We start from the raw sequence: 55,844 nt of genomic DNA, 5'->3' as shown, positions 1-55,844 counted from the left end.
GCTCGAGGGCTTCTACCTCGGCCTGGGCATCGAGCAGCCGACCGCCGTCATGCAGGTCATCGACAAGCTCGACAAGCTGACGGGCGACAAGATCGCCGACCTGCTGGGCGACCTGGGACTGTCCGAGGACCAGGCGAACCGCTGCCTGGGACTGGCCGAGATCATCACGACCGACACGTCGTTCGTCCAGCGTGTCCGCGACCTGGGTGTCGAGCACCCGATGCTGGACGAGGGACTGGCCGAGCTGGAGGCCGTCATCGCGGGGTGTGCCACTGTCGAGGGTGTGACCGTCACCGCCGACCTGCGCATCGCGCGCGGACTGGACTACTACACCGGCACGGTCTTCGAGACCCGGGTGGCGGAGTTCCCGGCCCTGGGCTCGATCTGCTCGGGCGGCCGCTACGACCAGCTCGCCAGCGACGGCAAGCGCACCTACCCCGGTGTCGGCCTGTCGATCGGCGTCTCGCGCCTGCTGTCGACCCTCACGACCAGCGGCATCACCGCCAGCCGGTCGGTGCCGTCGGTGGTCCTGGTGGCCGTCAACGACGAGGCGTCCCGCCCCGAGAGCGACGCGATCGCCCAGCAGCTGCGGGCCCGCGGCATCGCCTGCGAGGTCGCCCCCAACGCCCAGAAGTTCGGCAAGCAGATCCGCTTCGCCGAGCGCCGCGGCATCCCCTTCGTCTGGTTCGTCAACGATGACGGACACCAGGCCAAGGACATCCGCACCGGTGAGCAGGTGTCGGCCGATCCCGACGCCTGGACACCCCCCGAGACCGACCTGCGACCGCAGGTGACCCACAAGGAGACGACAGCGTGATCCGCACCCATGACGCCGGGACCCTGACCGCCGCGAACATCGGCGAGAGCGTCACGCTCGCCGGCTGGGTCGCGCGCCGCCGCGACCACGGTGGAGTCGCCTTCATCGACCTGCGCGAGGCCAGCGGCGTTGCCCAGGTCGTCGTCCGCGAGGACGTCGCCCACCAGCTGCGCAACGAGTTCTGCATCAAGGTCACCGGCACGGTCCAGCGCCGTCCCGAGGGCAACGAGAACCCCGCGATCCCCACGGGCGAGATCGAGGTCATCGCCGACGACGTCGAGATCCTCTCGAGGTCCGAGCCGCTGCCGTTCCCGATCGACGAGCACGTGGAGGTGGGGGAGGAGGCGCGTCTCAAGCACCGCTACCTCGACCTGCGCCGCCCCGCCCCGGCCCACGCGATGCGGCTGCGCTCGAAGGTCAACGCCACGGCGCGCCGGGTGCTGGAGGGTCACGACTTCGTCGAGGTCGAGACGCCCACGCTGACCCGCTCCACGCCCGAGGGCGCCCGCGACTTCCTCGTGCCGGCGCGTCTGCGTCCCGGCTCCTGGTACGCGCTGCCGCAGAGCCCGCAGCTGTTCAAGCAGCTGCTCATGGTCGGCGGCCTCGAGCGGTACTACCAGATCGCGCGCTGCTACCGCGACGAGGACTTCCGCGCCGATCGCCAGCCCGAGTTCACCCAGCTCGACATCGAGATGAGCTTCGTCGATCCCGACGACGTCATGGCGCTGGCCGAGGAGATCTACGTCGCGCTGTGGAAGCTGATCGACGTCGATCTGCCCACGCCGTTCCCGCGCATCACCTACGCGGACGCGATGAGCAAGTACGGCTCGGACAAGCCCGACCTGCGCTTCGACCTCGAGCTGGTCGAGCTGACCGACTACTTCAAGGACACGCCCTTCCGCGTGTTCCAGGCCCCCTACGTCGGCGCGGTCGTGCACCCCGGTGGCGCCTCGCAGGCCCGCCGCACGCTCGACGGCTGGCAGGAGTGGGCCAAGCAGCGCGGTGCCCGTGGCCTGGCCTACGTGCTGGTCCAGGAGGACGGCTCGCTGACCGGACCGGTCGCCAAGAACCTGTCCGACGCCGAGCGTGAGGGTCTCGTCGAGGCCGTCGGCGCGAAGCCCGGCGACGCCGTCTACTTCTCGGCCGGCCCGGTCAAGAGCTCGCGTCAGCTGCTCGGCGCCGCGCGCATCGAGATCGCCAAGCGCGAGAACCTCATCGACGAGTCGAAGTGGGCCTTCTGCTTCGTCGTCGACTGGCCGATGTTCGAGTCCGTCAGCGAGCTCGACTCCGGTGACGTCGCCGTCGGCGGCGGCGAGTGGACCGCCGTGCACCACGCGTTCACGGCGCCCCAGGATCCCGCGACCCTCGCGACGCCGGGCGAGTCCCTGGCCCAGGCCTACGACATCGTCTGCAACGGCAACGAGGTCGGCGGCGGCTCGATCCGTATCCACCGCGAGGACGTCCAGAAGCGCGTCTTCGAGATCATGGGCATCGGCAATGAGGAGGCCCAGGAGAAGTTCGGCTTCCTGCTCGAGGCGTTCAAGTACGGCGCCCCGCCGCACGGCGGCATCGCGTTCGGCTGGGACCGCACGGTCGCCCTGTTGGCCGGCGCCGACTCGATCCGCGAGGTCATCGCGTTCCCGAAGTCCGGCGGCGGCTACGACCCGCTGACCGCGGCTCCGGCGCCGATCACACCCGAGCAGCGCGCCGAGGCCGGCGTCGACGCCACCCCGGACGAGGACGAGGACGAGAACCAGGCATGAGCACCTGGCTGCCTCCGGAGGAGGACCCGCGCCCTCAGGGCAAGCCGGTCGGTGAGCTGGCCACGTACGCCGAGTACCTGGCCTACCACCGGCTGACCTTGCAGCTGAAGTGCGACGGGCTCTCCCCGGAGCAGCTGGCGCAGCGCAGCGTGCCGCCCAGCACGCTGTCGCTGCTCGGTCTCGTGCGCCACCTCGCGTACGTCGAGCACCACTGGTTCGTCCGGGTCGCCCAGCAGTCCGACGAGGAGCCGCTGTTCCTCGAGGCGGACGACCGCGATGCCGACTTCACCGGCGCCGTCGGAACGCAGGAGTGCGTCGACGAGGCGTTCGGGGCGTTGCGCCTGCAGATCGCCCGAGCCGAGGAGTGGTTCGAGGTCCTCGACGAGACCGACCTCGATCGCGGGGTGCCTCATCACGGCAGCACCATCGCGATCCGCGAGCTGTTGGTGCACATGATCGAGGAGTACGCCCGCCACAACGGTCACGCCGACCTGCTGCGCGAGTGCATCGACGGTCGCACCGGGGACTAGGCGACCTCCTCGATCGCCGCGCCCACCGCGGCCGGATCGATCAACTGGTGCAGGTGACCGCCGTCCAGGGTCATCGTGGGCCAGCCCGCCTCCCGGGCGAACCGGCGTTCCGCGGCGTAGGTGTCGCCGAAGGCGAGGTAGGCGGCTGGGCGCTCGGACCACCCGGGAGGGACCGGCACCGTGCTGGTGAAGTACGACAGGGGCAGCCGCTGCTGCTCGGCCGCCACGGTCTCGAACGTGCGCCGGTCGGGGAACAGATCGGCGATGTTCGGCCACCAGTCCGTCCACGGGGGCAGGTGCCCGTCAGGCCCGACGAGATCGCGCAGGAGGTCCAGGACGGGCTCCGGGGCCAGCGACGTCCTGGGCCCGACGCCGAGAGGCAGGGCGGCATCGACGTAGATGGTGCGCTCCACGTCGAGCACGGTGCTGAGCCGCGGTGCATGCAGGCCCGCGTTGCTGTGGGGGACGAGGGTGACCGGGCCGCCCGCGGCCGACCTGACGATCGCGTCGCGCACCCGTTCGGGCGTCCTCGACTGCGTGCCGAAGTCCACCACCGAGGCCGCGTGACCCCGGTCGTGCAGCCAGGACTGCACGGGCCGCCAGGTGGCCGGGCCGAGCAGGGGACTGGGCACGAGGAGGAACATGCTCATCGCGGCCCATTCTCCCTGACGGACGCCAGTAGGCTCGTACAGTGACCGACGGACTCTTTGACCTACCGGAGACGACCGGAGGTCCCCGGCGCGACTCGAGCGGGTCCCTCGCAGGGAACGTCCACTCCAGCGCACCCCTCGCGGTGCGGATGCGGCCGCAGTCGCTCGACGAGCTGGTGGGGCAGCAGCACCTGCTGGCGCCGGGCTCGCCGTTGCGCCGGATGATCGAGGGCAACGCCCCGCTGACCGTGCTGCTGTGGGGCCCGCCCGGCACCGGCAAGACGACGCTCGCGAGCCTGATCAGCCACCAGACCGACCGGCGCTTCGTCGAGGTGTCGGCGGTCAGCGCGGGCGTCAAGGAGGTCCGTGAGGTCATCGCGGGCGCGCGCCAGGCGCTGTCGCGCGGCAAGGAGACGGTGCTCTTCGTCGATGAGGTCCACCGCTTCAGCAAGGCCCAGCAGGACGCACTGCTGCCCGGCGTCGAGAACCGGTGGGTCAGCCTCGTCGCGGCGACCACCGAGAACCCGCACTTCAGCGTGATCTCGCCGCTGCTGAGCCGCTCGCTGCTGCTCACGCTCCAGCCCCTGACCGACGACGACATCGCCGTCCTGCTCGACCGGGCCATGACCGACGAGCGGGGGTTCGGCGGAAAACTCACGATCGCCGACGACGCGCGAGACCACCTCGTGCGGCTCGCCGGTGGCGACGGCCGCCGGGGTCTGACCTACCTCGAGGCGGCCGCCGGAGCCGCCACCGATCAGGGCCACCCCGAGATCACCCTCGACGACGCGGCACTGGCCGTCGACAAGGCCGCCGTGCGGTACGACCGGCAGGGCGACCAGCACTACGACGTCACCAGCGCGTTCATCAAGTCGATCCGCGGCTCCGACGTCGACGCGGCGCTGCACTACTTGGCGCGAATGATCGAGGCGGGGGAGGACCCGCGCTTCATCGCCCGCCGGCTGATGATCCACGCCAGCGAGGACATCGGCATGGCCGACCCGACGGCGCTGCCGATGGCCACGGCCACGGCGCAGGCGGTCGCGATGATCGGCTTCCCCGAGGCGCGCATCCCCCTCGCGCAGGCGGTCATCCACCTCGCGACGGCGCCGAAGTCGAACGCCGTCATCCGCGCGATCGACGCCGCGATGGCCGACGTCCGTGCCGGCAAGGTCGGCGCGGTGCCGCCGGCGCTGCGCGACGCCCATTACGCCGGGGCCAAGAAGCTGGGCCACGGTCACGACTACGTGTACCCCCATGACGACACCCGGGGCGTGGTGCCGCAGCAGTACGCGCCCGACGACGTCGACGGCTCGGACTACTACGAGCCGGGACCGCACGGGGCCGAAGGGGCGATCGCCGAGCGACTCGCCCGAATCCGCGCAATCGTCCGGGACCGGTAACCTCGTTCCCATGTCCGTGCAGTGGGTGATCCTCGTCGTCACGGCCGTGCTGGCCGTCGTCGCGGTCGTCGCTGCCGTCGTCACCGTGCGCGCCCTGCGCCAGATCAAGGCCGTGAATCGCGAGGCCCGCGAGGACCGAGCCGCCCTGGTCGTGACCGAGCCGGCTCCCGTGCCGGAGCCGGTGGCGCAGATCGAGGAGGCGCCGTCGGCCGAGGTCGTCCGGGTCGTCGAGGGCCGCGTGATCGTCCAGCCGACCCAGGACCAGGTCGTCGCGGCCACCATGACCCGGCCCGCCGTGCGGCTCAACATCGTGGCCGCCGGGCTGGCGCACGCGCTGCGCCCCGAGAGCCGTGACCGGATCCTGGGGCTCATGCGTCGTGAGTACCGGGCCCGCAAACGAGCGCGTCAACGTGCCGCGCGCGCGGCCGCCCGCGCCACCAACGGTCCGCCGCCCGCCGGCGGACGAGACTGGGTGGGCTCATGAGCGCCCGCGTCGTCTGGTTCGTCGCCGGTGCCGCCGCCGGTGTCTACTCCAGCGTCAAGGCCCGACGTGCCGCCTACCGCTTGTCGATGCCCGGTCTGATCGACCAGGCCGCGGCGCTCGGCTCGGGGGTGCGTGCCTTCCGGGCCGAGATGAACGAGGGCATGAACTCCAAGGAACACCAGCTGCGCACGCACCTGCTGGCCTCCGATCCCGAACTCCGGCTCGCCCTGCCCGAGCCCACCGAAACCTCTGAACCGAAGGAACTTCCCTGATGGAGACCGCTGAGATCCGGCGCCGATTCCTGTCCCACTTCGAGAACGCCGGCCACACGGTCGTGCCCTCGGCCCCGCTGCTGTTCGACGACCCGAACCTGCTGTTCGTCAACGCCGGCATGGTCCCGTTCAAGCCGTACTTCCTCGGCCAGGAGACGCCCCCGTTCGACCGTGCCACGAGCGTGCAGAAGTGCGTGCGCACCCTCGACATCGAGGAGGTCGGCAAGACCACCCGCCACGGCACGTTCTTCCAGATGAACGGCAACTTCAGCTTCGGTGACTACTTCAAGGAAGGTGCGATCCGGCACGCCTGGGAGCTCATCACCAACTCGGTCGACGACGGCGGCCTGGGCTTCGACCCCGACAAGATCTGGGTCACGGTCCTGCACACCGACACCGAGTCGCGCGAGCTGTGGAAGAAGGTCGCCGGGCTGCCCGACGAGCGCATCCAGAACCGCGGCCTGCTGGACAACTACTGGCACATGGGCGTCGAGGGACCGGGCGGCCCCTGCTCGGAGATCTACGTCGACCGCGGCCCGCAGTACGGCCCCGACGGCGGACCCGAGGCCGACGAGGACCGGTTCCTGGAGATCTGGAACCTGGTCTTCATGCAGGAGGAGATCACCAACGTCACCGCGAAGGACAAGTTCGACGTGGTGGGACCCCTGCCGCAGCAGAACATCGACACGGGCATGGGCCTCGAGCGCGTCGCGTACCTCCTGCAGGGCAAGGAGAACATGTACGAGATCGACGAGGTCTACCCCGTGATCGCCAAGGCCGCCGAGCTCAGCGGCCGGGCCTACGGGGCCGACCACGACGACGACGTGCGCTTCCGTGTCATCGCCGACCACGTCCGCAGCAGCCTGATGCTGATCGGCGACGGCGTCACGCCGGGCAACGAGTCGCGCGGCTACGTGCTGCGCCGCCTGCTGCGCCGCGCGGTCCGCTCGATGCGCCTGCTGGGCTACGACGACCCCGCGTTGCCCGAGCTGCTGCCGGTCAGCCTCGATCGCATGAAGGCGTCGTACCCCGAGCTGGAGACCGACTTCGCCCGAATCAGCCAGATCGCCTACGCCGAGGAGGAGGCGTTCCGCCAGACCCTGGGCAAGGGCACGCAGATCTTCGACGTCGCTGCGGGCGAGACCAAGAAGTCCGGCGGCACGGTGCTCAGCGGCGACCAGGCGTTCGCGCTGCACGACACCTACGGCTTCCCGATCGACCTGACGCTGGAGATGGCGCAGGAGCAGGGCCTGTCGGTCGACCAGGAGGGCTTCCGGGCGCTCATGGCCGAGCAGCGGGCCCGCGCCAAGGCCGACGCGAAGGCCAAGAAGGGCGTCCACGCCGACACGACGATCTACCGCCAGACGATCGACGCCTTCGGGCCGACGGACTGGCTGGCCTACACGAACCTCATCACCGAGTCCAAGGTGCTGGCGCTGCTGTCCGGCGGCGCGCAGGTCCCCGTCCTGTCCGAGGGACAGGTCGGCGAGGTCGTCCTGGACCGCACGGGCTTCTACGCCGAGTCCGGCGGCCAGAACGCCGACGCCGGCATGCTGCGCTGGGACGGCGGCCAGGCCGAGGTCCTCGACGTCCAGCGGCCCATCCGCGGCCTGGTCGTCCACCAGGTCCGGGTCCAGTCCGGCGAGCTGACCACGGGCGCCGACCTGTCCGCCGAGGTCGACCACGACTGGCGCCTCGGTGCCCGTCAGGCGCACTCGGGCACGCACGTCGTGCACGCGGCGCTGCGCGAGGTGCTCGGCCCGACGGCGCTGCAGTCCGGCTCGTACAACCGTCCGGGCTACCTGCGCCTCGACTTCGGCTGGGGCGGCGCGCTCGATCCCGAGCAGCTGCACCAGGTCGAGCACGTCTCGAACCGGGCGCTGCGCGAGGACCTGCAGGTCTCGCAGCACTGGATGAGCCTGCCCGAGGCCAAGGAGTTCGGTGCCCTGGCGCTGTTCGGCGAGACCTACGGCGAGCAGGTGCGCGTCATCGAGATCGGCGGCCCCTGGTCGCGCGAGCTGTGCGGCGGCACCCACGTCGAGCGCTCGAGCCAGATCGGCACCGTCGTCCTGACGTCCGACACGTCCGTCGGCGCCGGCCACCGCCGCGTCGAGGCGTTCGTCGGCATCGAGGGCTTCGAGTACCTCGCCCGTGAGCGCGACCTGGTCTCGCAGCTGACCGAGATGCTCAAGGCCAAGCCCGACGACGTGCCCGCGAAGGTCAACGACCTCGTCTCGCGCCTGAAGGCGACCGAGAAGGAGCTCGAGAAGATCAAGAGCGCTCAGTTGCAGGGTGCGGCCGGCGACATCGCCGCGGCCGCGGTGGACGTCGACGGTGTCGCGTTCGTCGGTCACCGTGCCGAGGGCGTCGGCGGCGGTGACGTGCGTCAGCTCGCACTCGACATCCGTGGTCGCCTGCAGGACCGCCCCGCGGTCGTCGTGGTCGTCGGCACCGCCGGTGACAAGCCGTCGGCCGTCGTGGCCCTCAACCCGCAGGCGGTCGACCGTGGCCTCTCGGCGCAGCAGCTGATCACGGTCGTGGGCCAGCACATCGGCGGACGCGGCGGCGGCAAGGCCGACGTCGCCCAGGGCGGCGGCACGGACCTCGGTGGCATCGAGCCCGCGTTCGGCGCGGTCCGGGAGGCCCTGCGCGGATGACCTGGCGCCGAGGACGCCGGCTCGGCGTCGACGTGGGGGATGCCCGGATCGGGGTCGCGTCGTGCGACCCCGACGGGATGATCGCCACGCCGGTCGAGACGGTGCCCGCCGGACCGCAGTCGATCGCTCGTCTCGTGGCCCTGGCGCAGGAGTACGAGGTGCTCGAGGTCGTCGTCGGCCTGCCGCTCGGGATGTCGGGTCGCGAAGGTCCTGCCGCCGTCAAGGTGAGGGCGTTCGCCGACACCCTCGCGGCGGCGGTCCATGCAGCGATGCCGGGCGTTTCGGTACGGTTGGTCGATGAACGTCTCTCGACCGTGGCGGGCCAGGCCCAGCTGCACGCGAGCGGACGGACGACGAAGTCGTCTCGTGCGGTCATCGATCAGGCGGCTGCCGTGGTGATTCTGCAGTCGGCGATCGACGCCGAGAAGACGCGGGGGACCGCCTCCGGCGAGGTGGTCGCCGTGACTGAAGGGAACGACGGATGAGTGGTGGCGACGGCGGTCTGACGATGCTGACCGGACCGGAGGAGCCCCGGCCCTCCCGACCCGGTTCGCGGCGCAAGGCCGAGCCGCCCGCGAAGAAGAAGTCGGGCCTGAAGAACATCATCGCGCTCATCGCGGTGGCCGCGATCCTCGTCGGCGGCTACGTCGTCGTCACGAAGGTCATGGATCGCATGGGCGGCGCCGACGACTACTCCGGCTCGGGCACGGGCACCGTCGAGGTGACCATCCCCTCGGGAGCCAGCGGCATCGACATCGCCCGGATCCTGGCCAAGGACGACGTGGTCAAGTCCTCCGAGGCGTTCTACCAACTCAGTCTCAGCGACAGCCGCGCCCAGCAGGTCCAGCCGGGGACCTACCGGCTCCGCAAGCAGATGTCGGCCGAGGCCGCGCTGACCGTGCTGGTCGACCCCTCCGCCCGCATCCAGGCCAAGTTCACGGTCCCCGAGGGCGCCCGGGTCGGGCAGATCGTCGAGATCATCTCCAAGAACACCGAGCTGAAGGCCGAGGACCTCGAGGCCGCGCTCGACGATCCCGCCACGATCGGCCTGCCGGACTACGCGAACGGCAACCCCGAGGGCTACCTGTACCCCGAGACGTACTTCGTCGAGCCCGGTGATGATGCCAAGGCCGTGCTGTCGCGCATGGTCAAGCAGACGCTGAAGGTGGCCAAGGACCTCGACATCGGCTCGCGCGCCCCCGCGCTGGGCCTGTCGGGCGAGGAGGTCCTCACGGTCGCCAGCATCCTGGAGTACGAGGGTCAGAAGGACGAGGACTACGCCAAGATCGCGCGGGTCCTCTACAACCGCATCGAGCAGGGCATGCCGCTGCAGCTGGACTCGACGGTCTCGTACGTCAGCGAGCGCAAGGGCGATGTCTGGACGACGGCCGAGGAGCGCGCCAACCCGTCGCTCTACAACACCTACCAGCACGCGGGCCTGCCCCCGGGACCGATCGGCTCGCCCGGCGAGGCCTCGATCCAGGCGGCGCTCAACCCCGCCCAGGGTCCGTGGCTGTACTTCTTCGCCACGAAGGACGGCTCGGTCATCTACAACGAGGACTTCGGCAAGCACACGCGTGACTGTCAGGCAGAGTACGGCGCCGGTTCGTGCGGTGGCTGAGGTGAGGTGCGCCGTCGTCGGCTCGCCCATCGCCCATTCGCTGTCGCCGGCGATGCACCGGGCGGCCTACCGGCTGCTCGGCCTGGACTGGAGCTACGGCGCGTTCGACGTGCAGGCGGGCGAGCTCACCGAGTTCGTCTCCGAGCATCGTGAGGGATGGCGGGGCTACTCGGTCACGGCCCCGCTCAAGCGCGAGGCGGCCGCACTCGCCGCTCGGCGCGACCGGGAGGTCGAGGCCCTCGGGGTGGCCAACACGCTCGTCGCGATCGACGGTGGCTGGTCCGCGGTCAACACCGATGTCCCCGGCGCGGTCAACGCCCTGCGCGACGTCGGCGTGGAGTCGCTCTCGACGGTGCGCATCCTCGGCGCCGGCGCGACCGCGGCGTCCATGGCCCTGGCCGCCTTGCGGCTCGGCGCACGCGAGGTCGAGTTGCGCGTACGCGACCAGGCGCGGGCGGCTCGCACGGCCGCGGCGATCGAGCAGCTGGGGCTGGCCGTGTCGGTCGTCCCGTTCCACGTCGACGTGACCGAGTCCGTCGACCTGCTGGTCTCGACGGTGCCCGGCGCGGCGATCGCGGGGCACGAGCACACCTTCGTGGGCACGGCGGACGCGGTGTTCGACGTCGTCTACGACCCGTGGCCCACCGGGCTGATGGCGTCGGCGCAGTCCGAGGGCCGGCCGCTCGTGAGCGGCCTCGACCTGCTGGCCCACCAGGCTGTGCTGCAGATCGAGCTCATGACCGGCGAGGCGGTCCAACCGGACGTCTTGGTGACAGCGGCCATGGAGGCGCTCGCCAGCCGTTAGGGTGCACCTCGTGCCCGTCATGACGATCGTCGCCATCGTGCTCGCCGGTCTGCTGGGCGGGGTCTCTCCGCGCCTGCTGGCCCGCCTGCCGGAGCCGACCGCCGAGCCCGAGCCGGACATGCCCGAGAAGATCGCGTACGCGGTCCTGGGCTCCACCCCGAGGTTGGGCCTGTGGCTCGCGTTGGCCGCGGCCCTGCTCGCCGCGATCGCCGCCGCCACGATCACCGAGCCGAAGTTGCTGCCGGTGTGGATCCCGATCGCTGCGGCCACGCCCGTCCTGGCGTGGGTCGACTGGAAGGTGCACCTGCTGCCGTACCTGATCGTCGCGCCGCTGTACGTCGTGACCTGGCTGCTCGTCGGCGTCAGCGCGCTGGTGATGCGGGACGCCTCGGTGCTGCTGCACGCGCTGCTGGGCAACCTCGCCGTGTTCGGCTTCTACTTCGTCATGGGCCTCATCGGGCCGATGGGCTACGGCGACGTGCGGCTCTCCGCCGTGGTCGGCACGGCGCTGGGCCCGCTGGGCGTCATGGCCACGTTCTACGGGGTGTTCTTCGGCATGGTGATCGGTGCGGTGGTGGGCCTGGTGCTCGTCCGTGGCCGGCTCGGCACGAAGACGCCGATCGCGTTCGGTCCCTACCTGCTGCTCGGTGCGTTCGCCGCACTCTGGGTCTGACAGATGGGGGCGGGGCGGGTCTGAGACAATCGCCGCATGCTTCGTTGGTTGACCGCCGGAGAGTCACACGGCCCCGCCCTTGTCGCCACCCTCGATGGCCTGCCGGCCGGGGTCGAGGTGACCAGCAAGGAGATCCAGGCCGCCCTGGCGCGCCGTCGCCTCGGCTACGGCCGCGGCGCCCGCATGGCGTTCGAGGCCGATGAGCTCGAGATCATCGGCGGCATCCGCCACGGCCGCACGCTCGGCAGCCCCATCGCGATGCGCATCGGCAACAGCGAGTGGCCCAAGTGGGAGCAGGTCATGGCGGCCGATCCCGTCGACCCCGAGACGCTCGCCGGTCTCAAGCGCAACGCGCCGCTGACCCGTCCGCGACCCGGTCACGCCGATCTCGCCGGCATGCAGAAGTTCGACTTCGACGAGGCCCGGCCGATCCTCGAGCGCGCCAGCGCCCGCGAGACCGCCGCCCGCGTCGCCCTGGGCGAGATCGCGGCGCAGTTCATCGCCCAGACGACGGGCGCCACGATCGTCAGCCACGTCGTCGAGCTGGGCACCGTCAAGGCCCCCGCCGGTCTGCTGCCGCGCCACCGCGACGTCGAGCGTCTCGACGCCGACCCGCTGCGCTGCTTCGATCCCGAGACGTCGACCGCGATGGTGGCCGAGGTCGACGCCGCGCACAAGGACGGCGACACGCTCGGCGGCGTCGTCGAGGTCATCGTCGAGGGCCTCCCGCCGGGTCTGGGCTCGCACACGCAGTGGGACCGTCGCCTCGACAGCCGCCTGGCCGCCGCGTTGATGGGCATCCAGGCCATCAAGGGAGTCGAGCTCGGCGACGGCTTCGAGCTGGCGCGCACCCGCGGCTCGCTGGCGCACGACGAGATCGTCCCCACGCCCGACGGCATCCGGCGCGTCTCGGGCCGCGCCGGCGGCACCGAGGGCGGCATGACCACCGGCGAGCTGCTGCGCGTCCGCGCGGCGATGAAGCCGATCGCCACGGTCCCGCGCGCGCTGCGCACGATCGACGTCCAGACCGGCGAGGAGACCCGGGCGCACCACCAGCGCTCCGACGTCTGCGCCGTCCCCGCCGCCGGCATCGTGGCCGAGGCGATGGTCGCGCTCGTCGTGGCCGACGCCCTGCTGGAGAAGTTCGGCGGCGACTCGGTCGGCGAGACCGCGCGCAACGTCCGCACCTACCTCGAGAACCTGAGCTACCGGTGACCACGAGCCGTCCCGTCGTCGTGGTCGTCGGCCCACCCGGGGCCGGCAAGACCACGGTCGCCGAGCTGCTGGCCGAGCGGCTCGGGGTCGAGGTCCGCGACACCGACCAGGACGTCGAGGCCGCCGAGGGCGAGAGCGTCCAGGACATCTTCGTCGGCCGTGGCGAGCCGGTCTTCCGCGAGTTGGAGGCGGCCGCCGTCGCCGAGGCGCTGCGCTCCCACGCGGGCGTGCTGGCGCTGGGCGGCGGCGCCGTGATGGACGACGGCACCCGCGCGCTGCTGGCCGACCACACGGTCGCGCACCTCGACGTCGGCCTGGCCCGCGCGGCCGCCCGCGTCGGCATGAACTCGGGTCGCCCGCTGCTGCTGGGCAACGTGCGGGGCCAGCTCAAGGCGCTCATGGACGCCCGCCGTCCGCTGTACAACGAGGTCGCGACGTTCACCGTCGACACGAACGACCTCACGCCCGACGAGGTCGTCGACCGCGTCCTGGCCGAGTTGGGCCGATGACGCGCCGCGTCGCCGTCCGGACGGCCGAGCCGTACGAGGTCGTCGTCGGCCACCACGTCCTGGCCGAGCTCGGGACGCTCGTCCCCGACGACGCGCTGCGCGTCGCGATCATCCACGCCGCACCGGTCCGTGGCGTCGCCGAGGGCCTCGCCCTGCACCTGCCCGGTCGCGAGGTGTTGCTGATCGAGGCTCCCGACGGCGAGCAGGCCAAGACGGTCGAGTTCCTCGCCCACTGCTGGGACCAGCTGGGGATGCACGGCTTCACCCGCTCCGATCTGGTGATCGGCGTCGGGGGAGGGGCCACGACCGACCTCGCCGGGTTCGTCGCCGCCAGCTGGCTGCGCGGCGTCCGTTTCGTCACCGTGCCCACCACCGTGCTGGGCATGGTCGACGCCGCCGTCGGGGGCAAGACGGGGATCAACATCGCCGCCGGCAAGAACCTGGTGGGCGCCTTCCACGAGCCGATCGGCGTGCTGTGCGATCTCAGCACCCTGGTGGACCTGCCGGTCCGCGAGCTGCGCGGAGGACTGGCCGAGGTCGTCAAGTGCGGCTTCATCGCCGACCCCACGATCCTGACCGACGTCGAGGCCGCCCCCGAGCGTGCGCTCGACCCGACCGACGACCTGCTCGCCGATCTGGTCACGCGGGGCATCGCGGTCAAGGCCCGCACCGTGGCCGGCGACCTGCGCGAGACGGGCGCCGACGGGTCCATCGGCCGCGAGGCGCTCAACTACGGCCACACCCTCGGGCACGCGATCGAGCGACACGAGAAGTACACGCTCCGCCACGGAGAGGCGATCAGCATCGGCATGGTGTTCGTCGCCGAGCTGGCGCACCGCAGCGGCATGATCGACGACGCGCTGCTGGCGCGTCATCGTGCCACGCTGGAGCTCGTGGGTCTGCCGACGAGCTACGACGGAGCGACGTTCGAGGAGCTGCTCAGCGGCATGCGGCTGGACAAGAAGACCCGCGGCGACCAGCTGCGCTTCGTGGTGCTCGAAGGGCTCGCCGGCCCGACGATCCTGGCCGGGCCCGACGAGTCGGTCCTGCGCGACTGCTGGGACGCCGTCCGTGGCTGACGACTCCCGCCTCGCGCGACTGCGAGGGCTGGTGGCCGAGAGCGGTCACGGCGCGATGTTCGTGTCGGACCTGGTGAACCTGCGGTACCTGACCGGCTTCACCGGATCGAACGGCGCGCTGCTGGTCCCGACCGAGCACGATCCGGTCTTCCTGACCGACGGGCGCTACCGCGACCAGGCGGCCGCCGAGCTCGGCGCCGCGGGTCTGGGCGACGTCGAGATCGTCGTCACCCGCGACCTCATCGGCGTCGCAGCAGGACGTGCGCCGGCCGACCTCGTGGCCGAGACGCACCTGATCGACGTCGACTCGTGGGAGAAGCTGGGCCGCCCCGAGGCCTCGGGACGGCTCGTCGAGCGGCTGCGCGAGATCAAGGACGACTCCGAGATCGCCGCGCTGCGCCGGGCCTGCGAGATCTCGTGCTCCGCTCTGGAGGCGCTGCTGATCGGACCGCTGGCCGGGCGTACCGAGCGCGAGGTGGCCCGAGACCTGGAATGGCGGATGCTCGAGCTGGGCGCCGAGGACCGGGCGTTCGACACGATCCTGGCCTCCGGCGAGAACTCGGCGATCCCGCACCACCAGCCCACCGACCGCCAGCTGCGCGCCGGCGACCTGGTCAAGATCGACTTCGGTGCCCGGGTCGACGGCTATCACGCCGACTGCACCCGCACGGTGGTCATCGGCCCTGCCGCCGACTGGCAGCGCGAGATCCACGCCGCCGTGCGCGAGTCGCAGGCGGCAGGCCTCGACCGGCTCCGTCCCGGCGTCCCGGTGGCCGAGTCCAACACCGCCGCGCGCGGCTCCCTCGAGCGCGCGGGCTGGCTGGACGCCTTCACGACGGGCCTCGGACACGGCGTCGGACTGCAGATCCACGAGGACCCGTTCATCGCCGCGGCGCACCCCGGTAGACTTGCCAGCCGCACCGTCCTGACGATGGAACCGGGGATCTATCTTCCGGGTCGAGGGGGCGTGCGCATCGAGGACACGGTCCTCGTCACCGACCCCGATCATGGCGGTGAGCCGGATGTGCTCACCGACATGACCACCGAACTTCTGGAGATCGACTGATGGCAACCACGAACGACCTCAAGAACGGCATGGTGCTCAAGATCGACGGACGGCTGCTCGCCGTCATCGAGTTCCAGCACGTCAAGCCCGGCAAGGGCCCGGCCTTCGTCCGGACCAAGCTCAAGGACGTCGAGTCCGGCAAGACGCTGGACCGTACCTTCAACGCCGGCACCAAGGTCGAGACGGCCAGCGTCGACAAGCGCGACATGCAGTACCTGTACAACGACGGCACGAACTACGTCTTCATGGACACCGCGACGTTCGACCAGATCGAGGTCACGCCCGAGATCATGGGCTCCACCGTCGACTACCTGCTCGAGAACCAGGACGCCGTCGTCGCCACGAACGAGGGCCGCGTCCTCTACGTCGAGCTGCCCGCCTCGGTCGAGCTCGTCATCGAGCACACCGACCCGGGCCTGCAGGGCGACCGCTCCAGCGGCGGCACCAAGCCCGCGCGTCTCGAGACGGGCAAGGAGATCCAGGTCCCGCTGTTCATCGACTCCGGCGAGAAGATCAAGGTCGACACCCGCGACGGCAGCTACCTCGGTCGTGTGAAGGCCTGATGGGAGCACGCACCAAGTACCGCAAGCGGGCCTTGGACATCCTCTTCGAGTCCGAGTCCCGCGGTCTGTCGGCCGACGGCACCCTGGCCGACCGGCTGGAGGTCAACGACCCGCCGGTCAACCCTTACACGGTCTCGCTCGTCGAGGGCGTGGCCGCGCACATCGGCGAGATCGACGCCCTGCTGGCGGAGTACTCCGTCGGCTGGACGCTCGATCGCATGCCGGCCGTCGACCGCAACCTGCTGCGGATCGCGGTGTACGAGATCAAGTACCTCGACGACGTGCCCGACGCGGTGGCGATCAGTGAGGCCGTCGAGCTGGCGAAGGAGCTGTCCACGGACGAGTCGCCGCGCTTCGTGAACGGACTGCTGTCGAAGGTCTCCCAGGTCAAGACGAAGCCGGTGCCGCCGTCGGAGCCCTCGGAGCCGACGGAGCCGACGGAGCCGACGGAGCCGACGGAGTAGCGTTCACCGCTTTGGCGAACCAGATGGTGCGGTGCGACCAGTCGCCCGACGGCGAGCGGTCGCCCGAGCAGGCCAGGATGGCCAGCCGGCGCGGCCCGTCGTCGTTCTCGTAGCCGCTGTCGCGGCTGTCGGCGCGGACCTCGAACCGGCGCTCGACGCTGTAGCACTGGACCTGGCCCTCGCCGCGAACCTGCAGGATCGTGCCGTTGGACAGCTGGTCGAACAAGAGGTTGCCCAGCGCCGATCCGTCGGGGTAGGTGTGCGCGTTCACCAGGACGTGTCCCTGCTTCGAGCCCGGCAGTGGGCTCGGTGCGACGTCCCAGCCGAACTCCCACTTCCCCGACTGTGTCAGCGGCGGCACCCCGGGCACGTTCTGGGCGTCGCGCTGCAGGGCCAGGACGGAGTACTCCTTGCCCTCGACCGAGATCGTCTCGGGCACGAACGCACGATCGGCGCCGCCGAGGCACGGATCCGGCTCGGGAGTCGTCGGCGGCCGCGACGGGAACGTCGGCAGGGTGGGCTGGGGTCCGGCCTCGAAGTCGTCGGAACGTTGGAGCGCGGCGACACCCACGGCCGCCGCAGCCACCGCGACGAGCGCGGCGGCGAGGGTCAGTGCGAGCCGTCGGCGTGTCTTCGGAGCCACCCGATCAGCCTAGAAGAGGCCGCTGCCCACCGACTCCCCGGTGCGGATGCCTCCCGGAACCGCGAAGATCGCCGACCCGACGTGGCGGATGTACTCGTTGAGCGCGTCCTGCGCCAGGGACCGCTGCACGCCGATGAACTGCTCCGGTGAGCGGACGAACGCGAGGAAGAACAGCCCGGCGTTGAGCTGGCCCAGATCGTTGTTCCCCTCGACGAAGTTGTAGCCCCGCCGCAGCATCCGCGCGCCGCCGTTCCGTTCGGGGTGGGCCAGCCGGACGTGCGAGTCCGCCGGGATCGCCGGGCCGCGCGCGGCCGTGGACACCACGTCGAAATCGGGCTCGGTGAACTCCGAGCCGCCCGACAGCGGGGCGCCTCGTGCCTTGTCGCGGCCGACGATGGCCTCCTGCTCCTCCAGTCGGACGCGATCCCACGACTCGATCAGCATCTGGATCTTGCGCGCGACCAGGAACGTGCCGCCGTTCATCCAGGCCTGGTCCGAGCCGTCGTCCCAGACCCACCTCCCGAGGTCGGCGTCGTCGTTGCTGAAGACGTTGGCCGTGCCGTCCTTGAAGCCGAAGAGGTTGCGCGGCGTCGACTGGGACTTCGAGGTGGTGGAGGTGCGCCCGTAGCCCAGTTGGGTCCAGCGCACCTGCGCCCGGCCGAAGGCGATCCGCGAGAGGTTGCGGATCGCGTGCACCGCGACCTGGGGGTCGTCGGCGCAGGCCTGGATGCACAGGTCGCCACCACTGAACCGGTCCTCGAGGAGGTCGAACGCGAAGGACGGCAGGTCGACGAGCTCCTTCGGGCGCTTGCTCTCGAGGCCGAACCGGTTCGCCGCGAACAGGGTGGGGCCGAAGCCGAAGGTGAGGGTCAGCGCGTTGGCCTCGAGGCCCAGCGCCTCGCCGGTGTCGTCCGGCGGCTTGTACGGACCGCCGCCGGTGGCGCCCTCCGGCGAGACCTCGCGGCCCTGCGTCAGGCGCGCGGCGGCGTCGGTCCAGTCGGCCAGCAGCGACTTCAGGTCCTCGCGGGTGGCCGTGGAGGTCATGTCGAAGGACGCGAAGTACAGGTGCTGCTGGACCCGCGTCGTGATCCCGGCCTGGTGCCGGCCGTGGAACGGGACGACGGACTCCTGCGGCGCCGCGGCGTCGTCGTCACGGGCCACACCGGCTGCGAAGCCGCCCGTGACGCCGACGGCACCTGCTGCTCCGATCAGCCCGAGGGCCGATCGACGCGACCACCGATCGCCGGTCATGACTTCGAGACGCCCAGGACCGTGTGGGTCAGCTGCGACAGGGGCTCGCTCAGGGCGTTGAGCTGGGCACCGAGCTCGTTGCGCTGGGGCTGCTCGACCGTGTCGTACGAGACGAAGCCCTTCTCGTAGTCGCCGTGGGTCTTCAGCAGGGCGAACATGGCCGCGAACTGACGGTCGAGGTCGCTGACCAGCTGCTTGCCCTCGGCGCCCTTGCCCACGGCGATCTCACGCACCGAGGTGTAGGCGACCTGGGCGCCCTCGACGTTCGCGTGGAAGTCGTACAGGTCGGTGTGGCTGAACTCGTCCTCCTCACCGGGGAGCTTGCCGTCGGGGGCGGCGACCTCGTCCAACAGGCCGATGGCCCCGTTGGTGATGTCGCCGATCGTCAGCACGAACTCGGGGGAGTGCACCTTGTCGTAGAGCGCCTGGATGTCGTTGACCAGTTGCGCCCCGAGCTCCTTGCGGCCGGCGGTGTCGAGCGCGGTGATCTTCTCGTCGGGGTAGTTCTTCCTCGCCTCGTCGAGCCACAGGTCCATCTCGATGCGGTGGAACCCGGTGAACGGCAGGTTCTCGGCCTCGGCGCCGGGCTTGCGGTAGTCGATCTTGGGGTCGAGGTCGCCGAACTGCTCGGCCGTGGGCTCGATGCGCTCGTAGTTGATCCGGGTGATCGGGAAGAGTCGGCGGGCCGTGTCGTCGTCACCGGAGGTGTACGCCGCGACGAAGTCCTCGACGTTCGCCACGAGCTCGCCGACCTGGTCCTTCGTGTAGGCGGTGTACGAGGCGACGGCCGCGTCGATGGCTCGCTGGTCGTCCTGGTCGATCACGACGTCGTCGCCGCTGACGGTGAACTTCGCGTTGCCGACGCCATCGCCGACCATGCCGGGCTTGCACTCGGTGAAGTAGTCGCCGGGCTGGGCCTGGACCGTGAGGCCGCGCGAGGCGCCCGGCGCGATGTTCTCGACCTCACCGATGATCCGCAGCTTGTCGCTGTCGAGCAGGTAGAACTCGGTGACCTTGTCGCCCTCGTTGGTGACGTCGAAGGTGATGGTGCCGCTGTCGGCCTTCGTCGCCGAGACCTCACAGCCGTCGGCGGTGCTCGTGACCTTGATGGCGTCGTCGGACGACTCGGAGTTCTTCACGCAGGCGCTCAGGGCGAGCGCGCCCGTCAGGGCGACGGCCAGCACGGCGCAGCGGGGACGACGATTCATGCACGGGTTCCTTCGGTGGTGGTGGCGGGCTGCCTCGGCTTGCGGACGACGCGCGCGTACGCGGCGCCGACGACCGCCACGTAGGTCGCCCACGCGGCGAGTTCGAGCTTGGTCATGTCGGGGGAGAAGCCGATCGTGCCCTTGAGCAGAGCGGCGGGCAGACCCGACGGGTCGATGGTGTCGCTCAGCTGGAACGCCCACGCGGAGGCGCCCTGGGTCCACGGTCCGGGCAGGACGCCGGCCTCCTGCAGGTCGTGGATGCCGTACGCCAGGATGCCCGCTGCGACGACGATCAGCAGGGCGCCGGTCCAGGTGAAGAACGTGGCGAGGTTGATCCGCACGATGCCCCGGTAGATGAGCCAACCGATGCAGACGGCGGTCAGCAGTCCGAGTACCGCGCCGACCCAGGCCAGGGGAGCGTCGCCGCTCGAGCGGACGGCGCTCCACAGGAACAGGGCCGTCTCGAGTCCTTCGCGGGCGACCGCGACGAAGCCGACGGCCACGAGTCCCCAGCCGGGCCCGTCGAGCCGCGCGTCGATCTGGTGCTCGAGCTCGCGCTTGAGCCCTCGGGCCGTGCGCGCCATCCAGAAGATCATCCAGGTGACCAGCGCGACGGCCAGGATCGACAGGGTGCCCCCGATGATCTCCTGCGCCTCGAACGTCAGCCCGTAGGTGCCGAACGTCAACAGGGCGCCCAGCCCCAGGGAGAGGGCGACCGCGATCACCACGCCGGCCCAGATCCGGGGCACGACGTCGTCGCGACCGATCTTGCGGACGTAGGCGATGAGGATGCCGACCACGAGGGAGGCCTCGAGGCCCTCGCGCAGGCCGATCAGGAACGTGCCGAGCATGATCCCCCCGTCGGACGCCGAAGTTAGGCGAGCCTCAGCAAACGTACATCAGCTCGGGGGTTGCGCGGAACCACTGACGGGACCTCCGCAGGTGCTCACTTCGTCGTCCGGACACCGCACGGTCAGCGAGCCGGAGGTGCTTGGTCGACCTCCGTCCAGACCTCGGTCATCTCGCTGACCCGGTCACCGCGTGCGGTGATGAACGTCGCCACCTCGAAGTGCGCCAGCTCGCCGTCGCGGCGGCCCGTCACGTGGCACCGGGCGACCGCCCGGTCGCCGGAGGCGACGACGTCCTCGATGGTCAGGTGGTCGAATCCCGGGTATTCCGCGTTCAGCCGGATCCAGCCCTGACGATCGAAGGTCTCGCCGGTGTGCACGTAGCGACACGCGAAGTCCTCGTGCAGCAGCGGCTCGAGGTCGGACCAGGCCTCCGTGTCGATGGCCCGACACAGGCGGGTCAGCAGCTCTTCGGCGCTCATGGCGCCAAACTAGCGTTTCCGGGTCCGGACCATGGCGCACTCCGCAGGCCCCGCACTAGAGTCACGATCAGACGCCGGTGTGCGCAATGACGCGGACACCAGAAGAGGTCACCGGGTATCCCGGGGCTGCGGTCCTCCCGGCTCGATCACGAGCCCCGCTTCACCCGCGCCGCCGAAGGGCCCGCCATGAACGACCTCCACCACCCCGCCACCGTCGTCCTGGTCCACGGGCTGTGGATGACCCCCCGCAGTTGGGACCACTGGAAGACCTACTACGAGAGCCAGGGCCTACGCGTCCTGACTCCCGCCTATCCCGGATTGGAGATCGAGGTCGAGGCCCTGCGCCAGGCTCCTCAGATCATCGCGGACCTGACGGTGCCGGAGACCGTCGATCACCTGGCCGAGGTGATCGGCCGGCTCGACGAGCCGCCGATCATCATGGGTCACTCCTTCGGTGGCACCCTGACGCAGCTGCTGCTGGCGCGCGGCCTCGGGGCGGCGGGTGTGGCCATCAACTCCGCGCCGACGGAGGGCGTACGCGTCAGCCCGCCGTCGCAGGTGAAGGCCCTCCTGCCGGCGCTGAGCCACCCGGCCACCCGCAAGCGCGCCTTCGGCTTCACGCCCGAGCAGTTCCACTACGCCTTCACCAACACCCTGACCGAAGAGCAGTCGCGCGAGGTGTGGGACACGTTCCACATCCCCGCTCCGGGCCACTGGATCTGGGAGTACGGGCTGATCGCGAACTTCAAGCCCGGTCACCAGGAGACGTGGGTGGACTACTCGGCGGATCGGGCGCCGCTGCTGTTCATCGCCGGGGGGAGCGACCACATCATGCCGCCCGCGGTGAACCGATCGAACGCGCGTCGCTACCGCCGGTCACCGGCCGTCACCGCGTACATCGAGCTCGAGGGCCGTGATCACTGGACGTGCGCGGCGCCCGGCTGGGAGCCGGTCGCCGACCGGGCCCTCGAGTGGGCGTTGCGCACCAGTGCCGCCCGTGCGTGACCTCCGACTGTCCAAGTGCGCTCCGGAGGCTTAATGTCGTAAATCACACAGGAGAGCCGCGACGCCCCCCGGCCGGATTCCCCTTTCTCTCGAAAGGAATGTCCACGTGAGAATCACGCATGCCGGGGTCAGCCTGGCTTTGATGGCGGGAGCCGGCCTGATCGCCGTCCCGACGGCTTCGGCCGCACCTGCCGGGCCCACAGGCCCCGGAGGAGAACCACAGGGGGCCACCCCCGCCCACGTTCTGCCCAACCCGAAGGCAGAGAAGCAGGTCGCACTGCGGCAGGAGGCCTGGGCCAAGGTGCTCAGCGGGGAGGCGACTCCCCAGACGATCAAGGGCAACGAGGTGCTGAAGGTCGGGCGCGAGCCAGCGGCCGCCAGCCCGAACGCCCGGCGCCAGGCCACCGCGGACGAGACGCAGGACCAGTACGTCGAGCTCTCCAACGAGCGCACCGACAAGGTCTTCGTCCTGCTGGTGGAGTTCGGTGACCAGCGTCATCCGAACTTCCCCGACCGCGACACCGCGCCGAGCATCGTCGGACCGAGCCGCTTCGACGGACCTCGGTTCAACGAGATCCCGAAGCCGGGCCCGGACGACAACCGGACCCAGTGGCGCAAGAACTACACGAAGAACTACTTCAAGAACCTCTACTTCGGAGAGGGTGACGGCGTCGAGTCGCTCAAGACGTACTACGAGCGTCAGTCGTCGGGTCGGTACAGCGTCGAGGGCATGGTCACCAACTTCACGCGGGTGCCCTACAACCAGGCGCGCTACGGCCGCAGTGACGGCTACCCGTGCGGATCCAACGTGTGCAGCAACACCTGGAACCTGGTCTCGGACGGCATGACCCAATGGGTCGCCGACCAGAAGGCGGCGGGCAGGACCGACGCGCAGATCCGCCGGACGGTGGCGCAGTACGACATCCGCGACCGCTACGACTTCGACGGTGACGGCAACTTCGATGAGCCCGACGGCTACATCGACCGCTTCCAGATCATCCACTCCGGCGGCGACCAGGCCGACAGTGACCCGATCTACGGCGAGGACGCCATCTGGAGTCACCGCTGGAAGGCGTTCCAGAACGGTGACGGCGTGTTCGGCCCCGAGGGCAACCTCGACGGCGGCGCGCAGATCGGCGACACCGGCCTCTGGGTCGCGGACTACACGATCCAGCCCGAGAACGGCGGCCTGTCGGTCGTCGCTCACGAGTACGGTCACGACCTCGGTCTGCCCGACCACTACGACACCTCGGCGTCGGGTGACAACCCGGTGAACTGGTGGACGCTGATGGCACAGAGCCGCGTGTCCGACACGGGCGACCAGGGGCTCGGCACCCGTGCCGCGGACCTGGGCGTCTGGGACAAGCTGCAACTGGGGTGGCTCGACTACGAGACGGTGGTCGCCGGCCAGACCCGGACGATCGACCTCGGCCCGCACGAGTACAACTCCGAGGACGCCCAGGGTGTCGCCGTCGTGCTGCCGGACAAGCAGACCGTCACGCCGTTGCCCACGCCGCCGCAGGGCAGCAGGCAGTGGTGGTCCGGTCAGGGCGACGACTACGAGTCCTCCATGTCCCGTGCCGACATCGCGGTGCCGGCCGGTGGCGCGACGTTGAGCCTGCGGACGCAGTTCAACATCGAGGAGGACTACGACTACGCGTGGTTCGAGGTCGAGGCTCCCGCCGGAAGCGGGAACTGGGTCCAGCTGCCCACGGCAGCCATCGACGCTGATGCCGAGGCCGATGCCGACGAGGTCGCGATCGACGGTGTCAGCAACGGTTACGCCTCCGTGTCCTACGACCTGGCGCCCTATGCCGGCCAGACCATCGGCTTCCGGGCTCGGTACCGGACGGACGGTGCGGTGCAGGGTCAGGATCCCGATCTGGGCTGGTCGGGTCTGTTCGTGGACGACATCCGGGTCACCGCCGGTGGCACGGTCGTCTTCTCCGACGGCGCCGAGACCTCACCCAACGGGTGGACGCTCGACGGGTTCAGGTCGGTGGGCGCCAGCATCACTGCCGCCACCGACCAGTTCTACCTCGCGAGCAACCGCGCGTACGTGTCCTACGACAAGTACCTGCGGACCGGGCCGTACCACTTCGGGTTCCCGGACCGGCCGAACTTCGCGGAGAAGTTCCCGTACCAGAACGGCCTGCTGGTGAACTACTGGGACGCGTCGTACACCGACAACAACACCAGCCAGCACCCCGGTGCGGGCCTGGTGCTGCCGGTGGACGCCAACCCGCAGGTGCTCTACAACCTGCAGGGTCAGCCGTGGCGCGGACGGATCCAGACGTACGACGCACCGTTCGGTCTGGAGAAGTCGGACTCGTTCTACCTGACGGCCGACGGTCGCCGGAGCTACATCCGTGGAGCGGCGGCCAAGCCGCTGTTCGACGACTCCGACCCGAACCGGTACTTCAAGCCGTTCGCGGACGCGGGTCAGCCGCGCACGGGTGTGAAGGTCGCCGGAGCGGGGGTGAAGATCCGGGTGCTCGAGCAGTACGGCACCTCGATGCGGATCCGGGTGCAGTGACCCGCACAGATCACTGAGGAGACGGCCGGTGCCGGGGGCTTTCACCCCCGGCACCGGTCGTTCCGCGTCCGTCAGTGCGTGACGGCTTCGAAGATCTTCTCGTCACCCTCGTTCACGGCCTTCACGACGGCGTCGTAGTCGCCCTTGTCGATGGCCTTGTCGATCTTCTTGGCCGCCTTCTTGATCGCCTTGTCGACGCGGTCCAGGTAGAGGTCGTCGACGACGGCCACCAACGCCGAGGAGCCCGGCGGCAGCCATTCCTCGGCGTCCACGCCGATCTTCTTCTCCTCATGTCGCTTCGCGATGGCGCCCGCGCCGGCGCCGATGGCGGCACCGATCACGCCGGACAGCAGCAGGTGCGGCGCGAAGAGCCCGACCACGAGGCCGCCGACGGCGCCGACGGTGGTGCCCGCGGCGACCACACGGCCGCCGTGTTCCTCGACCTTCGTCTGCCCCGACGCGTCGCGCGACAGCACGACGCCGGCCACGACCAGGTCGTCGGTGTCCTTGATCGCCTCGAAGTCGTCGGCTGCGGATGCGGTGTCGTCGTACGTCGCGACGAACAGGGTGTAGTTGTGCTCTGACATGCTGGGCCCCCATGGGCGGTGGACGTCTGTTGGACCACCTCGAGATGTCGACCGGGCGGCTGCTCGGCCGATGAGATCGACGGAGGAGCGCCGTGCCGATGTGAGGTCAGCCACACCATCCGCCTCCTTCGACGGTAAGTCGGGTGATGGGCTGCCGCCTCCCCGCCGCAGCGCCCACAGGATCGGGGTTAAGCCGGCCAGCGTGCGCCCTGGCCCTGGCCGAGCTGGGGGAGAGACGAGCGCATCGCGAAGCTCGGGCCGATTCCTGGTGGGATGCTCGCGCGCAGGGGATGATGGCGCGCATGAGAGCTGCGGTGTACGACCGGTACGGCGGACCGGAGCAGCTCCAGGTGCAGGACGTGCCCGTGCCGTCTCCGTCGTCCGACCAGGTGCTCGTCCGGGTCGAGGCGACATCGGTGAACCTGAGCGACTGGGAGTGCCTCACGGGTTCGCCGATCTATGCGCGGCTCGGTGGCCTGCGCCGTCCGGCGCGCAGGACACTCGGGTCGGACATCGCCGGTGTCGTCGAGCGGGTGGGCGAGAGCGTGACCCACTTCCGGCCCGGGGATCAGGTGTACGGCGACAACCTGGCGCTCAAGGGCGGCTTCGCCGAGTACGCAGTCGCCCCGGAGTCCGCGCTGGCCCAGGTGCCGGACGGCCTCGGCTTCGCGGAGGCGTCCACGATCCCGCAGGCCGGTGCCATCGCCTGGCAGGGCACCGAGAAGGTGCGACCCGGTGCGCGGGTGCTGATCAACGGAGCCGGAGGCGGGTCGGGCTCGTTCGCGATCCAGCTCGCGAAGCGGCGCGGTGCCCACGTCACGGCCGTCGACCACGGGTCGAAACAGGAGTTCATGCGCTCGCTGGGCGCCGACGAGGTCATCGACTACGAGCACGAGGACTTCACCCGGACGTCCCAGCCCTACGACGTCGTCCTCGATCTGGTCGCCCATCGGTCTCCGCTGGCGTACCGCCGCGCGCTCTCACGCGGTGGGACCTACCGCTGCGTGGGCGGCGCGGTGGGCACGCTCCTGGGCGTGCTCACCGTCGGCGCCGTGGCCGGTGCGGTCACCGGCCGTTCCCTCGGCGTCCTCGCCGTCAAGCAGGGACCCGCGTTCTTCGAGCCGATCAGCGCACTCGTGGCAAGCGGTGAACTGAACACCCACACCGAACGCGTCTTCTCCCTCGAGCAGGTCGCGGACGCCCTGGCCCACGTCGGCGAGGGGCGTGCCCGAGGCAAGGTCGTCGTCGTGCCGTGAGCTCCGGGGACAATGGGCGCATGGTTGTCCTGACTCCCGCCAACGCAGACAACTGGCGCGCCATCGCTCGCGTCCGAGCCGCGGCGGGACAGCGCGAGTGGGTGGCCGACTCGACGTACTACCTGTGCCTGTCGGCGTACGGCGACCTGTGGCGCTCCTACGCCGTCGAAGCCGACGGCGCGACTGTCGGACACGTGATGTGGGCCGTGGACCCCGATGACGGCAGCCACTGGATCGGCGGCCTCGTCATCGACTCTGAGCACCAGCGCCGTGGCCTGGGTCGAGCGACCGTTCAGGCGCTGCTCGATCTGTGGGAGCGCGAGGAGCCGTCCCTGTCCGGTACCCCGTACCGGGAGGCCGCCCTGTCCGTGTCGCCGGACAATCAGGCCGCGATCGGTCTGTACCGGTCGCTCGGGTTCGTGGAGACTGGCGAGATGGAGGACGACGAGATCGTGCTGCGCCGGCCGCGGGCCTGACGCGGTGACCGACGACGTCAGCGCTCTCACGGTCCGGCCGGCCCGGCACGATGACCAGCCCACGCTCGAAGCGTGGTCGAGCAGGGAACCGGTGGAGTGGGTCGACCGAGCCCGTCTCTCAGCCGAGCTGGGGACACGGAACTACCGGTACGAGTGGTCGTGGATCGCTGAGCGCGGTGACCGCCCGGTCGGCCGCGCCCTGTGGTGGGGGAGCGAGAATGCCGAGCGCCCGGTGACTCTCGACTGCCTCCTCGTCGCGGAGTCCGAGCCCCATCCCGACCGGGTAGGCGCCGCGCTGATCCGTGCCGGGATCGCCGACTTCGGGGCCGGCCCGGAGTTGGAGTTCAACGTCGACGTCGACGTCTGGTGGACGCAGAACCCGGCCGCGGTCGAGGCCGTCGAGTGGCGTTCACGGGCCGCGCACGCGGGCGGGTTCACCCGCTCGACAGAGCGACTCAGCTTCGCCCGGACCGACTCGACGCCGCGTCCGCCGCGGCCTCGGCGGCTCGGCTTCCGGCCCGGGACCGACGACGAGTTCCGAACCCTGTTCGCGGCGGTCGCGCCGGGCAGCCTCGATGCCCACACCCTCGCGATGGTGGCGGAGCAGGGCGTCGATGCGCTGGCCGACGACGATCTGCAGTTCTACCTCTCCCTGCCGGGCAGCCGCGACGCCTGGCGGATCGCGACTCTCGCCGATGGCACGACGGTCGGCTTCACGATCGCGACCAGGACGGCCTACGACGCCAGCATCAGCTACCTCGGTGTCCTGCCGGAGCACCGCGGGCGCGGGTTCGTGGACGAGCTGCTGGCGCAGATGGTCCACCTGCACCACGACGACGGGGAGCAGCGCATCGTGGGAACGACCGACGCCGCGAACGCTCCGATGGCCGCCGCCTTCGGGCGCGCCGGGTTCGAGACGACGCGGGTGCGGATCGTCCACGCCCGGTAGGCCGAACCGCGCAGGGCTGCGGCACACTCGTGGGTGATCGCGCCGCCGACCGAAGGACCCGATGTGAGCCAAGCCGCCCCCCACCTCGACCGCCGTGACGACGTCTTCGTCCTGAACCTCGGTGACGGAGAGAACCGCTTCCACCCCGACTGGATCGCCGCGGTCGATGCCGCCCTCGACAAGATCGAGCAGGCCGACGGCGCCAAGGCGCTCGTCACCACGGCGACCGGCAAGTTCTTCTCCAACGGCCTCGACCTCGAGTGGCTGGGCAGCCATGCCGAGCAGATGGGCGAGTACGTCGCGGCCGTGGAGGGCCTGTTCGCGCGGGTGCTGGCCCTGCCCCTGATCACCGTCGCCGCCGTCCAGGGTCACGCGTTCGCCGCCGGCGCGATGCTGACGCTGGCCCACGACTTCCGGGTGATGCGCGACGACCGCGGCTTCTGGTGCCTGCCCGAGGTCGACATCCACATCCCGTTCACGCCGGGAATGAACGCGCTCATCACGTCGCGCCTCGCCCCGCAGGTCGCCCACGAGTCCATGACGACGGGTCGCCGCTACGGCGGTGCCGATGCGCGTGACCTCGCGATCGTCGACCGGGCGGTCTCCGAGGACGCGGTCCTGCCGACGGCACTCGAGATCGCCACGGCGAACGCCGGCAAGGCCGGCGAGACGCTCGGCACGATCAAGGCCCGCATGTACGAGGAGACGCTGAAGGTCCTGCGCGACCACTGAGCCTCGAGTGATGAGTTCCTGAGCTCCCGACCGTCATACGTGTGACAGGACACGAACCGACGGAAGAGGATGACCATGAGTGTGAACACACGAGTGGGGGAGCGGGGCGACATGACCGAGGTCGACGAGCCGACGTTCTCGGCGATGACGGAGCCGCACCGGCGCGAGCTGCACGTGCACTGCTACCGGATGCTCGGCTCGTTCGAGGATGCCGAGGACGCGGTGCAGGAGACGTTCCTGCGGGCGTGGCGGCGGCGCGAGACCTTCGAGGGGCGTTCGACGTTCCGGGCGTGGCTCTACAAGATCGCGACGAACACCTGCCTGGACCTGCTGGCGAAGCGACGTCCCGACCCGGCGACCGGCGGTGAGGTGGTGTGGCTCCAGCCGTACCCCGACGCGCTGTTGGACGAGCTCCGCGCCGACGAGAACGGACCCGAGGCGGCGGCGCTCGCGCGCGAGACCATCGAGCTGGCATACGTCGTCGCGTTGCAGCACCTCGCGCCCCGGCCGCGGGCGGCGCTGATCCTGCGCGACGTGATCGGCTGGCCCGCGAAGCAGGTGGCCGAGCTGCTGGGGGACTCGGTGAACTCGGTCAACAGTGCGCTGCAGCGTGGGCGGGCGGCGATGCGCGAGCACCTGCCGGCCGAGCGACAGGACTGGACGGGAGGCGAGGAGGACGTCGCCACCCGTGAGCTGGTGCGGCGCTACACCGAGGCGAGCATCGCCGCCGACATCGACGCGCTCGCCGCGATGCTCAGCGACGACGTCCGCTTCTCCATGCCGCCCACGCCGGGTCTGCACGTCGGCCGCGACACGGTGGTCGCCGACTGGGTGCAGGACGGTTTCGAGACCATGACGGGACTGCGGGTCCTGCCGACCGCGGTGAACCGACAGCCCGCCCTGGCCGCGTACATCTGGCAGGACGAGGAGCAGGCCTACCTGCCGCTGACGCTGGACGCCCTGCGGATCGAGGGCGGGGAGATCACCGAGATCTTCATCTTCCACGGCGACCGGTTCCCGCAGCTGGGTCTGCCCGACCGGCTGGAGGCGGACGCATGAGCGCCCTGACCGCGGGCCGTCCCCGCCTGGGTCGCGTGGCGGTCATGGGTGTCCTCGCGACGGTCGCCGCCGCGGTGGTCACGACGACGCTCGGAGCCGTGTCGAAGAGGGCCGGTGTCGAGTTCGAGATTCCCGCCGGCGGCGACGCGATCCCCACCGGCGCGTTCGCGACTGTGACGTCGTTCTTCTCCCTGATCGGGGTGGGCGTCGCGCTGGCCGCCGGACGGTGGAGCGATCGTCCCGCGCAGCGCTTCGTGGCGATCACCGTCCCGCTGGCGGTGGCGTCCCTCGTTCCGCCGTTCGTCGTGGGGGCGAGCGCCGAGACCTCCCTCGTGCTCGTCGTGTTGCACCTTGCCGCCGCGGCGGTGGTGATCCCGACGCTCGCCCGCACCCTGCGGGTGTCCAGCGTCAGTCCGCGCGCTGCAGCCACTCGACGATGAGGCCGGCGACCTCGTCGGGCGCGTCATCGGTGATGAAGTGGGCCGCGTCGTCGACGTAGGCGAACTCCACCCGATCAGCGAACCGCCCGTCGGGGTCGGCGCAGGCCCTGGTCAGGATCTTCTCGGTCCAGGGCCAGTCCCGGCGGCCGAAGACCACGAGTGTCGGGACGGTCAGGCGGCGGCGCCGGTAGACGCCACGCATCATCCGGAACGCCTCGGGCAGCAGGAACCGGCGCGCCAGTGGACGGACCGCGGCGTCGACCTCGGGGATCGACATGGGTGCCAGATGCGCCGCCATGACCTCCGGCGACAGCGGGTGCGCGAGGTACGCCGGGGAGAAGATCGGCGCCATCGAGGCGCCGGGGCGGTGCCAGATGAACGACGGCAGGTGCCGGAAGCCCGGGGCGACGCGTGGATCGAACCGCAGATACGGCGGCGGTACGGAGAGCTGGACCGAGGTGCGGACGCGGTCGGGGTGGTCGTAGACCAGCTGCCAGGCCGTGACCGTGCCGAGGTCATGCGAGACGACGTGGGCACGGTCGATGCCGAGCTCGTCCATCAGTGCGAGCACGTCGTGCAGGCGCGTCTCCCGCTCGATGCGAGGGTCGTCCGCGACGCTCCAGCCCGACCCGCGCAGGTCGGGGCAGTAGACGCGGTGGCCGCTCGCGGCGACGGCCGGCGCGACCTGCGACCACTGCCACCAGTGCTCGGGGAAGCCGTGCAGCATCAGGACGGGCTCTCCCTCCCCGAGGGCCGCGACGTGTGAGCGCAGCCCCGGCGTCTCGACCACGAGGTGCTCGAAGCCTGCGGCCTCCGGCATCTGCGGCGACCACGTGGACGTGGTGGACATCGTCACGCCCCTGCCTTCGCGATGTGGTCGCCGTCGATCATGGGGTGGTGCTGGCCCTCGTCGGGTCGGACGTGGATGGCGGTCATGGGTCCTCCTCACTCGTGTCCCGCCAGCGTCAGGCGAGTCAGCGGTGACCGAGCGAGTAGCGGACTACTCGAGTCCGAGCACGTCGGCGAAGACGGCACGGTCGGAGACGCCCAGCTTCGCTCCGGCCCGGTAGAGGTGTCCCTCGACGGTGCGCACCGAGAGCGTGAGCCGTTCGGCGACCTCGCGGTTGCTCAGCCCGCGGGCGGCGAGAGTGACGATCTCGCGCTCGCGCGCTGTGAGGGGCAGTGGCCGGAGCGCGGACGTGAGCGCCGGGGTTCGCACACCCGACCTGGCCGCGAGATCGCGCGCGTGCGCTGTCGCCGACATCGCCGACCCGTGCCGGCCGGCCCCACGATGCAGATCGGCGGCCTGGGCGGCGGCGTCGCCGGCGGGCACGAGGTCACCGAGGCGCGCCCAGTCCCCGCTGACGCGGAGCAGAGTCTCGGCCTCCGCGTCCGTCAGCGCGCGAGCGTGCGCGAGGGCGACGACGGCGCGTGGTCCCACACGCTCGAGTTCCGCGAGTCGGGCGATGGCCGCGGCCGGGTCCCCGAGCTGGACGACGGTCTGCCACGCCACGACCTCGTAGGCCTCGGCACCCATCTCACGCGAGAGCAGTGCCGCGTCCAGCGCATGGCGGCGAGCCTGCGTCACGGATCCTGCTGCTGCTGCGCTCCAGGCGTGGGCGAGCACGTCGTCGGGGGCCAGCAACACGTAAGCGGGGTGCGAGTCGGTGAGCTCCGGGGCGAGCGCGGCGGCCGCCGTCGCGTCACCGGCCAGCGCGTGCGCGGTCGCCAGGAGCGTCCGGCAGCGGTACCGGAACTCGTGGCCGGACGTGGCGAGACCGGCCCACGCCTCCTGCAGCAGCCCACGCGCCTCGCGGACCTCGCCGCGCGCCAGAGCGGCATGACCCGCGACGACCAGTCCCATGAGTCGTGCCGGGGCGGGGAGGTCGGCGGCGCTCGCGTGCATCCGGTGCGCCGGGTCGCTCGCGAGCGACGGCGTCCCGGCGAGTCGGTGGCCCAGCACGTGCAGGTCCACAAGACCGAAGCCGGGAATCACGGCCGGCACGGTCTCGGCCGTGAGACCGCCGACGGCGGCGGCCTCGGCGAGCAGGTCGGATGCGCCGGTCACCGCTGCGGCGCCCGTCACCGCCGAGGCGACGAGGATGCGCGCCAGGTCATCGGGCAGGTCGGCACGCAGCACCTCCGGGCCCTTCTCGAGGACCCCGCGCACGTCCCCGCCGGCGACATCCAGGGCCAGCGACATGGCCTCGACGTGGAGCGGCAGGGCGCCGGAGGCACGCGCCTCCTCGACGGCTCGCCGGGCGTCCTGCGCGCGGCCGAGCGTCCACAGGAGGTTGCCGGCGCGATGGAGGTGAGCCATCGCCCGCATCACCGGATCCGGCGAGTCGCGCACCAGAGCGACCAGCGCGTGCTCGGCCTCGATGCCACGGCTGAGCCAGGACAGCGTCGCGGCAAGGGTCAGGCGCGCGACGGGGTCACCGTCCGCGGCGGCGGCCCGGGCCAGGCGTTCGGCGAGGGGAAGGTCGTACAGGGAGGTCGCACGCTGGGCGGCGTCGAGGAAGAGCACGGGGTCCGGAGGGAGATCGGAGTCGACGGTCAGCACGGCGCGGGGGATCGGGTCGGGCTCGACGGGCAGCGTCCGCGCGACGAGTCCCCGCAGTCGGCGAGCGCGCACGGTGCCCATCGCCGAGCGGCGCACTTCGCCGTAGAGGGGGTGGGCGAGCCGCGCGACCGAGGTGTCGACCCGGATCAGCCGGCGCTGCTCGGCCTGCTCCACGTCCTCGGTGGAGGTCAGTGCGGCCAGCGTGGCGAGGTCGACCGGCTCGGCGAGGGTCACCACGTCGAGGACGTCCCGGACCCCGAGCTTGAGCGCACCGATCTCGAGCCCCAACAGGTCGGCCAGCTCGGGGGTGATCGTCGGCTCACTCATCCACCGCCACAGCCCTGACTCGGCGTTGAAGCGGCCCGCCGCGACCTCGCCCTCCAGGAGGTGGCGCATGAAGAGCGGACTGCCCCGCGTGAGGCTCCACAGTCGTTGCGCCGATGCCAGCTCGACCGGTCCGCCGAGCACGCGGGCGAGGAGCGTGCCGGTCTCACCGGGATCGAGCGGCTCGAGGTCGATGCGCGGCAGGTGGTCGTCCTTCCACAGTGCCGTGACGGGATCGGGTGCCGGCTCGGATGACCGGACGGTCGCGACGACCGGAGCGAGTCGGCGCATCGTGATGCGGTGCACGACGATCGCCGAATGGTCGTCGAGCAGGTGGGCGTCGTCGACGACCAGGACGGAAGGGCGGCATCGCACGATCTCGGCCAGGACCTGCGCGACCGCGCCGGCCGGGGGACTGTCGGGCGCGTCGACGATGCCGGCGAACACACCCAGCGGAACCGACCGAGTCGCACGGCTCGCGTGCGCCCACACGGCGTCGCGGGCGTGAGTGCCGAGGGCCTCGCGCACGAGCCGGGTCTTCCCGACGCCAGCCGGGCCCGCCACGACGATCCCCGCGCCACCGGGTCGCAACGCGGCCGCCACCTTGTGCGCCTGGTCGTCCCGCCCGGTGAGCGGCCATGACCGCTCCATCCCGTCAGGCTAGGCCAGCGCGGTCGTCGCCGACCAGCGTTGACTCACTCGGTCCAGCGCGCAGGCGCGTCGAGGTGCCGGTCGTCCAGGTGACCGTGGGACTTCATGTTGTGGTGCTTGCGGCACAGGCACCGCAGATTGGCTCCGGTGGTTCTGCCGCCGTGGCCGTAGGGGATGTGGTGGTCGAGGTCGGTGTCGTGGACCGGGGCTCGACATCCGGCGACGCGACAGCTGCCGTCTCTCCAGCGGAGTGCTTGTCGGAGGGACTCGGGTGGTCGATAGGTGAGGACCTCCGTGTCCAGGACGTGGCCGACGGGGTCGAGGACCAGCCGCCGGAGGACGGCGTGCTCACTCGCGGCCAGCTCGCGGACCCAGTCGGCCGGGACAGGTTCGCCGTCGAGGGTGACGCCGGGGCCGTTGGTGTGCCCGAGCAGGTCGGTGGCGGCGATGCTGATGGCGATCTCGGCACGGATGTCGGTCGAGGTTCCGGTACTGGACGTGAGCCAGTGGGCGAGGACGTCGGCCTGCTTCTGCTCGCGGGTGCGGTGGTCCTTCTCGCCGGTCTCGGGGTCGATGACGGGCAGGGCCCGGGCGGTACGACGCAGCCGGTCGGCGATGACGATCGCGACCCCGGTGGGCAGCAGGGCGTTGAGCCAGCTGGTGCCGTCGTCGTTGTGGGTGATGGTGACGCGCCGGTCCTCGACAGCGCGGGCGGTCTCGGCATCGGCGACGTCGGGTTCGAGCCGGCGGCGCAGCCGGCGCAACCACGCCCGGAGCTCGGCGATGGTGTGGGTGGCGGCGTAGGCCGGTGCGGTCTGCTCCAACTGGGCCCACGCCTCGGGCGTGACGAGCCGGTCGGCGGTGTCGGCGATCGCGGTGACCCGGACGCCGTCGATGTCCCCGGCGGCGAAGGCGCGCCAGATCGCCGGGGTCTTGCGCTGGAGCGTGGCTGCTTCACGCACCATCGCCCAGACCTGGTGCTCGGTCACGTGCAGTGCCTGGGCCAACTCCAGGGTGACCTCGCGCCGAGCGAGCTCCTTGGACAGCACGATGTCGTCGGCGCGATCGATCTCAGCGACGCGCCGGCCGTGGTGCCGCGCGACGAAGTCCCACTCCTCGAACTCCGCGATCGCCCGGGCACGACGGACCGCGTCACCGGTGACCGCTGCCTGACTCGAGCTCATACACCCAACGTAGTGGGCGCCACTGACACTTCCTCGAGGCCCGTGCAGGGAGGCCGCGCATCACCGACGGGACGACCTGCTCTCCATCCCGGAGGAGGTCGCGATGGATGTCAGCACGTTCTACGCGGTGTTCTCCGCGACCTGCTTCGCCCTCGTGGGGCTGTGGTGGGGCGTCACGTTGCGCGACACCCGGTGGGTCGCCGAGCCGGCGCGCCGACGGGCGATCGGCGGGGTCTACCTGGCCTTCCTGCTCCCGGCGCTGATGGGCCTGTTCGCGCAGGTCGGCGGAGTCGAGGAGCCGCTGGTCTGGCGGATCAGCTTCATCGTCATCTCCGTGGTCGGGTGCGTGGCCACGATTCGCCTGCTCGCCACCGATGCGAAGCCCGCCGTCACCGGGATCCGTGCCGGGGCCGCCGCCGTCTACGTGCTGGTGGCGCTCCTGGGCGTGTTTCCCGCCTCCTCCGACGTCCTGGACCTGCGGCCCATCCAGGTCGAGGCGCTGCTGCTGGTCGTCCTGGTCGCACTCGGGCATGCGCTCGCGTGGCATTTCGTGGTGCATGACGTTCTCGAGGAGGACGCCTAGTCTGTGGCCGTGAGCGAGATTCTGGACGAAGGGCCGTTCTTCCACGGCACGAAAGCAGACCTGCGCGTGGGTGACATCCTCACTGCGGGCTTCCGGTCGAACTACCGGCCCGAGGTGGTCATGAACCACATCTACTTCTCGGCACTGCTGGCCGGCGCGGGTCTCGCGGCCGAGTTGGCGGCGGGCGACGGCGAGCCACGCGTCTACGAGGTCGAGCCGACCGGCGACTTCGAGAACGACCCGAACGTCACCGACAAGAAGTTCCCCGGCAACCCGACGAGGTCCTACCGCAGCACCGAGCCGCTGCGCGTCGTCCGCGAGGTGCTCGACTGGCCGCGGCTGACTCCCGAAGGTCTCCAGGACTGGCGCGACCGTATCGCAGCGCTCCGCGCCGAGGGGACCGACGAGATCATCAACTGAGCGAGCTCGCAGCGAACCAGTCGGCGATGGAGGGCAGGACCAGGTCGAGCCGCCGCAGCATCGCGTCGTGATCGAGCCCGGGCACGACCGCGTACGGAATCTGGCGCGCGTCCAGGTCGCGGCGGAACTCGGCGGGGGACAGGAGCGACGCCACGAGGGTGTCGTCGGCACCCCACCAGGCGTGCAGTGGCCGGCCGAGGTCCGCCAGCGCGGCCAGCGGCAGGCTGGCGACCTCATCCCAGAAGACCACGGCGGCGATCGGATCGTAGGTGGCCAGCACGTCCGCCCATGCGTCCGGGTCGCGCCGAGCGTCATCGTTGCGTGCGCGAGCCCGCTCGCCCATGCCGGAGAGGTCCGCCGTGAGCGGAAAGCCGCCGCACGCCACCGCCGTGACGCGAAGGCTGTTCAGTGCGAGACGGGCCGCCATCACCCCGTTCATCGAGTAGCCGAACGTGGCGTAGGAGTCGATGCCCACGTGGTCCACGACCCGTTCGACGTCGCCGACGAATCCGTCCATGTCGTACCGACCCGGACGCGAGCTCGGACCGAACCCTCGCGGCGCCACGGTCACCACGCGGAAGCGGTCGGTCAGTGCCGAGAGATCGACCGTGTTCCAGTCGATGTTCAGCCGAGGCACCACGATCGCGGGCCCGTCGCCCGTGGCCGTCCACCAGATCCCGTCGAGTTCCGCCACGCGGCCAGCCTAGGCCGCGAGGAGCGCTGATTACCGTGGACGACGGCCACCCCCGACCACCTCGATCCGGCTCGGCAAGCTTGCTCGGGTGACCGATGTCGTCGAGCGGATCGGTGGCCGCACCCCCACCTCGCTCGAGACCCTGGTCGCCGTTCCGGACTGAGTGGGCCGCGCGCCTGAGAGGATGTCGCCGTGCGCGCTCTCGTCCTCGATGCGGTTCGTTCCCAGCCGGAGATTCGTGACGTTCCCGCGCCCGTGGCTCCCGCCGGTGGCGTCGTCGTCCGGGTGGTCGCCACGGGCCTGTGCCGCAGCGACTGGCACGCCTGGGCGGGCCACGACGACGGCGTCGCCTTCCCGCACGTGCCGGGTCACGAGCTCGCCGGAGAGATCAGCGAGGTCGGTGCCGGCGTCACGCAGTGGAAGGTCGGCGACCGGGTCACGGTCCCGTTCGTGGCCGGCTGCGGCACGTGCGAGTGGTGCCTGGCCGGGGACGCGCAGGTGTGCCCGGACCAGGAGCAGCCGGGCTTCACGTACTGGGGCTCGTTCGCCGAGTACGTCGTGGTCCACGCCGCCGACACCAACCTGGTGGCGATCCCCGAGTCGGTCGACTTCGCGACGGCCGCCAGTCTGGGCTGCCGTTTCGCCACCGCGTACCGGGCGCTCGTCGGCCGGGCCCGCGTCGCCGAGGGTGAGTGGGTCACGGTGATCGGCGCCGGGGGAGTGGGCCTCAGCTCGGTCATGATCGCCCGCGCTCTGGGTGCCCGGGTGATCGCGGTGGATCGGAACGCCGAGGCACTCGCCGTCGCCGCCGAGGTCGGTGCCGAGCACACGCTCCTGGCCGACGGGCGCGACATCCCCGCAGCGGTCACCGAGCTCACCGGCGGCAGCCACGTCGCCGTGGACGCGGTCGGCAGCGAGCAGACCTGCGCCGACGCGATCCTCAGCCTGCGTCGCCGTGGACGCCTGGCCCAGGTGGGTCTGCTGCCGGCGCTTGACGGGGACCCCCGCGTGCCGATGGGCCGCGTGATCGGCTGGGAGCTGGACGTGCTCGGCAGTCACGGCATGGCCGCGGCGGACTACCCGGGGATGATGGCGCTGATCGAGTCCGGTGCGCTGCGGCCCGACCGTCTGATCGAGCGCACGATCGGGCTCGCCGAGGCGGCGGAGCTGCTGCCGGTCTTCGACGGGGCGACGCTCGCGGGGATGACCATCATCGACCCGCGTCGCTGAGGGAACTAGGTCCGACGAACCCGCCCGAACCCCTCGGATGAGCGGTCCCGGGCGCGGCCCGACCCTGCCTACGGTGATGGGGTCCACGTCTCGGGAACCCCTCTGGAACCGGAGTGTTCGAGATGCGCACCACCTTCAGAACGATCACCGCCATCGGCATCGCAGCCGGCGTGGCCCTGGGGCTGGCTCCCTCGGCGTCAGCCCACGGCAAGCACCGCCCGCCTGCTCCCGTCACCGTCGTCGCCAGCGGCTTGGCCGGTCCCTATCAGGTCTCGTCGTCGGGTCGAGATCTGATCGTCACCGAGGCCGACGCCGGTCGCGTGGTCGCGATCAACCGACACCGGCGCGGCTCCGTGAGGACGCTCGTCAGCGGCCTGGGCGAAGGTGCCGCGGCGGGCGCGGTGCGGATCGGCAACAAGGTGCTCATCGCGACCGCCGAGGCGGGCGGACCTCCGGATGCTCCGCCGCGGCCGCCGTCGCCGTATCCCGGGTCCTCGGTGCTGGTGGCGTCGAAGGGCCGGGTCAGCCAGTTCGCCGACCTGCTCGCGTACGAGCTGAGGAACAACCCCGACGGCCAGACGCAGTTCGGACCCGACGGGGCGCCGCTCGATGCGCTGTCCAACCCGTTCAGCCTGCTCGCCGCCCGGGGCGGGGGAGTCCTGGTGGCCGATGGCGGTGCGAACGTCGTGCTGCGCGTCAGCGCGAGCGGACGGGTGTCGACGTTCTTCGTCCCGCCGGTCGTCACGACCGGTGCGTGCGCGGGTCGGCCGAACAACGACGCCGCCTCGACGGGCTGTGACCCCGTGCCGACGGGCCTGGCGTACGGACCTCGCAACACGCTCTACGTCTCGACGCTCTCGGGTGAGGCACCCGGCCAGGGTCGGGTCTACGTCCTGGACGCGCGTCGAGGCACCGTCAAGCGGGTCATCAGCGGCTTCACGTCGCCGACCGGTGTCGCGGTCGCTCCCGACGGAACCGTCTACGTGACCGAGGCGCTCGAGGGCCAGCCGACATCGGAGCCGGGTCCGGACTTCGATCCCTCGACCGTGGGTCAGGTCGTGAAGGTCAGCCCGCGCGGTCAGCGCACCTACGCGCAGATCACGACGCCGACCGGCATCGTCTGGACGGGTGGGAGGCTCTACTCCACCGCCTGGTCGCTGGGCAGCTTCTTCGGCCAGTTCGGCACCGGCCAGATCGTGGCGCTGAGCCCGAGGGCGTTCCGCTGACGGGACCTCACCGACTCAGCGCAGGCGGTCCCAGAGGAAGACGTCCTCGCGTCGGTTGCCGTCACCGCTGACCAGGTCGGTCGCGTAGCTGGTGTAGACGATGTGGCGGCCGTTGCGGGAGGTGCGGGCGTACCAGCCGGACTGCTGGTTGCCCGCCTTCCCCGCGGCGCCCGCGCTGATCAGTGACGAGGTGGCGGCGGGTGAGGTGCGGTCCCAGAGGAAGATGTCGCTGGCCCCGTTCTCGTCGCCGGGGGCGATGTCGCTGGCCCAGCTGACGTACGAGACGTAGCGTCCGTCGCCCGAGATGTCGCCATGCCTCGACCGTTCGTCAGCCGCTCCGCCGCCCATCCGCCGGGAGACCAGGACGGCCGCCGTGGAGGGAGCCAGCCGGTCCCACACGAAGACGTCGTGGTGTCCGCCCGTGTGACCTGCTGAGATGTCGTCGGCGCTGCTGCTGAAGGTGATGAAGCGACCGTCGTCGGAGAGCGACTCTGCCGCGGACTCCCCGTCGGGTTGGCCACCGGTGGCGGCCCGCGAGACCAGGATGGGGCTCGTCGTCGCAGCGGACAGGTCGATCACGTAGGCCGAGGGGGTCGAGGAGCTCTCCGTCGCCATGAGGTTGGTCGCCGCCGAGGTGAAGGCGACGAACCGGCCATTGCCGGAGATCACCGGATTGACCGAGTCCCCGTCGGCGCTGCCACCGCCCGCCGCGCGCGTCAGCAGGGTGACGCCTTCACCGCGCGTCCACAGGAACGCGTTCGACCGGCTCTGGGTGTCGTCATCGACGAGGTTGGTGGCCGAGGTGCTCCACACGACGCGGTTGCCGTCATCGGAGATGGAGGGCACTCCCGACTCGTGACTCGACGACCAGCCCAGCTGCTTCGAGCTGATCAACTGGGTGGCGTCAGGGTTCTCGCGATCCCACAGGAACACCTGGAAGTGGTCGGGACCGCGGCCACCTGCCGCCATCTCCATGGCTCTCGACCGGTAAGCGATCCAGCGTCCGTCCGCCGAGATGGAGGGCGCCTCGGAGCGGCCCGATCCGTATCCCCCGCTCGGGGGACGGCTGACCCGGACGGTGGCGCCTGTCGTGTTGTTGGTCGCGTAGACGTCGCCGGCCGCCTGGGTCGCCCCGGTCACCAGGTTCGAGGAGTCGGACACGTAGGCGGTCCAGGTGCCGTCCGCCGAGACGGCCGGAAATCCTGACCCCCCGTCGGCGCCGGCGCCCGACGGCGACCGGCTGATCAGCGTCGTGCGGGGCTGGGGAGCGGGCGGCTTGGGTGCCGGCGTCGCCTTGGGCCTGGGACGTGCCGTGATGGTGCGGGTCCTGGAGGCCTTGGCCCGCAGTCGGCCGGTCTTCGGAGCGAGGACCCGGAACTTCGTCCGGCCCGCGGCCGTGAGCGTGATCGAGAGCTTGTAGGTGCCCGTGCGCTTGGTGCGCACCGTGCGGACGGTGCGCCACTTCTTGCCGGTCTGCTTCTGGACTCGGACCTTGATGCGCTTCTTGGTGCGAGTGACCTTGCCCGACAACGAGACCTTGCTGCCGACGTAGACGGTGGTCGCCGACGTCTTGAGGCTGACCTTCCGCTGCGGGGCCGCCTCGGCGGGCGCGGAGACGGCGATGAGGCACGTGAGGGCGACGGCGAGCGCGGCGAGGATCGCGATGGAGGTGCGAGGGACGCTGATGGCGCGCGGAGGTCGGGTCACCGGCCAAGGCTAGGGGTCCGATCACCTGCTGTCCGACGTTTGGTACAGCCAGTGGATGATTCTCCCGGATCCATGCCCTGGGCCTGACGACTCATGCGGCCACGGGCAAGCCGTTCAACGACGGCTGGTGGTCCCAGACCATCGCGACCGTCATGAGGGTGTCGGCGGCGACGTCTGCGGCGTCCTCGGCGGGCACTCGCCGCAGGAGGTACGCGAGCAGGCGGTCGCCATAGTGCTCGACGAGCCCCTTCGAACCTGGCGGCCAACTGGTCGCGGCTGCGCATCAGCGGGCCCCCGGCGCATCGCCGAACCCGTGCGAGCAGTTGGTCTCGAAGTCCCGCCGCACCGCTTCGGTGTCGGCGGGTACGGCTCCGACTCCTTCGTGCTCGACCGCGTGCACGCCCATGTCGTCGGCGGCGAAGGCAGCGGAGTCCGCGAGTCGGTCGAGCGCCGCCATGCCGGTGTCGGAATCGACCTGACCGTCGAGCATCACACGCTGCCATTGGCGCCGCGCATAGAAGACGTAGGAGGCCGAGACTCGCGTCTCCTCGGCGGGAACCGACAGTTGGGAGCCGACGGAACCGACGATGCCGCGGTCGAGGACGTAGGAGCCCTTCGACTCGAGGGCGGGGTTCGCCTCGAGCAGGCCGGCGACGTGCGCCGTCGCGTCGTCCATCCTCACTCCATCGGGCAGGGGGAGCGACGAGGGGGCCAGCTTCTCGGCGACCAGCCTGAGGCCCGTTGCACGCACCACATCGGTCTCGGGCGTGGAACCCGGGTCGGTGGTGCCCAGTCACGCCGTTCCGGCGCAGACCGCCGCGAGCTCGCCGGCGAGAACGGCGCGACGTGCGCGGTGTGTCGAGTGCAGCGGTCGACGCTCACCTTTCGTGATCGATCTGGCGGTCGCGGCCATGGCGGGACCCGCGGCAGGGGGGACGTGCACCTCCGGTGAGGTCTGGCGCAGCAGGTGGTCGAGGTCGGTACTGGGCATGTGGTGCTTCCTTCGGCTGGGGTCCTTCAGGAAGGAAATGTCCAGACGATCGAGAAATGTCACGCCACGCGTCCAGCTCTTTCAGTCGTGCGTGAGGCGCGGCGACCTCGGGCGTGGTCGTCCAGCGATACGACCTCAGACTTTCGGACGGTCCGCTGACGGCGTTCCATCTCTACGCTGAGGGGCGTGAGCAACCTGTTGCGCTCCTTCCTGGGGGAACCCCGGCCTCCGGCCCCGCCGGTGCGCCTCTGGCGCGACTGGACGCTGGTGGCGCTCGTGGTGATCGCTGGGGTGCTGGAGGGCGTCCTGCGCACGGACATGCCGCTACGGGTGCTGTCGGTGATCCTGGTGGTCGCACTGGCGCCGCTGCTGCTGTGGCGACGCACCCATCCGCTCGCCGTGGTGGCGACCGTCTTCGGTGTGATCGCGCTGACCGACATCGCCTTGCTCGTGGCAGGCGCGCCGGCGCTCGACGTGAACACCTTGCTCTTCGTCCTGCTGCTGGCCTACTCCCTGTTCCGCTGGGGTTCCGGGCGCGAGGTCGTGGCAGGGCTGGCGATCATCGCCGTTCCGGCCACCCTGGCCATCGTCGTCAGCTGGACCGGGTTCGCGGAGGCGATCGGCGGGGTCGCCGTCCTGTTCTCCGCGTTCGCCCTGGGCTGGGCCGTCCGTGCCCAGCACGGGGCCCGCGAGCGATGGCTGGAACAGGTGAAGTCGCAGGAGCGGGTCCTGCTGGCGCGGGAGCTGCACGACACGGTGGCCCACCACGTCTCGGCCATCGCCATCCACGCCCAGGCTGGACGAGTCCTCGCGGCGATCAGTCCGTCGGCGTCGCTCGAAGCGCTGGAGGTGATCGAGGTGGAGGCGTCGAGAACCCTGGTCGAGATGCGGACGATGGTCCGCGTGCTGCGCAATGAGGCGCCCGTCGACTACGCGCCGCAACGCGGTGTGGCCGACCTCGAGCTGTTGTCCGGTGCCTCGCCTGCCGGGCCGCGGGTGGCGGTCACAGTCTCGGGCGACCTGGTCGCCCTTCCGGCGGCGATCGACGCCGCGGTCTTCCGGATCGCTCAGGAGGCGGTCACCAACGCCCTGCGGCATGCCCGGAACGCCACGCTGGTCGACGTGCGCGTCGTCGGCGAGCCGACGACGGTCAGCCTCGTCGTGCGCGACGACGGTGACCCGGGAGGACCCGACCCCGCGCCTGATGCGGGGTTCGGGCTCACCGGGATGGTGGAACGCGCGTTGCTCCTGGGCGGCGCCTGCCAGGCCGGACCCTGCCCCGATCGTGGCTGGGTCGTCAGCGCCACCTTGCCGCGGGAGGTGCCGGCGTGAGCATCCGGGTGCTGGTCGCCGATGACCAGGACCTCGTGCGGACCGGACTGCGGCTGATCCTCGGCACCCTGGAGGGCATCGAGGTCGTGGGGGAGGCGCGCGACGGCCAGGAGGCGGTCCGGCTGGCTCGCGAGCTGCGTCCCGACGTGTGCCTGATGGACATCCGGATGCCCGTGCTCGACGGGGTCGAGGCGACCCGCCTCCTGGCCGGGCCGAGCGTCGTGGACCCGGTCGCGGTCGTCGTGATCACCACCTTCGACCTCGACGAGTACGTGCACGGTGCGCTGGCGGCCGGCGCCACAGGGTTCCTGCTGAAGGACGCCGGGCCCGAACTGCTGGGCGAGGCGATCCGGGCGGCCACCCGAGGGGACTCGCTCATCTCGCCGAGCATCACCCGCCGACTGCTGTCGACCTTCGCGCGCACGGGTCGGGCAGCACCTCCCGCGCAGCCCATCGACCCGCTCACCGAACGCGAGGAGCAGGTGCTGCTCACCCTCGCGCGCGGCAGCACCAACGCCGAGATCGCCGCCGAACTGCACATCAGCCTCAGCACCGTGAAGACCCACATCGGCAGCCTCATGGCCAAGCTCGGCGCCCGGAATCGGGTGGAAGTCGCGATGTGGGGGTACGAGACCGGCCGGATCCGGGAGTAGGCGCGACCCGGGGCCCGGCCTCGTACTTTCGGTCAGGACAGGACGAGCCGTCAGACCGATCCGCGACCGCCGCGTTGCCGCGAGCGTGGAACCCATGATCACTGTCGAGTCACTGACCCGGAGGTACGCCGGCTTCACCGCCGTCGACCACGTCTCCTTCACTGCCCAGCCCGGCCGCGTGACCGGATTCCTCGGTCCGAACGGCGCCGGCAAGTCCACCACGATGCGCGTCATGGTCGGACTGACCGCCCCGACGTCCGGGTCGGCCACCATCGACGGGGTCCGGTTCACCGACCTGCCCAATCCCGGGCTCGAGGTCGGCGTCCTCCTCGACGCCTCGGCACAGCACGCCGGCCGTACCGGGCGCGAGATCCTCACCGTGGCCGCCGACACGATGGGGCTGCCCCGAGCCCGCGTCGACGAGATGATCGAGCTGGTGAGCCTGACGCCCACCGAGGCCCGGCGCCGCGTGCGCCACTACTCGCTCGGGATGCGTCAACGCCTCGGCATCGCCACCGCACTGCTCGGGGATCCCCGGGTGCTGATCCTCGACGAGCCCGCCAACGGGCTCGACCCCGCGGGGATCCGGTGGATGCGCGACCTGCTGACGGACTTCGCCGGCCGCGGCGGCACCGTGCTGCTGTCCTCCCACCTGCTCCACGAGATCGAGGTCATCGCCGACGACCTGGTCGTGATCGGCCACGGCAGGATCGTCGCGTCCGGTACGAAGGAGGGACTCCTCGCGGCGGTCGGGACGCTCGCCCGCTCGACCTCGCCCCTCGATCTCGCCCACGCCCTCGAGCAGGCCGGGATCGCCAGCACGCTCGCCGGCGACGGTTCGGTCCGCACGGAAGCCGACCCCGCACGCGTGGGAGCCGTCGCCCTGACCGCCGGCATCGCCCTCACCGAGCTCCGATCGGCCGATGGCGCCGGTCTCGAAGAGATGTTCCTGTCGCTCACCGCCGACACCCAGCGCGAAGGAGTCGCAGCATGACCACCACGATCACCATCCCGATCACTCGGCTCGTCCGAGTCGAGTTGCGCAAGATGTTCGACACCCGCTCGGGGTTCTGGTTGCTCGTCAGCATCGGCGTCCTGGCGGTCGCCTCGACCGTGGCGGTCGTCGTCGTCGCTCCCGACGCCAACATCACCTACTGGAGCTTCGGGACGGCGATCGGCTTCCCGATGTCCGTGATCCTGCCGATCATCGCGATCCTGGCCGTCACGAGCGAGTGGAGCCAGCGCAGTGGGCTCACGACCTTCACCCTGGTCCCGAGTCGCGGGCGCGTGATCGGAGCCAAGGCGATCGCGGCCCTCCTGGTGGGCGTCGGTTCCATGGTGGTCGCCTTCGCGGTGGGCGCCCTCGGGAACCTCGTCGGCCCCGGACTCGCCGGCGTCGACACCGTCTGGGACGTCTCCCTGACCGCCGCGCCCCAGATCGTGCTCGGCAACCTCGTCGGCATGGGCATCGGCTTCACCCTCGGCGTGGTCCTGCGCAACTCCGCGGCCGCGATCGTGGGCTACTTCGTCGTCTCCTTCGTCCTGTCGGGCATCCTCGTCCTCCTGGCGCAGGTGCGCCCGTGGTTCGAGGACCTGCAGCCGTGGGTCGACTGGAACCAGACGCAGGTGGTGCTCTTCGAGGGCACCACGAACACCGCTGAGGAGTGGGCGATGCTCGCCTCGACGACGATGATCTGGATCGTCGCGCCCCTCGTCCTCGGACTGCTGTCCCTGCGTCATGGCGAGGTCAAGTGACCGGACTCGCCACCAGCGTGTGGGCATGCCTGTCGTCGAAGCGAAGCTGAGGGTCCCGGTCCAACGGTGCCGTCATCCGTCGTCCTCAGCGGCCGCCGCGGATCGGCCCTAGGCTCGGGAGGCTTGCGTCGACACCACGTCAGCCCTCCAACAGTGAAGGAAGCCCATGTGCCGCGTTCTCGCCTATCTCGGGTCCGAAGTTCCGCTTGAGGATCTGCTCATCAAGCCCGAGAACAGCCTGATCAACCAGTCCCTCGACCCGGAGCGCCACCCGCAGCTGCAACTGGCCGGCTGGGGTTTCGGGGCGTGGGGCGAGCACCTGCTCAAGCCGGAGAAGCCCTTCCTCTACCACCGACCGATGGCGGCCTTCTACGACGACAACGTCGCCGGAATCGTGCCCAGCCTCCAGGTCAGCACGATGCTCGCCCATGTGAGGGCGGCGGACTACAACGCCAAGACGGTGCTGGCCGACGAGAACTGTCACCCGTTCTCCTTCGAGGGGACTCCGTGGATCGTCGCGCAGAACGGCGACGTGCCGAACTGGCAGCTCCTGCAGCGCGAGCTGCTGCAGCACTGTAAAGACGAGTACCTCGAGCAGATGGTGGGCACCACGGACACGGAGTTCCTCTACGTGCTCCTGCTCTCGGTGCTCGAGAGCAACAGCGACGAGGACGTGAAGCGCGCCTTCGAGGAGGTCATCCGACTCCTCGTGCAGGCGATGGAGGATCTCGATCTGCCGGCGCTGGCCAAACTGAAGATGGCTCTGGTCTCCCCCAACCGGATCATCGGCGTCAACGTCGGAACCGGGCACCAGGGAGAGCCGGATCCAGAGGGTGACTGGCGCGAGCTGCGCAAGTCCGGTCCGGGCACGGACGACTACGCCCTCTCGATGCTCCTGGAGCCGATGTACCTGCTGATGGGTCGCAACTTCGACTACGACGGCCCGACGTACGACTTCGAGGAGACCACCGCCGACGAGGCGACCTCCGTCATCTTCGCCTCCGAGCCGCTGACCGAGAGCACCGAGGACTGGTCGACGTTGGAGTTCGGCGAGATCGTGTTCCTGGAGAGGGACGGCGAGAAGATCACCAAGACCGTCGACAAGCTGAAGGTGTAGACCGCCTCAGGGCTCGAAGTACTCGGACATGACGTCGCCAACCCATGCGGGTTGGCGCACGTCTGTCGGGAGGAACTCGCGCATCACCGGCTTGAGGTCGACGACCGGGGTGCCGGCGACGGCGTCGAGGCCGATCACGGTCAGCTCCCGACCGTCGACCGACTCGATCGCGCAGCAGGTCACCCCGATGCGGTTCGGCCGACGGGGCGCGCGGCCCGCGAAGACGCCGACCGACGGCAGGTCGGTGCGACCGCGGTAGGGCTTCGGCTCGCGGTGGTCGTCGAGCTCCTCGAACTGGTCGAAGACGAAGAGCACCTCGACGTGCGAGAAGCCCTCCAGGCCTTGGAGGCACCTGTCGCCGAACCGCTCATCGACCGTGATGGTGCTGCGAACCGCACCCCACTGGTCCGAGTGCTGGACGTCGGTGCGGTCGTTGCGGACCGAGCCGATGGCGGTGATGGTGAAAGGGTCCATACCCACGTTGTAACTGATGACGTGACACCCGCCTATCCCTCGGCCGGGTGCTCCTGGGCCACGTCGAAGTCGGTCAGCCTGACGTCCGGCTGGTCGGGGCCGCTCAACGCCATGATCAGGGGCGCGAAGATCGCGAGACCTGCACTAGGGGATCAGTTCCGACCGCTTGTCGGACCAACACTGTTGCGGTTCGGTCGACGCCGCCTTCACGCGGGAAGGGCGTGGCCCCGCCTCACCAATGCTGGTGCCCGGTTGCTGTCGGTGGCCGCCAGCAGTGCCACCAGATGCCCGCGGGGGTCCCGACTCCTCGGCCCGCTTACGTAAAATCCGGCTAGCGTGGGTTGCGTGAGCGAACTCACCGTGGTTCCGGCCCGCCCTCCGGTTCGGGGGGTGATCATCGTCCTCGACGTGGCGGCCAAGGCGATGCTCCTGCTCCTGCTGATGACCGCGCTCCGGTACCCCGAGCTCGGCCACCTTGAGGGCAAGGGCGCCACCGCGCGGGCGGTCGGCTATCCACTGGCGGCGTTCATCATCCCCGCCGCGTGGTTCCTGATCTGGCGCCGCCGGGTGACGTTTCCGTGGCTCGTGGACCTGCTGGTGACCCTCACCTGCTTCACGGACACGCTGGGCAACCGGATGGATCTCTACGACACGGTCCGACGGTTCGACGACCTGATGCACTTCGTCAACACCGGCGTGCTGACTGCGGCGTTCGTCCTCCTCACTCTGTCGCCGCGGGCGACGCGTGCACAGGTGCTCGAGCGCTCCCTCGCCTTCGGGGTGACCGCAGCGCTCGTCTGGGAGATCGCCGAGTACTACGCCTTCCTCAGCACCTCGGGCATCGTCGACCGGTATGCCGACACGCTGGGCGACATGGCGCTCGGTTCGCTCGGCTCGGTGGTCGCTGGGCAGCTCGTGTACTGGGCCTGGCAGCACCACCACCTCCTGACCGCGGGGCCGCAGCCCTTGCCGGCCTACCCGGGGGCCGACGAACGTCCACCGGCCAGTCGGCAGCCGGGGTTCTGAGCAGGAGCGGTCCTGCCAGTCGCCGTCGCCTCGTGTTCGTGCGCTGGGTGGCCGGCGCGGTGCGCGGGTCGTCGGGCCACGTGACCCGTCCGCTGATCCCATCCGCGGTCGCCGCGTGGCTCTTTCGCGGCGCAAGGGGACACATTGCGAGTGACTGCGACACTCAGGTGAGAGTGGACGGCATCATCTACACCTCCGTCGGCATCGCCGAGCACGGGGCCACGAAGTTCTCGACGGCAGAACTGGCTGACTGTGACGACGTGGGGAGAGACGCCCGCGGGTCCGTGTTCCCCGAGCACCCACGCCGAATCACCACATGGAAGTTCACGGGTTACCCACCCAGCGAAGTCCTCGGCATCCGCTTCCAGTTGGATGGTCGACGTCGCACGGTTCTTACTCGATTCGGCATTTCTCGACGGCCGCTCGTGGGACGCTCGCCGCATGACGAACGGTCCCCTTCCGCCGGCCGGCTGGTATCCAGATGCGCAGGGCGAGCTGCGTTACTGGGACGGTGCGGCGTGGACCGACCACACGGCGAGCAACTACCCGCACGCGCAGGATGCTGACCAGCCGACGCCGCCCACCGGTCTCGCAGCCGGGAAGTCCCCGGCGAGTGCGAAGGTTCCGTGGACTCGTCGGTGGCAGGTCTGGGTGGTGGCCGGCTGCGCTGCACTCCTGGGGTTCGGGGCCCTCGGAAATGCCGCCACCCCGGACACCGCCGACGACCCCAAGCCGCAGTCCGTCCAGGCAACCGAATCTGCTCCGACGGCGGAGCAGACCACGCCCAGCCCTGAACCGTCTCCCACGCCCACCGAGGAACCAACAGCAGAACCAGTGGTCCTCATTTTCATGACGGACCAGAAGGACGGCGATTCCTCGGTGGGATCAGATGGCAAGGAGTACCGCCTGGGGCTCGTCAACGCACCGGAACGAAACGAGAAGTGTGGTCCTGAGGCGACCGCCTTTACGCGCAAGTTCCTCAGCGACGGCTTCACGGTCGACGCGTACGCGACCGACACGTACGGCCGCGCGGTCGCGGAGGTGTTCGATCCGAAGGGCAGGTCGCTCAATGTCCAGCTCGCCAAGCGCGGACTCGGCGACGGCCGCTACCTCGATCAGTTCCGCCATGAGAACCCGGACCTGGGTCGTCGACTCGACCGTGCCTTGGCGTCGGCCGCCAAGCCGGGCTGCCGGAAGTCTGCGGCACCGGTCCCTCTCGTCAAGAAGCCCCGCAAGACCAAGGCTCCAGCGAAGGACTGCATGGCCGGGTACGAACCATGCTTGCCGATCGTTGACGACCTCGACTGTGGCGAGATCGGCCACTCGGTCGCCGTGACCGGCGGCGACCCGTACCGGCTGGACCGGGACGGCGACGGCACTGGGTGCGACTGAACACCCGGAGTGACGCGACCTCAGGCCGTTCGGTCACCTCGGTAGATGTCGCTCTCATGAACTGCCCAGGCCGTCCCGTCGGCGGCGACGATGTAGTCCTTGGTCGCCGAGACGAATCGGCGGGCCTGACGTCGAGTGAGTGGCAGGCCGGTCGCGTTCCTAGCCGAAGCGACGACTGCGTTCCGCTCCGAGCTAGTTTCGCGCCCGTGGCGCCAGATCAGGACCGACGTCGCCACCATCCCGATCGCCGCGACCACGGTGGCGACGAGCGTCACGATCTGCCCCCGCGACGACCAGCCATTGTCGCGGGCGACCGAAGTCACGAGGAGCATCAGGATTCCGACACCGCAGCAGAACGCACTGGCCGACCACCACGACCACACCTGGGGCGGAGCGGTCGGTGGCATGGGCGCGATGACCTCGCCGGTCGGGGCCAGCGCGAACGACCTGTAGTCGCTTCGAATGTGGAGGGTCCCGTCCCCGTCGATCTCAAATTCGGTTCCTCGTTCGAGATCGAAATGGATGTCTCCGGCGTCTGCAGCAGCGCCCGCGCCCAAGAACATGACCCAAGTGTCCACGGCCAGGACCGTCGTGTCCCGAACACCGCTCGGCGGCACGCGGGTGAGGGCTGAGGCGTGCTCTCAACGCGGCGGAATGGGCCCCGGGCGCCCATCGCGTGTCCGACACGTAGGGCGACGTGGTCACGGAGCTGCCGCGTGAAGGAGCCGTGCGAGGAGTTCTGCCAAGGGCGCCATCGCCGCCTCGAAGGGAACGCCCTCCAGCTCCTCGGCTCTCGACGCATCCTCCTCGAGTCGGAGTGCACGGAAGGTGTCCGGTAGAGAAATGCCCTCGAAGTCGACCTCCACACCGCGACCGTGTCCGACTGCAAGGTCAATGCAGGCGCCGGTGTCGCGTGGCTGATCGTTCGACTGGGGCAGGCCCGGGAACCGATCGCTCAGGTCGTCGTGGCCCGCACAGTAGATGACATGGGTATCGGAGGCTTGCCCGGGGGCGAAGCCCACCGGGACGAGAAGCGGGTCGAGTGCGGCCAAGACCGATCGCGCGAAGTCCATGCCCGAATCGTCGCCTCGATGACCAGTCTGCGGTGCCATTCGAAGAAATCCGAGCCTTGCTCAACTTCAGTCCTCACCGTCGTGTGGGGCTTCACCGATTCCCTTGTCATCGGGACCGTGGTGCTGACCACCGTGGGTGGGGTCGTCGTCTGTCAGCACGTGCGCGCTGCCGGTGCTCGGAGACCAACCAGAACGACTCGCCGATCATGGGCCACCCACGGGAATCCGGCGGGACGCATCTGTGGCCGTGGTGCACGGGGACGGGTTCGCAAGGGCGATGGCGGGTCCCGGAGGGCGGGTGAGTCCGCACTGATAACCTCGACGAGAACCATCCTTTAACCACCGTCCTGTGAGGCGGAGAAGGAGGTCGGCTTTGAGCACCGTCATGGATGCCACCGACATCTCGCGTGCGCTGACACGCATCACCCACGAGATCCTCGAGCGCAATCGCGACGCCGAAGGCGTGGTGATCCTGGGGATTCCCACCCGCGGCGTCGAACTCGCCGAGCGCATCGCCGCGAAGATGGCCGAGGTCGAGGGGACCACCATCAAGCCCGGCGCTCTCGACGTCACGATGTACCGCGACGACCTGCGCCTGAAGGCACCCCGCGCACTCGAGGCCACCAACGTCCCCGAGGACATCGACGGTCGCGTCGTCGTCCTGGTCGACGACGTGCTGATGAGCGGCCGCACGATCCGGGCCGCGCTCGACGCGCTCAGCGACCTCGGACGCCCGAAGGCCGTGCAGCTCGCCGTCCTGGTCGACCGCGGCCACCGCGAGCTGCCGATCCGGGCCGACTTCGTCGGCAAGAACCTGCCCACCTCGAAGACCGAGAAGGTCCGCGTCCGGCTCACCGAGACCGACGGCGCCGCCGACTCGGTCTCGATCGAGGGGAGTGACGCATGAAGCACCTCCTGAGCGCCGGTGACCTGAGCCGCGACGAGGCCACCTTGATCCTCGACACCGCCGAGCAGCTGCTCAGCGTCGCGAAGCGGCCCATCAAGAAGCTGCCCACCCTGCGCGGCCGCACGATCGTCAACCTGTTCTTCGAGGACTCGACCCGTACGCGGATCAGCTTCGAGGCCGCGGCCAAGCGCCTCTCGGCCGACGTCATCAACTTCAGCGCCAAGGGCTCCAGCGTCAGCAAGGGGGAGTCCCTCAAGGACACCGCGCTGACCCTGCAGGCCATGGGCGCCGACGCGGTCGTCATCCGCCACCACGCCTCCGGCGCCCCGCATCGCCTCGCCACCTCCGAGTGGACGCGCGGCGCGGTGGTCAACGCCGGCGACGGCACCCACGAGCACCCCACCCAGGCGCTGCTCGACGCGTTCACGATGCGCTCGCGCCTGGGCGACCTCGAGGGCAAGAACGTCACGATCGTCGGCGACGTCCTGCACAGCCGCGTCGCCCGCTCGAACGCGCTGCTGCTCGACACGCTCGGTGCCAACGTCACGCTCGTCGCCCCGCCGACGCTGCTGCCGGTGGGCGTCGAGACCTGGCCCGTCCAGACCTCGTACAACCTCGACGCGAGCCTCGAGAAGGCCGACGCGGTGATGATGCTGCGCGTCCAGCGCGAGCGGATGAACGCCTCGTACTTCCCGAGCGCCCGCGAGTACAGCCGCCGCTACGGGCTCGACGTCGCCCGCATGAACCGCCTGCCCGACCACGCCATCGTCATGCACCCCGGACCGATGAACCGCGGCATGGAGATCGGAGCCGACGTCGCCGACAGCGACCGGTCCGTCATCGTCGAGCAGGTCACCAACGGCGTCGCCGTCCGCATGGCCGTCCTGTACCTGCTGCTGGGCGGCGCCACCGAAGGAGAAACAGCATGAGCACCGTCATCAAGGGCGCCCGCATCCTGGGCGACGAGGTGGCCGACATCTTGATCGAGGGCGGTGTCATCACCCAGATCGGCACCGACCTGAGCGGTGACGAGGTCGTCGACGCCGAGGGCCTCATCGCCCTGCCCGGCCTCGTCGACCTGCACACCCACCTGCGCGAGCCGGGCCGCGAGGACGCCGAGACCGTCCTCACCGGCACCCAGGCCGCCGCCAAGGGCGGCTTCACCTGCGTCTTCGCGATGGCCAACACCGAGCCCGTCGCCGACACCGCCGGCGTCGTCGAGCAGGTCTGGCGCCTCGGCCGCGAGCACGGCTACGCCGACGTCCAGCCCATCGGTGCCGTCACCGTCGGCCTGGCGGGGGAGCACCTCGCCGAGCTGGGCGCGATGGCCGACTCGGCCGCCCAGGTCCGCGTCTTCAGCGACGACGGCAAGTGCGTCAGCGACGCAGTCCTCATGCGCCGCGCCCTGGAGTACGTCAAGGCGTTCGACGGCGTCATCGCCCAGCACGCGCAGGAGCCGCGTCTCACCGAGGGCGCCCAGATGAACGAGGGCCCGCTCTCGGGCGAGCTCGGCCTCACCGGCTGGCCCGCGGTCGCCGAGGAGGCGATCATCGCCCGCGACGTCCTGCTGGCCGAGCACGTCGGCAGCCGCCTGCACGTGTGCCACCTGTCCACGCGCGGCTCGGTCGAGATCGTGCGCTGGGCCAAGAGCCGCGGCATCGACGTCACCGCCGAGGTCACGCCCCACCACCTGCTGCTCGACGACGAGCTGGTCCGCAGCTACGACCCGATCTACAAGGTCAACCCGCCGCTGCGCAGCAAGGACGACGTCCTCGCCGTCCGCGAGGGCCTGGCCGACGGCACGATCGACATCGTCGCCACCGACCACGCACCGCACCCCATGGAGGACAAGGAGTGCGAGTGGCAGGCCGCGGCCTTCGGCATGATCGGTCTCGAGACCGCTCTGTCGATCGTGCAGCAGACCATGGTCGACACCGGCGCCCTCACCTGGGCCCGCGTCGCCGAGGTGATGAGCGCCAATCCGGCGCGCATCGGCCGCGCCACCACCCACGGCCGCCCGCTGGCGATCGGCGAGCCCGCCCACGTGGTTCTCTACGACCCGACGGCGAAGCGTACGATCGAGCCCGCCGACACCGCGAGCCTCTCGCGCAACACGCCGTACGCCGGAAGGGAACTTCCCGGCCGCGTGGTCGCGACGTTCCTCGCCGGCAAGCCCACCGTCCTGGAAGGAAAGCTGCAGTGACGTTCACCCCCGCCATCCTCGTGCTCGAGGACGGACGCACCTTCCGCGGCCGCTCCTACGGCGCGACCGGCACCACCATCGCCGAGATCGTCTTCAACACCGGCATGACCGGCTACCAGGAGACGCTCACCGACCCGTCGTACCGCGGCCAGATCGTCGTCATGACGGCCCCGCACATCGGCAACACCGGCGCCAACCCCGAGGACTTCGAGTCCGGCCGGGTCTGGGTCGACGGCTACGTCGTGCGCGACCCCGCCCGCCAGCGCTCCAACTGGCGCTCCGACCGCACCCTCGACGAGCTGCTCGCCGAGCAGGGCGTCGTCGGCATCAGCGGCATCGACACCCGCGCCCTGACGCGCCACCTGCGTGAGCGCGGCTCCATGCGTGCCGGCATCAGCACCGAGGTCCTCGACCCCGAGCAGCTGCTCGAGCAGGTGCAGCAGGCGCCGGGCATGACCGGCTCGAACTACCTCGCCGACGTCACCGTCCCCGAGGCGCACGTCGTCCCGGCCGAGGGTGAGAAGAAGTACACGGTCGTCGCGCTCGACCTGGGCATCAAGGGCATGACCCCCAAGCTCATGGCCAAGCGCGGCATCGAGGTGCACGTGCTGCCCGCCACGGCCTCGCTCGACGAGGTCCTCGCGATCGAGCCCGACGGCGTCTTCATGTCGAACGGCCCCGGCGACCCGGCCACCGCCGACCACCAGGTCGAGTTGGTCCAGGGCGTCCTCGAACGTGGCACGCCGTACTTCGGCATCTGCCTGGGCAACCAGATCTTCGGCCGCGCCCTCGGACGCGGCACCTACAAGCTCAAGTACGGACACCGCGGGGTCAACCAGCCGGTGCAGGACCGCACGACGGGCAAGGTCGAGATCACCGCGCACAACCACGGGTTCGCCGTGGACGCGCCGCTCGACGAGGACTTCGAGACGCCCTTCGGGCCGGCTCGGGTCACCCACGTGTGCCTGAACGACGACGTCGTCGAGGGCATCGCCCTGCTGGACCAGCCCGGGTTCAGCGTCCAGTACCACCCCGAGGCCGCCGCGGGTCCGCACGACGCCGGCTACCTCTTCGACCGCTTCACCGACCTCATGGAGGCAGCTCGTGCCGAAGCGCACTGACATCGAGTCCGTTCTCGTCATCGGGTCCGGCCCGATCGTCATCGGCCAGGCGGCCGAGTTCGACTACTCCGGCACCCAGGCCTGCCGCGTCCTGCGCGAGGAGGGCCTGCGGGTCATCCTGGTCAACTCCAACCCGGCCACGATCATGACCGACCCGGAGTTCGCCGACGCCACGTACGTCGAGCCGATCACGCCCGAGTACGTCGAGAAGGTGATCGCCGCGGAGCGTCCCGACGCGCTGCTGGCCACCCTGGGCGGCCAGACCGCCCTCAACGCGGCCATCGAGCTGGACAAGCGCGGCATCCTCGAGAAGTACGGCGTCGAGCTGATCGGCGCGTCCATCGACGCGATCGAGAAGGGCGAGAACCGCGAGTCGTTCAAGCGGATCGTCGAGGGCCTGCCCGCCGAGTGGGGCGCCGAGGTCGCCAAGTCCGTCATCTGCCACACGATGGCCGAGTGCGAGGCCGGCGTCGAGGAGCTCGGCGGCTACCCGGTCGTCGTTCGTCCGTCGTTCACGATGGGCGGCTCCGGCTCCGGCCTGGCGTACGACCACGAGGACCTGCTGCGCATCGCCGGCAGCGGCCTGGCGCTCAGCCCTACCACCGAGGTGCTCCTCGAGGAGTCGATCCTCGGCTGGAAGGAGTACGAGCTCGAGGTCATGCGCGACACCGCCGACAACGTGGTGATCGTCTGCTCGATCGAGAACCTCGACCCGATGGGCGTCCACACCGGCGACTCGATCACCGTCGCCCCGGCCATGACGCTGACCGACGTCGAGTACCAGCGCCTGCGCGACATCTCGATCGGTGTCATCCGCGAGGTCGGCGTCGACACCGGCGGCTGCAACATCCAGTTCGCGGTCAACCCCGAGGACGGCCGCATCGTCGTCATCGAGATGAACCCCCGCGTCTCGCGCTCCTCGGCGCTGGCGTCGAAGGCCACCGGCTTCCCGATCGCCAAGATCGCCGCCAAGGTCGCCATCGGCTACACGCTCGACGAGATCCCCAACGACATCACGCAGGAGACCCCGGCCAGCTTCGAGCCGAGCCTGGACTACGTCGTCGTCAAGGTGCCGCGGTTCGCGTTCGAGAAGTTCCCGGCCGCCGACGCCACGCTGACGACGCACATGAAGTCCGTCGGCGAGGCCATGGCGATCGGCCGCAACTTCACCGAGG

Annotated in this window: 58 protein-coding genes and 1 pseudogene (2 of these 59 running past the window's edge); 42 read left to right on the top strand and 17 right to left on the bottom strand. The window is 70.4% G+C overall.

Annotation, left to right across the window (positions count from 1 at the left end):
• The 3 genes in view from hisS to GL325_RS03030 are tightly spaced (each overlapping or abutting the next) and all read left to right on the top strand, a layout consistent with a single transcriptional unit that may run on beyond the window.
• Positions 1-817, top strand: partial view of a histidine--tRNA ligase gene (gene hisS / locus GL325_RS03040; protein WP_187768569.1) — the 3' portion only. It extends 506 nt beyond the left edge of the window; 817 of the gene's 1,323 nt are visible here — the last part of the coding sequence; the start codon falls outside the window, past its left edge; the stop codon is at positions 815-817.
• Entirely contained in the window at positions 814-2,580 is a 1,767-nt protein-coding gene (aspS, locus tag GL325_RS03035; protein WP_187768568.1) for an aspartate--tRNA ligase, read from the top strand. The genes hisS and aspS overlap by 4 nt, the downstream gene beginning before the upstream one ends.
• Complete coding sequence (locus GL325_RS03030) at positions 2,577-3,110, top strand: DinB family protein (RefSeq protein ID WP_187768567.1); 534 nt, start codon at positions 2,577-2,579, stop codon at positions 3,108-3,110. Before aspS ends, GL325_RS03030 begins: the two co-directional genes overlap by 4 nt.
• Here GL325_RS03030 and GL325_RS03025 read toward each other — a convergent pair.
• The gene (locus tag GL325_RS03025; RefSeq protein ID WP_187768566.1) at positions 3,107-3,760 is read right to left on the bottom strand and encodes a hypothetical protein; all 654 of its coding nucleotides are present in this window, start codon (positions 3,758-3,760) and stop codon (positions 3,107-3,109) included. The two genes, GL325_RS03030 and GL325_RS03025, sit on opposite strands and share 4 nt — an antisense overlap.
• A 41-nt stretch (positions 3,761-3,801) precedes the next feature.
• On the opposite strand from GL325_RS03025, the gene GL325_RS03020 reads away from it, so the two are divergent.
• From GL325_RS03020 to nusB, 14 genes are read left to right on the top strand one after another with little or no spacing between them, the layout of a single operon-like run.
• On the top strand, positions 3,802-5,163 hold the full coding sequence (locus tag GL325_RS03020) for a replication-associated recombination protein A (protein ID WP_255955453.1): 1,362 nt from the start codon (positions 3,802-3,804) through the stop codon (positions 5,161-5,163).
• 10 nt (positions 5,164-5,173) lie between these two features.
• Positions 5,174-5,647, top strand: coding sequence for a hypothetical protein (locus GL325_RS03015; protein WP_187768565.1), 474 nt, complete (start codon positions 5,174-5,176; stop codon positions 5,645-5,647).
• The gene (locus GL325_RS03010) at positions 5,644-5,919 is read left to right on the top strand and encodes a DUF6167 family protein (RefSeq protein WP_187768564.1); all 276 of its coding nucleotides are present in this window, start codon (positions 5,644-5,646) and stop codon (positions 5,917-5,919) included. Before GL325_RS03015 ends, GL325_RS03010 begins: the two co-directional genes overlap by 4 nt.
• A complete protein-coding gene (gene alaS, locus GL325_RS03005) occupies positions 5,919-8,576 on the top strand; it encodes an alanine--tRNA ligase (protein WP_154595153.1) in 2,658 nt (885 codons plus the stop codon). Before GL325_RS03010 ends, alaS begins: the two co-directional genes overlap by 1 nt.
• Positions 8,573-9,061 (top strand): Holliday junction resolvase RuvX, encoded by a 489-nt coding sequence (gene ruvX, locus GL325_RS03000; RefSeq protein WP_154595152.1) that lies wholly within the window; start codon positions 8,573-8,575, stop codon positions 9,059-9,061. Before alaS ends, ruvX begins: the two co-directional genes overlap by 4 nt.
• Positions 9,058-10,197, top strand: a complete 1,140-nt coding sequence (gene mltG, locus GL325_RS02995; RefSeq protein WP_187768563.1) for an endolytic transglycosylase MltG — start codon at positions 9,058-9,060, stop codon at positions 10,195-10,197. The genes ruvX and mltG overlap by 4 nt, the downstream gene beginning before the upstream one ends.
• Positions 10,190-11,002 carry a shikimate dehydrogenase gene (locus tag GL325_RS02990; protein WP_154595150.1) on the top strand — a complete coding sequence of 271 codons (813 nt, stop codon included), beginning with the start codon at positions 10,190-10,192 and terminating at the stop codon, positions 11,000-11,002. Before mltG ends, GL325_RS02990 begins: the two co-directional genes overlap by 8 nt.
• A gap of 19 nt (positions 11,003-11,021) precedes the next feature.
• Positions 11,022-11,675 (top strand): A24 family peptidase, encoded by a 654-nt coding sequence (locus GL325_RS02985; RefSeq protein ID WP_255499386.1) that lies wholly within the window; start codon positions 11,022-11,024, stop codon positions 11,673-11,675.
• Between the two features lie 36 nt (positions 11,676-11,711).
• Positions 11,712-12,890 carry a chorismate synthase gene (gene aroC, locus GL325_RS02980; protein ID WP_187768561.1) on the top strand — a complete coding sequence of 393 codons (1,179 nt, stop codon included), beginning with the start codon at positions 11,712-11,714 and terminating at the stop codon, positions 12,888-12,890.
• Entirely contained in the window at positions 12,887-13,399 is a 513-nt protein-coding gene (locus GL325_RS02975; RefSeq protein ID WP_187768560.1) for a shikimate kinase, read from the top strand. Before aroC ends, GL325_RS02975 begins: the two co-directional genes overlap by 4 nt.
• On the top strand, positions 13,396-14,478 hold the full coding sequence (aroB, locus tag GL325_RS02970) for a 3-dehydroquinate synthase (protein ID WP_187768559.1): 1,083 nt from the start codon (positions 13,396-13,398) through the stop codon (positions 14,476-14,478). The genes GL325_RS02975 and aroB overlap by 4 nt, the downstream gene beginning before the upstream one ends.
• Positions 14,471-15,544, top strand: a complete 1,074-nt coding sequence (locus tag GL325_RS02965; protein WP_187411883.1) for a Xaa-Pro peptidase family protein — start codon at positions 14,471-14,473, stop codon at positions 15,542-15,544. Before aroB ends, GL325_RS02965 begins: the two co-directional genes overlap by 8 nt.
• A complete protein-coding gene (efp, locus tag GL325_RS02960; protein ID WP_154595146.1) occupies positions 15,544-16,107 on the top strand; it encodes an elongation factor P in 564 nt (187 codons plus the stop codon). Before GL325_RS02965 ends, efp begins: the two co-directional genes overlap by 1 nt.
• Entirely contained in the window at positions 16,107-16,571 is a 465-nt protein-coding gene (gene nusB / locus GL325_RS02955) for a transcription antitermination factor NusB (RefSeq protein WP_187768558.1), read from the top strand. The genes efp and nusB overlap by 1 nt, the downstream gene beginning before the upstream one ends.
• On the opposite strand, the gene GL325_RS02950 is transcribed toward nusB, so the two are convergent.
• From GL325_RS02950 to GL325_RS02930, 5 genes are all read right to left on the bottom strand, one after another.
• Positions 16,495-17,214, bottom strand: coding sequence for a class F sortase (locus GL325_RS02950; protein ID WP_187768557.1), 720 nt, complete (start codon positions 17,212-17,214; stop codon positions 16,495-16,497). The two genes, nusB and GL325_RS02950, sit on opposite strands and share 77 nt — an antisense overlap.
• A gap of 9 nt (positions 17,215-17,223) precedes the next feature.
• On the bottom strand, positions 17,224-18,465 hold the full coding sequence (gene efeB / locus GL325_RS02945; protein ID WP_187768556.1) for an iron uptake transporter deferrochelatase/peroxidase subunit: 1,242 nt from the start codon (positions 18,463-18,465) through the stop codon (positions 17,224-17,226).
• A complete protein-coding gene (efeO, locus tag GL325_RS02940) occupies positions 18,462-19,673 on the bottom strand; it encodes an iron uptake system protein EfeO (protein ID WP_187768555.1) in 1,212 nt (403 codons plus the stop codon). Before efeO ends, efeB begins: the two co-directional genes overlap by 4 nt.
• Complete coding sequence (gene efeU / locus GL325_RS02935) at positions 19,670-20,524, bottom strand: iron uptake transporter permease EfeU (RefSeq protein WP_187768554.1); 855 nt, start codon at positions 20,522-20,524, stop codon at positions 19,670-19,672. Before efeU ends, efeO begins: the two co-directional genes overlap by 4 nt.
• 122 nt (positions 20,525-20,646) lie before the next feature.
• On the bottom strand, positions 20,647-21,003 hold the full coding sequence (locus tag GL325_RS02930) for a nuclear transport factor 2 family protein (protein ID WP_187768553.1): 357 nt from the start codon (positions 21,001-21,003) through the stop codon (positions 20,647-20,649).
• Between the two features lie 186 nt (positions 21,004-21,189).
• Between GL325_RS02930 and GL325_RS02925 the strand changes: the two genes are divergently transcribed.
• Together GL325_RS02925 and GL325_RS02920 are read left to right on the top strand one after the other, a co-directional pair.
• Positions 21,190-22,008, top strand: coding sequence for an alpha/beta hydrolase (locus GL325_RS02925; protein ID WP_187768552.1), 819 nt, complete (start codon positions 21,190-21,192; stop codon positions 22,006-22,008).
• 106 nt (positions 22,009-22,114) lie between these two features.
• The gene (locus GL325_RS02920; protein ID WP_255955448.1) at positions 22,115-24,544 is read left to right on the top strand and encodes an immune inhibitor A domain-containing protein; all 2,430 of its coding nucleotides are present in this window, start codon (positions 22,115-22,117) and stop codon (positions 24,542-24,544) included.
• Between the two features lie 71 nt (positions 24,545-24,615).
• On the opposite strand, the gene GL325_RS02915 is transcribed toward GL325_RS02920, so the two are convergent.
• Positions 24,616-25,131: a DUF1269 domain-containing protein gene (locus GL325_RS02915; protein WP_187768551.1), complete on the bottom strand. Its 516-nt coding sequence runs from the start codon at positions 25,129-25,131 to the stop codon at positions 24,616-24,618.
• A gap of 302 nt (positions 25,132-25,433) precedes the next feature.
• Here GL325_RS02915 and GL325_RS02910 point away from each other — a divergent pair, with 302 nt between their 5' ends.
• The 6 genes from GL325_RS02910 (at position 25,434) to GL325_RS02885 (ending at position 30,043) form a co-directional block, all read left to right on the top strand.
• Positions 25,434-26,387 carry an NAD(P)-dependent alcohol dehydrogenase gene (locus GL325_RS02910; protein ID WP_187768550.1) on the top strand — a complete coding sequence of 318 codons (954 nt, stop codon included), beginning with the start codon at positions 25,434-25,436 and terminating at the stop codon, positions 26,385-26,387.
• Positions 26,388-26,407: 20 nt separating this feature from the next.
• A complete protein-coding gene (locus GL325_RS02905; RefSeq protein ID WP_154595136.1) occupies positions 26,408-26,863 on the top strand; it encodes an N-acetyltransferase in 456 nt (151 codons plus the stop codon).
• Between the two features lie 4 nt (positions 26,864-26,867).
• Entirely contained in the window at positions 26,868-27,812 is a 945-nt protein-coding gene (locus GL325_RS15895) for a GNAT family N-acetyltransferase (protein WP_187768549.1), read from the top strand.
• A gap of 63 nt (positions 27,813-27,875) precedes the next feature.
• The gene (locus GL325_RS02895; RefSeq protein WP_187768548.1) at positions 27,876-28,544 is read left to right on the top strand and encodes an enoyl-CoA hydratase-related protein; all 669 of its coding nucleotides are present in this window, start codon (positions 27,876-27,878) and stop codon (positions 28,542-28,544) included.
• A 69-nt stretch (positions 28,545-28,613) separates the two neighbouring features.
• Positions 28,614-29,603, top strand: a complete 990-nt coding sequence (locus tag GL325_RS02890) for an RNA polymerase subunit sigma-70 (RefSeq protein ID WP_308209232.1) — start codon at positions 28,614-28,616, stop codon at positions 29,601-29,603.
• Entirely contained in the window at positions 29,600-30,043 is a 444-nt protein-coding gene (locus GL325_RS02885; RefSeq protein WP_187768546.1) for a DUF6069 family protein, read from the top strand. The genes GL325_RS02890 and GL325_RS02885 overlap by 4 nt, the downstream gene beginning before the upstream one ends.
• Here GL325_RS02885 and GL325_RS02880 read toward each other — a convergent pair.
• The 3 genes from GL325_RS02880 to GL325_RS02870 all read right to left on the bottom strand — a co-directional run bounded on the left by GL325_RS02880 (position 30,012) and on the right by GL325_RS02870 (position 34,765).
• Entirely contained in the window at positions 30,012-30,893 is an 882-nt protein-coding gene (locus GL325_RS02880) for an alpha/beta fold hydrolase (RefSeq protein ID WP_187768545.1), read from the bottom strand. The two genes, GL325_RS02885 and GL325_RS02880, sit on opposite strands and share 32 nt — an antisense overlap.
• 150 nt (positions 30,894-31,043) lie before the next feature.
• Positions 31,044-33,581, bottom strand: a complete 2,538-nt coding sequence (locus GL325_RS02875) for a LuxR family transcriptional regulator (RefSeq protein ID WP_187768544.1) — start codon at positions 33,579-33,581, stop codon at positions 31,044-31,046.
• A 44-nt stretch (positions 33,582-33,625) separates the two neighbouring features.
• A complete protein-coding gene (locus GL325_RS02870; protein ID WP_187768543.1) occupies positions 33,626-34,765 on the bottom strand; it encodes an HNH endonuclease signature motif containing protein in 1,140 nt (379 codons plus the stop codon).
• A gap of 103 nt (positions 34,766-34,868) precedes the next feature.
• Between GL325_RS02870 and GL325_RS02865 the strand changes: the two genes are divergently transcribed.
• Together GL325_RS02865 and arr are read left to right on the top strand one after the other, a co-directional pair.
• Positions 34,869-35,348: a hypothetical protein gene (locus tag GL325_RS02865; RefSeq protein ID WP_187768542.1), complete on the top strand. Its 480-nt coding sequence runs from the start codon at positions 34,869-34,871 to the stop codon at positions 35,346-35,348.
• Between the two features lie 9 nt (positions 35,349-35,357).
• Positions 35,358-35,768, top strand: coding sequence for an NAD(+)--rifampin ADP-ribosyltransferase (gene arr / locus GL325_RS02860; RefSeq protein WP_187411885.1), 411 nt, complete (start codon positions 35,358-35,360; stop codon positions 35,766-35,768).
• Here the strand turns inward: arr and GL325_RS02855 are convergent.
• Positions 35,761-36,462, bottom strand: coding sequence for an alpha/beta hydrolase (locus tag GL325_RS02855; RefSeq protein WP_187768541.1), 702 nt, complete (start codon positions 36,460-36,462; stop codon positions 35,761-35,763). The genes arr and GL325_RS02855 overlap by 8 nt on opposite strands.
• A 192-nt stretch (positions 36,463-36,654) precedes the next feature.
• On the opposite strand from GL325_RS02855, the gene GL325_RS15890 reads away from it, so the two are divergent.
• Together GL325_RS15890 and GL325_RS02845 are read left to right on the top strand one after the other, a co-directional pair.
• The gene (locus GL325_RS15890; protein ID WP_187768540.1) at positions 36,655-37,692 is read left to right on the top strand and encodes an alcohol dehydrogenase catalytic domain-containing protein; all 1,038 of its coding nucleotides are present in this window, start codon (positions 36,655-36,657) and stop codon (positions 37,690-37,692) included.
• Positions 37,693-37,814: 122 nt separating this feature from the next.
• Positions 37,815-38,918, top strand: coding sequence for a ScyD/ScyE family protein (locus GL325_RS02845; protein WP_187768539.1), 1,104 nt, complete (start codon positions 37,815-37,817; stop codon positions 38,916-38,918).
• Between the two features lie 15 nt (positions 38,919-38,933).
• Here GL325_RS02845 and GL325_RS02840 read toward each other — a convergent pair whose 3' ends face one another.
• The 3 genes from GL325_RS02840 to GL325_RS02830 all read right to left on the bottom strand — a co-directional run bounded on the left by GL325_RS02840 (position 38,934) and on the right by GL325_RS02830 (position 41,616).
• A complete protein-coding gene (locus tag GL325_RS02840) occupies positions 38,934-40,625 on the bottom strand; it encodes a PD40 domain-containing protein (protein WP_187768538.1) in 1,692 nt (563 codons plus the stop codon).
• Between the two features lie 283 nt (positions 40,626-40,908).
• Positions 40,909-41,301 carry a hypothetical protein gene (locus tag GL325_RS02835; protein WP_187768537.1) on the bottom strand — a complete coding sequence of 131 codons (393 nt, stop codon included), beginning with the start codon at positions 41,299-41,301 and terminating at the stop codon, positions 40,909-40,911.
• 117 nt (positions 41,302-41,418) lie between these two features.
• On the bottom strand, positions 41,419-41,616 hold the full coding sequence (locus GL325_RS02830) for a hypothetical protein (RefSeq protein ID WP_187768536.1): 198 nt from the start codon (positions 41,614-41,616) through the stop codon (positions 41,419-41,421).
• Between the two features lie 186 nt (positions 41,617-41,802).
• On the opposite strand from GL325_RS02830, the gene GL325_RS02825 reads away from it, so the two are divergent.
• From GL325_RS02825 to GL325_RS02805, 5 genes are all read left to right on the top strand, one after another.
• Positions 41,803-42,948, top strand: coding sequence for a histidine kinase (locus GL325_RS02825; protein ID WP_187768535.1), 1,146 nt, complete (start codon positions 41,803-41,805; stop codon positions 42,946-42,948).
• Complete coding sequence (locus GL325_RS02820) at positions 42,945-43,601, top strand: response regulator transcription factor (RefSeq protein ID WP_187411888.1); 657 nt, start codon at positions 42,945-42,947, stop codon at positions 43,599-43,601. The genes GL325_RS02825 and GL325_RS02820 overlap by 4 nt, the downstream gene beginning before the upstream one ends.
• 94 nt (positions 43,602-43,695) lie before the next feature.
• Positions 43,696-44,595, top strand: coding sequence for an ABC transporter ATP-binding protein (locus tag GL325_RS02815; protein WP_187768534.1), 900 nt, complete (start codon positions 43,696-43,698; stop codon positions 44,593-44,595).
• Positions 44,592-45,356: an ABC transporter permease gene (locus GL325_RS02810; RefSeq protein WP_187768533.1), complete on the top strand. Its 765-nt coding sequence runs from the start codon at positions 44,592-44,594 to the stop codon at positions 45,354-45,356. The genes GL325_RS02815 and GL325_RS02810 overlap by 4 nt, the downstream gene beginning before the upstream one ends.
• Before the next feature lie 166 nt (positions 45,357-45,522).
• Positions 45,523-46,473 carry a class II glutamine amidotransferase gene (locus GL325_RS02805; RefSeq protein ID WP_154595122.1) on the top strand — a complete coding sequence of 317 codons (951 nt, stop codon included), beginning with the start codon at positions 45,523-45,525 and terminating at the stop codon, positions 46,471-46,473.
• Between the two features lie 6 nt (positions 46,474-46,479).
• On the opposite strand, the gene GL325_RS02800 is transcribed toward GL325_RS02805, so the two are convergent.
• Entirely contained in the window at positions 46,480-46,947 is a 468-nt protein-coding gene (locus tag GL325_RS02800; RefSeq protein WP_187768532.1) for an SAM-dependent methyltransferase, read from the bottom strand.
• Between the two features lie 345 nt (positions 46,948-47,292).
• Here GL325_RS02800 and GL325_RS02795 point away from each other — a divergent pair, with 345 nt between their 5' ends.
• From GL325_RS02795 to GL325_RS02790, 3 genes and pseudogenes are all read left to right on the top strand, one after another.
• Positions 47,293-47,973, top strand: a complete 681-nt coding sequence (locus GL325_RS02795) for a hypothetical protein (protein ID WP_187768531.1) — start codon at positions 47,293-47,295, stop codon at positions 47,971-47,973.
• A gap of 32 nt (positions 47,974-48,005) precedes the next feature.
• Positions 48,006-48,287: pseudogene (locus GL325_RS16060) on the top strand (hypothetical protein); the annotation flags it as partial.
• Between the two features lie 58 nt (positions 48,288-48,345).
• A complete protein-coding gene (locus GL325_RS02790) occupies positions 48,346-49,365 on the top strand; it encodes a DUF2510 domain-containing protein (RefSeq protein ID WP_187768530.1) in 1,020 nt (339 codons plus the stop codon).
• A 20-nt stretch (positions 49,366-49,385) separates the two neighbouring features.
• Here the strand turns inward: GL325_RS02790 and GL325_RS02785 are convergent, their stop codons facing one another.
• Together GL325_RS02785 and GL325_RS02780 are read right to left on the bottom strand one after the other, a co-directional pair.
• Positions 49,386-49,943, bottom strand: coding sequence for a hypothetical protein (locus tag GL325_RS02785; RefSeq protein ID WP_187768529.1), 558 nt, complete (start codon positions 49,941-49,943; stop codon positions 49,386-49,388).
• 123 nt (positions 49,944-50,066) lie between these two features.
• Positions 50,067-50,438 carry a hypothetical protein gene (locus GL325_RS02780; RefSeq protein WP_154595117.1) on the bottom strand — a complete coding sequence of 124 codons (372 nt, stop codon included), beginning with the start codon at positions 50,436-50,438 and terminating at the stop codon, positions 50,067-50,069.
• A gap of 373 nt (positions 50,439-50,811) precedes the next feature.
• Between GL325_RS02780 and pyrR the strand changes: the two genes are divergently transcribed.
• The 5 genes in view from pyrR to carB are tightly spaced (each overlapping or abutting the next) and all read left to right on the top strand, a layout consistent with a single transcriptional unit that may run on beyond the window.
• Complete coding sequence (pyrR, locus tag GL325_RS02775; protein WP_255499328.1) at positions 50,812-51,345, top strand: bifunctional pyr operon transcriptional regulator/uracil phosphoribosyltransferase PyrR; 534 nt, start codon at positions 50,812-50,814, stop codon at positions 51,343-51,345.
• The gene (locus GL325_RS02770) at positions 51,342-52,274 is read left to right on the top strand and encodes an aspartate carbamoyltransferase catalytic subunit (protein ID WP_154595116.1); all 933 of its coding nucleotides are present in this window, start codon (positions 51,342-51,344) and stop codon (positions 52,272-52,274) included. Before pyrR ends, GL325_RS02770 begins: the two co-directional genes overlap by 4 nt.
• On the top strand, positions 52,271-53,548 hold the full coding sequence (locus GL325_RS02765; RefSeq protein ID WP_187768528.1) for a dihydroorotase: 1,278 nt from the start codon (positions 52,271-52,273) through the stop codon (positions 53,546-53,548). Before GL325_RS02770 ends, GL325_RS02765 begins: the two co-directional genes overlap by 4 nt.
• Positions 53,545-54,669, top strand: a complete 1,125-nt coding sequence (carA, locus tag GL325_RS02760) for a glutamine-hydrolyzing carbamoyl-phosphate synthase small subunit (protein ID WP_187411890.1) — start codon at positions 53,545-53,547, stop codon at positions 54,667-54,669. The genes GL325_RS02765 and carA overlap by 4 nt, the downstream gene beginning before the upstream one ends.
• On the top strand, positions 54,653-55,844 hold the 5' portion of the coding sequence (carB, locus tag GL325_RS02755) for a carbamoyl-phosphate synthase large subunit (protein ID WP_187411891.1). Its footprint extends 2,123 nt past the window's final position; only the first 1,192 of its 3,315 coding nucleotides appear in the window; it begins with the start codon at positions 54,653-54,655; its stop codon lies beyond the right edge, outside the window. The genes carA and carB overlap by 17 nt, the downstream gene beginning before the upstream one ends.

Origin of the sequence: Aeromicrobium sp. 636 (assembly GCF_024433585.1) — a bacterium.
In the GTDB taxonomy this organism is placed as follows: domain Bacteria; phylum Actinomycetota; class Actinomycetes; order Propionibacteriales; family Nocardioidaceae; genus Aeromicrobium; species Aeromicrobium senzhongii.
This window is presented reverse-complemented; position numbering and strand designations above follow the sequence as displayed.

Excerpts from the sequence above, each read along its gene's own strand:
- GL325_RS03030 (WP_187768567.1), top strand. The coding sequence starts at position 2,577 with ATGAGCACCTGGCTGCCTCCGGAGGAGGACCCGCGCCCTCAGGGCAAG.
- GL325_RS03025 (WP_187768566.1), bottom strand. The coding sequence starts at position 3,760 with ATGAGCATGTTCCTCCTCGTGCCCAGTCCCCTGCTCGGCCCGGCCACC.
- GL325_RS03015 (WP_187768565.1), top strand. The coding sequence starts at position 5,174 with ATGTCCGTGCAGTGGGTGATCCTCGTCGTCACGGCCGTGCTGGCCGTC.
- GL325_RS03010 (WP_187768564.1), top strand. The coding sequence starts at position 5,644 with ATGAGCGCCCGCGTCGTCTGGTTCGTCGCCGGTGCCGCCGCCGGTGTC.
- alaS (WP_154595153.1), top strand. The coding sequence starts at position 5,919 with ATGGAGACCGCTGAGATCCGGCGCCGATTCCTGTCCCACTTCGAGAAC.
- ruvX (WP_154595152.1), top strand. The coding sequence starts at position 8,573 with ATGACCTGGCGCCGAGGACGCCGGCTCGGCGTCGACGTGGGGGATGCC.
- mltG (WP_187768563.1), top strand. The coding sequence starts at position 9,058 with ATGAGTGGTGGCGACGGCGGTCTGACGATGCTGACCGGACCGGAGGAG.
- GL325_RS02985 (WP_255499386.1), top strand. The coding sequence starts at position 11,022 with ATGACGATCGTCGCCATCGTGCTCGCCGGTCTGCTGGGCGGGGTCTCT.
- aroC (WP_187768561.1), top strand. The coding sequence starts at position 11,712 with ATGCTTCGTTGGTTGACCGCCGGAGAGTCACACGGCCCCGCCCTTGTC.
- aroB (WP_187768559.1), top strand. The coding sequence starts at position 13,396 with ATGACGCGCCGCGTCGCCGTCCGGACGGCCGAGCCGTACGAGGTCGTC.
- efp (WP_154595146.1), top strand. The coding sequence starts at position 15,544 with ATGGCAACCACGAACGACCTCAAGAACGGCATGGTGCTCAAGATCGAC.
- nusB (WP_187768558.1), top strand. The coding sequence starts at position 16,107 with ATGGGAGCACGCACCAAGTACCGCAAGCGGGCCTTGGACATCCTCTTC.
- efeB (WP_187768556.1), bottom strand. The coding sequence starts at position 18,465 with ATGACCGGCGATCGGTGGTCGCGTCGATCGGCCCTCGGGCTGATCGGA.
- efeO (WP_187768555.1), bottom strand. The coding sequence starts at position 19,673 with ATGAATCGTCGTCCCCGCTGCGCCGTGCTGGCCGTCGCCCTGACGGGC.
- efeU (WP_187768554.1), bottom strand. The coding sequence starts at position 20,524 with ATGCTCGGCACGTTCCTGATCGGCCTGCGCGAGGGCCTCGAGGCCTCC.
- GL325_RS02930 (WP_187768553.1), bottom strand. The coding sequence starts at position 21,003 with ATGAGCGCCGAAGAGCTGCTGACCCGCCTGTGTCGGGCCATCGACACG.
- GL325_RS02925 (WP_187768552.1), top strand. The coding sequence starts at position 21,190 with ATGAACGACCTCCACCACCCCGCCACCGTCGTCCTGGTCCACGGGCTG.
- GL325_RS02915 (WP_187768551.1), bottom strand. The coding sequence starts at position 25,131 with ATGTCAGAGCACAACTACACCCTGTTCGTCGCGACGTACGACGACACC.
- GL325_RS02910 (WP_187768550.1), top strand. The coding sequence starts at position 25,434 with ATGAGAGCTGCGGTGTACGACCGGTACGGCGGACCGGAGCAGCTCCAG.
- GL325_RS02905 (WP_154595136.1), top strand. The coding sequence starts at position 26,408 with ATGGTTGTCCTGACTCCCGCCAACGCAGACAACTGGCGCGCCATCGCT.
- GL325_RS02890 (WP_308209232.1), top strand. The coding sequence starts at position 28,614 with ATGACCATGAGTGTGAACACACGAGTGGGGGAGCGGGGCGACATGACC.
- GL325_RS02885 (WP_187768546.1), top strand. The coding sequence starts at position 29,600 with ATGAGCGCCCTGACCGCGGGCCGTCCCCGCCTGGGTCGCGTGGCGGTC.
- GL325_RS02880 (WP_187768545.1), bottom strand. The coding sequence starts at position 30,893 with ATGTCCACCACGTCCACGTGGTCGCCGCAGATGCCGGAGGCCGCAGGC.
- GL325_RS02875 (WP_187768544.1), bottom strand. The coding sequence starts at position 33,581 with ATGGAGCGGTCATGGCCGCTCACCGGGCGGGACGACCAGGCGCACAAG.
- GL325_RS02870 (WP_187768543.1), bottom strand. The coding sequence starts at position 34,765 with ATGAGCTCGAGTCAGGCAGCGGTCACCGGTGACGCGGTCCGTCGTGCC.
- GL325_RS02865 (WP_187768542.1), top strand. The coding sequence starts at position 34,869 with ATGGATGTCAGCACGTTCTACGCGGTGTTCTCCGCGACCTGCTTCGCC.
- GL325_RS02845 (WP_187768539.1), top strand. The coding sequence starts at position 37,815 with ATGCGCACCACCTTCAGAACGATCACCGCCATCGGCATCGCAGCCGGC.
- GL325_RS02835 (WP_187768537.1), bottom strand. The coding sequence starts at position 41,301 with ATGGACGACGCGACGGCGCACGTCGCCGGCCTGCTCGAGGCGAACCCC.
- GL325_RS02830 (WP_187768536.1), bottom strand. The coding sequence starts at position 41,616 with ATGCCCAGTACCGACCTCGACCACCTGCTGCGCCAGACCTCACCGGAG.
- GL325_RS02815 (WP_187768534.1), top strand. The coding sequence starts at position 43,696 with ATGATCACTGTCGAGTCACTGACCCGGAGGTACGCCGGCTTCACCGCC.
- GL325_RS02810 (WP_187768533.1), top strand. The coding sequence starts at position 44,592 with ATGACCACCACGATCACCATCCCGATCACTCGGCTCGTCCGAGTCGAG.
- GL325_RS02805 (WP_154595122.1), top strand. The coding sequence starts at position 45,523 with ATGTGCCGCGTTCTCGCCTATCTCGGGTCCGAAGTTCCGCTTGAGGAT.
- GL325_RS02800 (WP_187768532.1), bottom strand. The coding sequence starts at position 46,947 with ATGGACCCTTTCACCATCACCGCCATCGGCTCGGTCCGCAACGACCGC.
- GL325_RS02790 (WP_187768530.1), top strand. The coding sequence starts at position 48,346 with ATGGTCGACGTCGCACGGTTCTTACTCGATTCGGCATTTCTCGACGGC.
- GL325_RS02780 (WP_154595117.1), bottom strand. The coding sequence starts at position 50,438 with ATGGACTTCGCGCGATCGGTCTTGGCCGCACTCGACCCGCTTCTCGTC.
- GL325_RS02770 (WP_154595116.1), top strand. The coding sequence starts at position 51,342 with ATGAAGCACCTCCTGAGCGCCGGTGACCTGAGCCGCGACGAGGCCACC.
- GL325_RS02765 (WP_187768528.1), top strand. The coding sequence starts at position 52,271 with ATGAGCACCGTCATCAAGGGCGCCCGCATCCTGGGCGACGAGGTGGCC.